The organism is Mesorhizobium sp. M6A.T.Ce.TU.002.03.1.1, assembly GCF_003997275.1.
Taxonomy (GTDB): Bacteria; Pseudomonadota; Alphaproteobacteria; order Rhizobiales; family Rhizobiaceae; genus Mesorhizobium; species Mesorhizobium mediterraneum.
Genome location: NZ_RZTI01000035.1, coordinates 1 through 48,098, shown reverse-complemented (window position 1 = coordinate 48,098; position 48,098 = coordinate 1). Strand labels below are relative to the sequence as shown.

47 protein-coding genes and 1 pseudogene are annotated in these 48,098 nt (G+C 63.9%); 22 read left to right on the top strand and 26 right to left on the bottom strand.

Annotated features, from left to right (window positions below; genetic code table 11):
* The 4 genes and pseudogenes from EOC93_RS13645 to EOC93_RS13630 all read right to left on the bottom strand — a co-directional run.
* Positions 1-257: pseudogene (locus tag EOC93_RS13645) on the bottom strand (serine protease); the annotation flags it as partial.
* Between the two features lie 474 nt (positions 258-731).
* Complete coding sequence (locus tag EOC93_RS13640) at positions 732-1,457, bottom strand: MBL fold metallo-hydrolase (RefSeq protein ID WP_127204875.1); 726 nt, start codon at positions 1,455-1,457, stop codon at positions 732-734.
* 16 nt (positions 1,458-1,473) lie between these two features.
* Positions 1,474-2,640, bottom strand: coding sequence for a diphosphate--fructose-6-phosphate 1-phosphotransferase (locus EOC93_RS13635; protein ID WP_127204874.1), 1,167 nt, complete (start codon positions 2,638-2,640; stop codon positions 1,474-1,476).
* A 118-nt stretch (positions 2,641-2,758) separates the two neighbouring features.
* The gene (locus tag EOC93_RS13630) at positions 2,759-3,532 is read right to left on the bottom strand and encodes a L,D-transpeptidase (RefSeq protein ID WP_127204873.1); all 774 of its coding nucleotides are present in this window, start codon (positions 3,530-3,532) and stop codon (positions 2,759-2,761) included.
* A 204-nt stretch (positions 3,533-3,736) separates the two neighbouring features.
* Here EOC93_RS13630 and EOC93_RS13625 point away from each other — a divergent pair, with 204 nt between their 5' ends.
* The 3 genes from EOC93_RS13625 to xylB all read left to right on the top strand — a co-directional run bounded on the left by EOC93_RS13625 (position 3,737) and on the right by xylB (position 7,228).
* On the top strand, positions 3,737-4,360 hold the full coding sequence (locus EOC93_RS13625) for a LysE family translocator (protein ID WP_095484427.1): 624 nt from the start codon (positions 3,737-3,739) through the stop codon (positions 4,358-4,360).
* A gap of 9 nt (positions 4,361-4,369) precedes the next feature.
* On the top strand, positions 4,370-5,692 hold the full coding sequence (locus tag EOC93_RS13620) for a tetratricopeptide repeat protein (RefSeq protein WP_127204872.1): 1,323 nt from the start codon (positions 4,370-4,372) through the stop codon (positions 5,690-5,692).
* An 81-nt stretch (positions 5,693-5,773) separates the two neighbouring features.
* Positions 5,774-7,228 carry a xylulokinase gene (xylB, locus tag EOC93_RS13615; protein WP_127204871.1) on the top strand — a complete coding sequence of 485 codons (1,455 nt, stop codon included), beginning with the start codon at positions 5,774-5,776 and terminating at the stop codon, positions 7,226-7,228.
* A gap of 194 nt (positions 7,229-7,422) precedes the next feature.
* Here the strand turns inward: xylB and EOC93_RS13605 are convergent, their stop codons facing one another.
* On the bottom strand, positions 7,423-7,785 hold the full coding sequence (locus tag EOC93_RS13605; protein ID WP_095484430.1) for a nuclear transport factor 2 family protein: 363 nt from the start codon (positions 7,783-7,785) through the stop codon (positions 7,423-7,425).
* Positions 7,786-7,898: 113 nt separating this feature from the next.
* On the opposite strand from EOC93_RS13605, the gene xylA reads away from it, so the two are divergent.
* Both xylA and EOC93_RS13595 read left to right on the top strand, forming a co-directional pair.
* Positions 7,899-9,224 carry a xylose isomerase gene (gene xylA / locus EOC93_RS13600; RefSeq protein WP_127204870.1) on the top strand — a complete coding sequence of 442 codons (1,326 nt, stop codon included), beginning with the start codon at positions 7,899-7,901 and terminating at the stop codon, positions 9,222-9,224.
* A gap of 185 nt (positions 9,225-9,409) precedes the next feature.
* Complete coding sequence (locus tag EOC93_RS13595) at positions 9,410-9,619, top strand: hypothetical protein (RefSeq protein WP_095484432.1); 210 nt, start codon at positions 9,410-9,412, stop codon at positions 9,617-9,619.
* 7 nt (positions 9,620-9,626) lie between these two features.
* On the opposite strand, the gene EOC93_RS13590 is transcribed toward EOC93_RS13595, so the two are convergent.
* Positions 9,627-10,607: a GlxA family transcriptional regulator gene (locus EOC93_RS13590; protein WP_127204869.1), complete on the bottom strand. Its 981-nt coding sequence runs from the start codon at positions 10,605-10,607 to the stop codon at positions 9,627-9,629.
* Between the two features lie 126 nt (positions 10,608-10,733).
* Between EOC93_RS13590 and EOC93_RS13585 the strand changes: the two genes are divergently transcribed.
* From EOC93_RS13585 to EOC93_RS13555, 7 genes are all read left to right on the top strand, one after another.
* Positions 10,734-11,645 carry a 3-keto-5-aminohexanoate cleavage protein gene (locus EOC93_RS13585; protein ID WP_127204868.1) on the top strand — a complete coding sequence of 304 codons (912 nt, stop codon included), beginning with the start codon at positions 10,734-10,736 and terminating at the stop codon, positions 11,643-11,645.
* A 26-nt stretch (positions 11,646-11,671) separates the two neighbouring features.
* Positions 11,672-12,301: an HD domain-containing protein gene (locus EOC93_RS13580; RefSeq protein WP_127204867.1), complete on the top strand. Its 630-nt coding sequence runs from the start codon at positions 11,672-11,674 to the stop codon at positions 12,299-12,301.
* The gene (locus EOC93_RS13575) at positions 12,298-13,395 is read left to right on the top strand and encodes a carnitine 3-dehydrogenase (RefSeq protein WP_127204866.1); all 1,098 of its coding nucleotides are present in this window, start codon (positions 12,298-12,300) and stop codon (positions 13,393-13,395) included. Before EOC93_RS13580 ends, EOC93_RS13575 begins: the two co-directional genes overlap by 4 nt.
* A gap of 4 nt (positions 13,396-13,399) precedes the next feature.
* Positions 13,400-14,563: an acyl-CoA dehydrogenase gene (locus EOC93_RS13570; protein ID WP_127204865.1), complete on the top strand. Its 1,164-nt coding sequence runs from the start codon at positions 13,400-13,402 to the stop codon at positions 14,561-14,563.
* 3 nt (positions 14,564-14,566) lie between these two features.
* A complete protein-coding gene (locus EOC93_RS13565) occupies positions 14,567-16,645 on the top strand; it encodes an acetate--CoA ligase family protein (RefSeq protein ID WP_127204864.1) in 2,079 nt (692 codons plus the stop codon).
* Positions 16,638-17,420, top strand: coding sequence for a carnitinyl-CoA dehydratase (locus EOC93_RS13560; protein ID WP_095484439.1), 783 nt, complete (start codon positions 16,638-16,640; stop codon positions 17,418-17,420). The genes EOC93_RS13565 and EOC93_RS13560 overlap by 8 nt, the downstream gene beginning before the upstream one ends.
* Before the next feature lie 214 nt (positions 17,421-17,634).
* Positions 17,635-18,576 (top strand): alpha/beta hydrolase, encoded by a 942-nt coding sequence (locus EOC93_RS13555; protein WP_127204863.1) that lies wholly within the window; start codon positions 17,635-17,637, stop codon positions 18,574-18,576.
* Positions 18,577-18,581: 5 nt separating this feature from the next.
* Here EOC93_RS13555 and EOC93_RS13550 read toward each other — a convergent pair whose 3' ends face one another.
* The 5 genes from EOC93_RS13550 to EOC93_RS13530 all read right to left on the bottom strand — a co-directional run bounded on the left by EOC93_RS13550 (position 18,582) and on the right by EOC93_RS13530 (position 23,679).
* Positions 18,582-20,240, bottom strand: coding sequence for an FAD-binding dehydrogenase (locus EOC93_RS13550; protein ID WP_127204862.1), 1,659 nt, complete (start codon positions 20,238-20,240; stop codon positions 18,582-18,584).
* Between the two features lie 27 nt (positions 20,241-20,267).
* Positions 20,268-21,254: a Gfo/Idh/MocA family oxidoreductase gene (locus EOC93_RS13545; protein ID WP_095484442.1), complete on the bottom strand. Its 987-nt coding sequence runs from the start codon at positions 21,252-21,254 to the stop codon at positions 20,268-20,270.
* Positions 21,255-21,535: 281 nt separating this feature from the next.
* Positions 21,536-22,111, bottom strand: coding sequence for a YceI family protein (locus EOC93_RS13540; RefSeq protein WP_095484443.1), 576 nt, complete (start codon positions 22,109-22,111; stop codon positions 21,536-21,538).
* Positions 22,112-22,181: 70 nt separating this feature from the next.
* Positions 22,182-22,760, bottom strand: coding sequence for a cytochrome b (locus tag EOC93_RS13535; RefSeq protein WP_127204861.1), 579 nt, complete (start codon positions 22,758-22,760; stop codon positions 22,182-22,184).
* Between the two features lie 28 nt (positions 22,761-22,788).
* A complete protein-coding gene (locus tag EOC93_RS13530; protein ID WP_127204860.1) occupies positions 22,789-23,679 on the bottom strand; it encodes a LysR family transcriptional regulator in 891 nt (296 codons plus the stop codon).
* 96 nt (positions 23,680-23,775) lie between these two features.
* On the opposite strand from EOC93_RS13530, the gene EOC93_RS13525 reads away from it, so the two are divergent.
* On the top strand, positions 23,776-24,771 hold the full coding sequence (locus EOC93_RS13525) for an aldo/keto reductase (RefSeq protein ID WP_127204859.1): 996 nt from the start codon (positions 23,776-23,778) through the stop codon (positions 24,769-24,771).
* A gap of 304 nt (positions 24,772-25,075) precedes the next feature.
* Here the strand turns inward: EOC93_RS13525 and pheT are convergent, their stop codons facing one another.
* The 8 genes from pheT to infC all read right to left on the bottom strand — a co-directional run bounded on the left by pheT (position 25,076) and on the right by infC (position 32,050).
* The gene (gene pheT, locus EOC93_RS13520; protein WP_127204858.1) at positions 25,076-27,484 is read right to left on the bottom strand and encodes a phenylalanine--tRNA ligase subunit beta; all 2,409 of its coding nucleotides are present in this window, start codon (positions 27,482-27,484) and stop codon (positions 25,076-25,078) included.
* Positions 27,481-27,918, bottom strand: a complete 438-nt coding sequence (locus tag EOC93_RS13515; RefSeq protein WP_127204857.1) for a GFA family protein — start codon at positions 27,916-27,918, stop codon at positions 27,481-27,483. The genes pheT and EOC93_RS13515 overlap by 4 nt, the downstream gene beginning before the upstream one ends.
* Positions 27,915-29,000, bottom strand: coding sequence for a phenylalanine--tRNA ligase subunit alpha (gene pheS / locus EOC93_RS13510; protein ID WP_127204856.1), 1,086 nt, complete (start codon positions 28,998-29,000; stop codon positions 27,915-27,917). Before pheS ends, EOC93_RS13515 begins: the two co-directional genes overlap by 4 nt.
* A 95-nt stretch (positions 29,001-29,095) precedes the next feature.
* Positions 29,096-29,497 carry a 50S ribosomal protein L20 gene (gene rplT, locus EOC93_RS13505; protein WP_006201247.1) on the bottom strand — a complete coding sequence of 134 codons (402 nt, stop codon included), beginning with the start codon at positions 29,495-29,497 and terminating at the stop codon, positions 29,096-29,098.
* A 38-nt stretch (positions 29,498-29,535) separates the two neighbouring features.
* On the bottom strand, positions 29,536-29,739 hold the full coding sequence (rpmI, locus tag EOC93_RS13500) for a 50S ribosomal protein L35 (RefSeq protein WP_006201248.1): 204 nt from the start codon (positions 29,737-29,739) through the stop codon (positions 29,536-29,538).
* 176 nt (positions 29,740-29,915) lie between these two features.
* The gene (locus EOC93_RS13495; RefSeq protein ID WP_095484451.1) at positions 29,916-30,572 is read right to left on the bottom strand and encodes an isoprenylcysteine carboxylmethyltransferase family protein; all 657 of its coding nucleotides are present in this window, start codon (positions 30,570-30,572) and stop codon (positions 29,916-29,918) included.
* Positions 30,573-30,717: 145 nt separating this feature from the next.
* Entirely contained in the window at positions 30,718-31,362 is a 645-nt protein-coding gene (locus EOC93_RS13490) for an isoprenylcysteine carboxylmethyltransferase family protein (protein ID WP_127204855.1), read from the bottom strand.
* Positions 31,363-31,513: 151 nt separating this feature from the next.
* Positions 31,514-32,050 carry a translation initiation factor IF-3 gene (gene infC, locus EOC93_RS13485; protein WP_095484453.1) on the bottom strand — a complete coding sequence of 179 codons (537 nt, stop codon included), beginning with the start codon at positions 32,048-32,050 and terminating at the stop codon, positions 31,514-31,516.
* A 211-nt stretch (positions 32,051-32,261) separates the two neighbouring features.
* Between infC and EOC93_RS13480 the strand changes: the two genes are divergently transcribed.
* The 4 genes from EOC93_RS13480 (at position 32,262) to EOC93_RS13465 (ending at position 35,637) form a co-directional block, all read left to right on the top strand.
* Positions 32,262-33,026, top strand: a complete 765-nt coding sequence (locus EOC93_RS13480) for an alpha/beta hydrolase (protein WP_127204854.1) — start codon at positions 32,262-32,264, stop codon at positions 33,024-33,026.
* Between the two features lie 4 nt (positions 33,027-33,030).
* Positions 33,031-34,215: a benzoate/H(+) symporter BenE family transporter gene (locus EOC93_RS13475; RefSeq protein ID WP_127204853.1), complete on the top strand. Its 1,185-nt coding sequence runs from the start codon at positions 33,031-33,033 to the stop codon at positions 34,213-34,215.
* A 75-nt stretch (positions 34,216-34,290) separates the two neighbouring features.
* Complete coding sequence (locus EOC93_RS13470; protein ID WP_095484456.1) at positions 34,291-34,779, top strand: DUF2852 domain-containing protein; 489 nt, start codon at positions 34,291-34,293, stop codon at positions 34,777-34,779.
* 99 nt (positions 34,780-34,878) lie between these two features.
* A complete protein-coding gene (locus EOC93_RS13465) occupies positions 34,879-35,637 on the top strand; it encodes a M48 family metallopeptidase (protein WP_127204852.1) in 759 nt (252 codons plus the stop codon).
* Positions 35,638-35,646: 9 nt separating this feature from the next.
* Here the strand turns inward: EOC93_RS13465 and EOC93_RS13460 are convergent, their stop codons facing one another.
* Positions 35,647-35,865: a hypothetical protein gene (locus EOC93_RS13460; RefSeq protein ID WP_127204851.1), complete on the bottom strand. Its 219-nt coding sequence runs from the start codon at positions 35,863-35,865 to the stop codon at positions 35,647-35,649.
* A 111-nt stretch (positions 35,866-35,976) separates the two neighbouring features.
* On the opposite strand from EOC93_RS13460, the gene EOC93_RS13455 reads away from it, so the two are divergent.
* The 5 genes from EOC93_RS13455 (at position 35,977) to EOC93_RS13435 (ending at position 41,113) form a co-directional block, all read left to right on the top strand.
* A complete protein-coding gene (locus EOC93_RS13455) occupies positions 35,977-36,636 on the top strand; it encodes a phosphoribosylanthranilate isomerase (protein WP_127204850.1) in 660 nt (219 codons plus the stop codon).
* A 33-nt stretch (positions 36,637-36,669) separates the two neighbouring features.
* Positions 36,670-37,920 carry a tryptophan synthase subunit beta gene (gene trpB, locus EOC93_RS13450; RefSeq protein ID WP_127204849.1) on the top strand — a complete coding sequence of 417 codons (1,251 nt, stop codon included), beginning with the start codon at positions 36,670-36,672 and terminating at the stop codon, positions 37,918-37,920.
* A gap of 2 nt (positions 37,921-37,922) precedes the next feature.
* Entirely contained in the window at positions 37,923-38,762 is an 840-nt protein-coding gene (gene trpA / locus EOC93_RS13445) for a tryptophan synthase subunit alpha (RefSeq protein ID WP_127204848.1), read from the top strand.
* Positions 38,763-38,798: 36 nt separating this feature from the next.
* A complete protein-coding gene (gene accD, locus EOC93_RS13440) occupies positions 38,799-39,725 on the top strand; it encodes an acetyl-CoA carboxylase, carboxyltransferase subunit beta (protein WP_127204847.1) in 927 nt (308 codons plus the stop codon).
* Positions 39,726-39,787: 62 nt separating this feature from the next.
* On the top strand, positions 39,788-41,113 hold the full coding sequence (locus tag EOC93_RS13435; protein ID WP_127204846.1) for a folylpolyglutamate synthase/dihydrofolate synthase family protein: 1,326 nt from the start codon (positions 39,788-39,790) through the stop codon (positions 41,111-41,113).
* Positions 41,114-41,282: 169 nt separating this feature from the next.
* Here EOC93_RS13435 and EOC93_RS13430 read toward each other — a convergent pair whose 3' ends face one another.
* The 6 genes from EOC93_RS13430 to addB all read right to left on the bottom strand — a co-directional run.
* Complete coding sequence (locus EOC93_RS13430; protein WP_127204845.1) at positions 41,283-41,777, bottom strand: RES family NAD+ phosphorylase; 495 nt, start codon at positions 41,775-41,777, stop codon at positions 41,283-41,285.
* A gap of 8 nt (positions 41,778-41,785) precedes the next feature.
* Entirely contained in the window at positions 41,786-42,136 is a 351-nt protein-coding gene (locus EOC93_RS13425) for an MbcA/ParS/Xre antitoxin family protein (protein WP_127204844.1), read from the bottom strand.
* A 123-nt stretch (positions 42,137-42,259) separates the two neighbouring features.
* Positions 42,260-42,541 (bottom strand): cupin domain-containing protein, encoded by a 282-nt coding sequence (locus tag EOC93_RS13420; RefSeq protein ID WP_127204843.1) that lies wholly within the window; start codon positions 42,539-42,541, stop codon positions 42,260-42,262.
* A 129-nt stretch (positions 42,542-42,670) separates the two neighbouring features.
* Complete coding sequence (gene trxA / locus EOC93_RS13415; RefSeq protein WP_027152031.1) at positions 42,671-42,994, bottom strand: thioredoxin; 324 nt, start codon at positions 42,992-42,994, stop codon at positions 42,671-42,673.
* A 74-nt stretch (positions 42,995-43,068) separates the two neighbouring features.
* Positions 43,069-46,581, bottom strand: coding sequence for a double-strand break repair helicase AddA (gene addA, locus EOC93_RS13410; RefSeq protein ID WP_127204842.1), 3,513 nt, complete (start codon positions 46,579-46,581; stop codon positions 43,069-43,071).
* Positions 46,578-48,098: double-strand break repair protein AddB (addB, locus tag EOC93_RS13405; protein WP_127204841.1), on the bottom strand; the 1,521-nt coding region annotated here is incomplete at its 5' end. The genes addB and addA, both read right to left, overlap by 4 nt.

Sequence of the window (48,098 nt, the reverse complement as noted above, 5' to 3'; positions counted from 1 at the left end):
AAGGGAGCAGCGTCGCTCATGGTCTCCGACTGTGCCTTCATGACGGTGGTGATCGTCACCACTGCCGGCTTGTCGGCCGCCACGATCGGGGCGAACGATCCATTGGGCACCGTCATGCCGGTGACGGGAGGGGTCACTGTTTCTGCTAGGGCGCCATTCAGCTTGGGGGCGAGCGGCAGGATGAAAGGGCTGACGATCAATGCGGCGCCCAGCAAGGCGGCGACGCGATGTCTGCGAAGAATGTGGATGGGTGACATGGCCGTTGTCCGGGCGAGAAATTGGTCGGGCACCGTGGCGTTCCGGCTGGGAAACCGCCCATTCGGCGTGTCGAGGGTCGCCTTGCCTGTCTCGCCTGGCAGGCAGCCGACCGATCGACAGCCCCCGCATCTAGGGCGGCGATCGTGGTTTCCAGATGATATTACGAAGATTTAATATAACGGCCTGGCACCGGCCTGCCGCGATGGCGCCGAAACCCGAAAACAAAAAACCCGCATCAACGGCGGGTCGCTGGCGCAATCAGCACCATGCCAAAGTTACTAGCATAACTGCCGGCACAAAGCAAGAACAAAATCACTGAGACCCGGCACAAGAGCATGAACACCTCTGGCCCTGCTTCCGGCGTTGACGACTGGCGAAAGCCGTGGCGGCATCCAATCTCCCCCCTTGCGGAGGAGATCAGCAGCTTCGTCGACGGCGCCTGCCCGCATCTCTTCCCGTCCTGCCGGAGCCTCCTATGCGCCGATCCCGTCAGTCCGCCTGAGATAGCCGTTAGCGATCTCGCGCATCCGTTTGGCGTCGAAGCTCGGTCCGTGGCCGCCATGGCCGACGCGGATCGGCAGGTCGAGCAGCCGCTGCATAGTCCGGCGATAGGCGACGCGATCGGAGTCCGGCAGGTCGTCGATCAGCATGGCGTCGTAGATGGCGTCGCCGGCGAAGAACAGGCCGTCGGCCTCATCGAACAGCGCGATCGAATCAGGCGAATGGCCAGGCAGATGCAGCACGCGGAACCGCCTGTCGCCGAGGTCGACCAGATCGCCCTCGTCAAGCGTCCGCGTCAGCGGCGCCGGTGGGATTTTGTAATCGGCTGCTTTCCAGCCGGGCGCCGGCAGCTTGGAGACGGCGCCGTCGAGATCGTGGAACATGTGGGCGTAGGTGACCGCTTCGTCCATGCTGTCGAAATGCGCGGCACTCATCCTCGGCCCCGCCCGCGAGGGGAATTCGTGCAGCGAGCCGACATGGTCGAGATGGATGTGGGTGGCGACGACGAGCAGCGGCTTGCCGTCAGGCGTGTCGATCTCAGGCGCCAGCGGCCGGATGCCCATGCCGGTGTCGACGAGCAGGTCGACGTCGCGGCCGCGCAGATGCCAGATATTGGCGCGCACGAAATCATGCACGAACGGCTCGGTCAGCATCGTCGTATGGGCGTCGACTTCCGTCTTGCTGAACCAGTCAAGCATCAGGAGATATCCGGCATCAGACGAACGGCTTCCCGACCTTGTATTTTTCGGGGACCAGGCGCTTCAGATAGGCCATGCCCGCATCGGAGAGCTGGTTGACATCCGGCAGCATGAAATCGTCGGGCATGTGGCGCGTCTTGCCGGCGACGTTTTTCAGCGGCACTTTCCTCAGCACGGTTTTCTTGCCGTCATATTGCAGCGCTACCGATCCGCCGCCCTCCTCCGCCACCTTGACGGCGAAAGCGCCGGCGTCGAAGGCTTCCTGCGCATCGACGGCGCTGATGGCGCCGACATAGCCGCGCGGCATGTAGCCGAGCGCATCGACGCGCGCCCGCTTGCCCGGCAATCCTTCGGCCAGCGCACGCTCGAGAGCGGCCGGCAGGTCGCTGCCCGACAGCTTGACGTTGCCATGCGCATCGCGCTCCAGTTTGTCCGGCGGCACCAGACTTTCGACTAGCGCCTTGCCGTCGGCGGTGCTGACGCCTTCGGAGACGGCGACGATACAGCGCTTATGGCGATCGAGCGTGGCGCGAACATCGTCGATGAAGGCCGCAGCCGAGAACGGGCGCTCCGGCACATAGACGAGATGCGGGCCGCTGTCGGGGTCAAGCTGCCATGCGGCAGCGGCGGCGGTGAGGAAACCGGCGTGCCGGCCCATGACGATGCCGACATAGATGCCGGGCAGGGCACGGAAATCGAGGTCGACCGAGAGAAAGGCGCCGGCGACGAATTCGGCCGCCGAAATGAAGCCGGGCGTGTGGTCGTTCTCCTCGAGATCATTGTCGATGGTTTTCGGCGCATGGACGAAAGCCATCTTGCCGCCGGCGGCGTCGGTCAGGATCTGCTGCGTGCCCGACGTGTCGTTGCCGCCGATGTAGATGAAGGCGTCGGCGCCGGCCTTCTTCAGGCCGCTGAGGATGATTTCGCAGTAGGCGGCATCCGGCTTGTCGCGCGTCGAGCCGAGGGCGGCGCTCGGCGTGGCCGCAATCAGCCGCAACCGGTCCTCGGCAATGGCGGAAAGATCGACATAGTTGCCGTCACGAATGCCGCGCACGCCATGGATGGAGCCTAAAACCTTGGCGCCGGGATGCCGCTTGCGGATCTCGAGCGCGGCGCCCACCATCGTCTGGTTGATGACGGCGGTCGGGCCGCCGCCTTGCGCGATCACAAAAGTTCCGGACATGCTTCACGTCTCCCGAGCAGTGGCTTTGCAGGCACATTCGCCTGTCTTGCGAGATCACGCAACGGGAGAGTCGAGCGGCCGCGCCAGCCGCTATGAAGTCAGACGACAACCGGGAGGGTCAGACGACGACGACCGGGTTCTTCCTGGAGACGCGGCTGTAGAGGTCGATGATGTCCTGGTTGATCAGGCGAACGCAGCCGGACGACATCGCCTGGCCGATGCTCCACCATTCGGGCGAGCCGTGGATGCGGTAGCCGGTGTCCTGGCCATTCTGATAGATGTAGAGGGCGCGCGCGCCGAGCGGATTTTCGAGGCCGCCGGGTTGTCCGCCTTGCCATTTCACCAGCTCCGGCTTGCGGGCAATCATCTCGGCCGGCGGCGTCCAGACCGGCCATTCCTTGCCGTACTGGATGTTGGCGCGGCCGGACCAGCGGAAGCCTTCCTTGCCGATGCCGACGCCGTAACGGATCGCGTCACCGCCGGGCTGCACCAGATAGAGCAGCCGCTCCTGCGAATGGACGACGATGGTGCCGGGCTGCTCGCCGGTCGGGTCGACGACGATCTGGCGGCGGAATTCCGGCTTGACCTTGAGGTAGGGCACTTCCGGCAGCGTGAAGCCGCCATCGGTGACGGAGGCATACATCACACCAGGGCTGGTGATGTTCTTGTCGACGCTGATGCTCGGGCGGATAGGGGTGATCGCGCCAGTGGTGACGCCGTCGAGCTGCAGCGATGGCAAATCGAGCGTCTGGCTGCAGCCGGCAACCCCGAGCAGCGCCAGCGCACCGGCGCCAGACAACACCGCGCGGCGGGAAAGCTGGTTTTCGGAAATTTCGATTTCGACGGCGTCGCCATTGTACGGCGGCGTCAGACCTTGCGGCAACTCACGCATGTACCCAAACCCTACGCTATCGGCGGGAAACACGGTCCGGCCGGATCGATGGTATTTTCACCAATCATGGTTGAAAAAGCGTGAAGACGTCTTGCCCTACCTTAACCTCTGGCCGAGCCGTCGTGCCGTCTATTTCAATGCTGCCCCTTTACATCTTCGTGAGGTCGAGGATTTATCCTCTTCTTTGAGCTCAAGGAGACGAGCATGTCCTTCGAAAACTGGGCCGCCTTTGCCGCGGCCTCGACGATCCTTCTTGTCATTCCCGGCCCGACCATCCTTCTGGTCGTGTCCTATGCGCTCGGCCAGGGCTGGCGCACGGCGCTGCCGATGGCGGTCGGCGTCGCGTTTGGCGACTTCACGGCGATGACGCTGTCGATGCTGGGCATCGGCGCGCTGCTGGCGGCGTCGGCCACCGTGTTCACGGTGCTGAAGGTGATCGGCGCCGGCTATCTGATCTATCTCGGCGTAAAGCTGTTTCGCGCCGGTGGCACGCTCAGGGCCGAGCCGCGCCTGGATGCGGTGTCGTCGGCCAAGATGATGGCGCATGCCTGGCTGGTCACCGCGCTCAACCCGAAAAGCATCACCTTCTTCGTCGCCTTCCTGCCGCAGTTCCTCGACCGGCATGGCGATTTCTGGACGCAGATGCTGATCTTCGAAACCACCTTCCTGGCGCTCGCCTTCGCCAATGCCTTCGGCTATGCCCTGATCGCCGCAAGGGCGCGCAACGTGGTGCGCAATCCCCGGGCGATCCGTATCTTCAACCGCACCGGCGGCACGCTGCTGGTCGGCGCCGGCATCGCCACGGTGGCGATGCGCTCGGGCAATTGAGGACATGACATGGCAGTCAGGGACGCATTCGGCCTGACTTTTTCGGGCGCGACCGAAGCCGGGTTCACGCCCTACAGCCAAGCTGTCCGCGAACTGCAATGCTTCATCGGCGATCCGGTCGGCTCGGTCGACCGAGCCATCGCCGAGGATCCCGGCTTCGTCATGGCGCATGTGTTCAAGGGCTATCTCTTCGGCCTCGCCACCGAGCGCGAGGCGACTGCTGTGGCCAGGACATGCCACGAGGCGGCGCTGCCGCTTGCCGCGACGACGCGTGAGCAGGCGCACGTCGCAGCACTTGGCCATCTTGCCGCAGGACATTGGCATGAAGCCGCCCGTCTGCTCGAGGATATCGCCATCGAGTTTCCGCTCGACGCGCTGGCGCTGCAGACCGGGCACCAGATCGATTTCTTCACCGGCAACGCCCGCATGCTGCGCGACCGCATCGGCCGCGCGCTGCCGTCGTGGCAGAACGGCATGCCCGGCTATCACGCCATACTCGGCATGCAGGCGTTCGGGCTGGAGGAAATGGGCGACTTTGCGCGCGCCGAAAAGCTGGGCCGCGCGGCAGTCGACATCGAGCCGCGCGACGGCTGGGCGCAGCACGCCGTCGCGCATGTCATGGAGATGCAGAGCCGGCAAAAGGACGGCATCGCTTGGATGCGCGCCAACCCCGAAGCGTGGACGCAAGAGAGCTTCCTGCAAGTGCACAATTGGTGGCATCTGGCGCTGTTCCACTACGATCTCGGCGAGACCGACCAGGTGCTGGCGCTTTATGATGGGCCGATCTACGGCGAGCGCTCGACGCTGGCGCTCAACATGGTCGACGCCTCGGCGATCCTGTGGCGATTGCATCTCGGCGGCGGCGATGTCGGCGACCGCTGGGCGGCAATCGCCGCCAACTGGGCCAAGGCAAGCGCCGGCAACTATGCCTTCAACGATGTCCACGCGATGATGGCCTTCGTCGGCGCCGGCCTCGAAGCGCCGGCTCGCACCTTGCTCGAGGCGCAGCGCGAGGCTATGCGCGGCAACGACGACAACGCCGCCTTCACCCGGGACGTCGGCCATCCCCTGACGCTCGCCATCAAGGCATTCGGCGACGGCAATTATGCCGAGACGGTGCGCCTGATCCGGCCAATCCGGGCGATCGCCCACCGCTTCGGCGGCAGCCACGCGCAACGCGACGTCATCGACCTGACGCTGGTCGAGGCGGCGTTGCGTTCCGGCGACCATGCGCTGGCAAGGGCGCTTGCTGCGGAACGAGCGCTGGCGCGGCCGGACAGTCCGCTGTCGGCACTGTTCTCGCGGCGGGCGGACGATTCGCCGGAGAATTGACCGGAGGCGGTTCTTGTCTTAAAAACTGCCAAGTCAGATTTTTTCGAGATCCGAAAAAATTAATGACATTGGGAGGACACCATGTATCTCGGCCTCGATCTGGGCACGTCGGGCGTCAAGGCGCTTTTGATCGATGCCGGGCAGACCGTCATCGGCTCCGGCCATGCTTCACTCGACGTGTCGCGGCCGCATCCCGGTTGGTCGGAGCAGAATCCCGCCGACTGGATCCGCGCCTGCGAGGAAGCGGTCGCCGAGCTCAAGGCATCGCATCCAGGGCAGCTCGCCGCCGTGAAGGGCATAGGCCTGTCCGGCCAAATGCATGGCGCCACCTTGCTCGACGCCGGCGACCAAGTGCTGCGCCCCTGCATCCTGTGGAACGATACGCGCAGCCATGCGGAGGCGGCCAAGCTCGACGCCGATCCGCGCTTTCGCAAGCTCACCGGCAACATCGTCTTCCCCGGTTTCACCGCGCCAAAGCTGGTCTGGGTGAAAAACAACGAGCCTGATATTTTCGCCAAGGTGGCAAAGGTCCTGCTGCCGAAGGATTTCCTGCGGCTCTGGCTTTCCGGCGAACACATTTCGGAAATGTCTGACTCGGCCGGCACATCCTGGCTCGATGTCGGCAAGCGAGGCTGGTCATCCGACCTGCTCACTGCCACGTCGCTTGATGAGAAGCAGATGCCATCGCTGGTCGAAGGCACTGAGAAGGCTGGCGCCTTGCGCAGCGAATTGGCCTCGAAATGGGGGATGCAGGCCGGCACCGCGATCGCCGGCGGCGCGGGCGACAATGCGGCCTCGGCCTGCGGCATGGGCACGGTCGCAGCCGGCCAGGCCTTCGTCTCGCTCGGCACGTCAGGCGTGCTGTTCGCCGCCAACGCGTCCTATCTGCCAAACCCGGAAAGCGCGGTGCACACGTTCTGCCACGCGCTGCCCGATACCTGGCACCAGATGGGTGTCATCCTGTCGGCAACCGATTCGCTCAACTGGCTGTCGGAGATATCAGGAAAAGGCGCCGGCGAGCTGACCGCCGAACTCGGCGATGCGCTGAAGGCGCCGACCGGCGTGTCCTTCCTGCCCTATCTCTCCGGCGAGCGCACGCCGCACAATGACTCGGCCATTCGCGGCTCTTTTACCGGGCTTGCACATGAAACCAGCCGCGCCGTGTTGACCCAGGCCGTGCTGGAGGGCGTGGCTTTCGCCTTCCGCGACAGTCTCGAAGCCTTGGCCAAGGCCGGCACGACGCTGACGCGGGTGACGGCGATCGGCGGCGGCTCGCGCTCGCGCTACTGGCTGACGGCCATCGCCACCGCGCTCGGCCTGCCCGTCGACGTTCCCGCCGACGGCGATTTCGGCGCTGCCTTCGGTGCAGCCCGGCTCGGCATGATCGCGGCGACAGGCGCCGATCCGCTCAGAGTGTGCACGGCGCCAGCCACCGATGCCACCATCGAACCGGTCGCCACACTGAGCAACGCCTATGCGGATGCTTATCAGCGCTACCGGGCGCTCTACCCGGCGATCAGTGCTGTAACCGCGTGAGCCGGCGCTTACCCCCCTCTGGCCTGCCGGCCATCTCCCCCTCAAGGGGGGAGATCGGCAGCGTCGACGGCTATGCCAGTCTTGCGAGATCGGTGATTGGCGAAGGCGGAAAAGCCAGCCAATCTCCCCCCTTGAGGGGGAGATGCCCGGCAGGGCAGAGGGGGGTGCTTGGCTCCCACTTTGCCGAGATTTCCTCACTGCGCCGGAACCTTGTCGAGAAAGCCGGTGACGCTTTTCAGGCGGCCATTCTCGATGACGCCGATGTCGGTGCCTTCGATGACGGAATCAGTGCCTTCCGGCCCGAGATTCCACGAAAAGCGGATCGTGTCGCCAAACCCGTCCGGCTTACCCTTAAGCGAGAACCGGAAGCCGGCAAAGCGCTGCTGCACGCCGTCGATCAGTGCGGCGACGCCATCATGGCCGTCGCCCTGCATGATCGGGTCGCGGTAGCTGACGTCCTCGGTGAAGGTCGCCTTGAGCAAGGCTTGCCGGCGAGCCGCATCACTCTCGTTCCAGGCGGTGATGTAGTTTTCGGCGATCGTGTTGAGGTCGGTCATGGTCTGTCTCCGTTGTTGAGTGGCTTTGACACGACCCTTTTCACCCAGCGCCAGCGCGAAACCAATTACGCCTGAGGTAATCAGGACAGAACCATGCGAGAGGACAGACAAACATGACCAGCGGCTTTTTCGGCGACATCAAGACGATCAAATACGAAGGACCGGATTCTACCAATCCGCTGGCCTACCGCTTCTACAACCCAGACGAGGTGGTCGCCGGCAAGCGGCTGGAGGACCATCTGCGCTTTGCCGTCGCCTACTGGCATTCGTTCGCCTGGCCGGGCGGCGATCCGTTCGGCGGCCAGACTTTTGACCGGCCATGGTTCGCCAAGGCCGGCGGCACCGACACGATGGAGTTGGCCAAGCTCAAGGCCGATGTCGCCTTCGAGATGTTTTCGCTGCTCGGCGCACCCTATTTCTGCTTCCACGATGCCGATGTGCGGCCGGAAGGCAGGGACTTTTCCGAGAGTGCCGCGCGCCTCGACGAGATCGCCGATTACTTCGCCGGCAAGATGAAGCAGACCGGCGTCAAGCTGCTTTGGGGCACGGCCAACCTGTTCTCCAACCGCCGCTTCATGTCGGGGGCCGCCACCAATCCCGACCCGGATGTCTTTGCCTATGCGGCAGCGACGGTAAAGCACTGCATCGACGTCACCAAGCGGCTGAAGGGCGAGAACTATGTGCTGTGGGGCGGCCGCGAAGGCTATGAGACGCTGCTCAACACTGACCTTGCCCGCGAGCAGGAACAGGCAGGCCGCTTCCTCAACCTGGTCGTCGACTACAAGCACCGCATCGGCTTCAAGGGCACCATTCTGATCGAGCCGAAGCCGCAAGAGCCGACAAAACACCAGTACGATTATGATGTCGCCACGGTCTATGGCTTCTTGAAACGCTTCGGACTGGAGAAGGAAGTCAAGGTCAACATCGAGCAGGGACATGCGATCCTGGCCGGCCATTCCTTCGAGCATGAGCTGGCGCTGGCCAATGCGCTCGGCATCTTCGGCTCGATCGACATGAACCGCAACGACTACCAGTCGGGCTGGGACACCGACCAGTTCCCCAATAATGTGCCGGAGATGGCGCTGGCCTATTACCAGGTCCTGTTGGCGGGTGGCTTCAAGAGCGGCGGCACCAATTTCGACGCCAAGCTGCGGCGCCAGTCGCTCGATCCGCAGGATCTGCTGATCGCCCATATCGGCGGCATGGACGCTTGCGCACGCGGCCTCAAGGCTGCCGCCAAGATGGTCGAGGACAAGGCGCTGTCGGGTCCTCTGGCCGAGCGCTATGCCGGCTGGAACTCTGCCGAGGCCAAGGCGATGCTTGCCGGCAAGCGGACGCTGGAGGAGATCGCCGAGCGCGTCGTCAAGAAGAAGATCGAGCCGCAGCCCAAATCCGGCCGCCAGGAACTGCTCGAGAATATCGTCAACCGCTACGTCTGAGGTGTCGCGCCGGCGGGTCTCCTAACCGACCCGCCGGCCCGGAACAGCTTTGCGCGAGGGCGGAACCGGCGACAAGGTTTTGCCTCGCACGCCCCTCAATCGCCTCGCTCTTGCCTTCAAACAGCCGTCACGAATCTCGTATAGTGTGGTTCGTGGCGGGAACAGAAAGAAGGAGGCGAAACGATATGCAGCACGAACGCGAAATCGACGCCCTGCTCTCATCTGGCGAGGCCGGATCGATCATCGACCGGCTGATGGCGCTGCCGCATCCGAAGCATGGTGCGCGCAGTGCAAACGAATGGGATCGCGCGGTCGCCAGCCGCTTCGAGACCCACCTTGCGAGACAGATGCGCTCGCAGATCGACGGCAACAGCGACCGCCAGGACGCTGCCTAATCCCCCATTATCTCTGACGCAGCCTGACCGGCGCTTCGCCGAAAGCTCTTGAAAACGCCCTGGAAAATGCCGCGGCGGACGAGAATCCTGTCCGCCCGGCAATATCGGCCATGGCCACGCGCGTGTCGACCACCAGCCGGCGCGCGGCACCCAGCCGCAGCCTGAGATAATAGGCGCCCGGCGTTTCGCCGATCGATTTGCGAAAAATGCTTTCCAAGGTTCCCGCAGTCACCCCGGCGCGCTTTGCCACCGCGGCAATGGTCAAAGGCTGGTCGACATGGGTTTCCATCAGCCGGATGGCTTGCGCCAGCCGCGGATCGTAGCCGTCGAGGCGGCCGAGCGAGACCAGCGGCTGCGCATCGGTCGCCGCCCGCGCCTGGTCGTAGATGAAGACACTTGCCACATCGAGCGCGACGGCCATGCCGAGCCGCGTGCGAATCAGATGCAGCATCAGATCGAAGGTCGGCGAGGCGCCGCCGGAGGTGAAGACCGGCCCGTCGATGACGTAGCGGTCCGGGCGTACATCGATGCCGGGAAAAGCCGACGAGAAATCCTCCATGTCCTCCCAGTGGGTGGTGGCGCTGCGCCCTTCCAGCAAGCCCGCGCGGGCAACCAGCCACGTACCGGCCTCGACACCGCCGCAGGCGCGCGCGGCGCGCGCCGCACGGCGCAGGCCGGAAAGCAGAGCTGATGTGGCATAGTTCTGCGTGCCGAAGCCGGCGACCACAACAAGCATATCGGTTGTGTCCGCTGCATCGAAGCGGCCGCTGACCGCAACCGGCAGGCCGCATGTTGTGAGCGGCGCTTCGCCGGTCACCGAAACCAGCCTGAAATCGAACAGCGTCTCGCCGGCAATACGGTTGGCGGCGCGCAGCGGATCGACGGCCGATGCAACGCACATGATCGACGAGCCGGAAAACACCAGCAACGTCACCTTGAGCGGCGCGCGCTCAGCGCGAAAGATCGACGGCTTTTCGCTTTTTATCATATGGCCTTCGTAAAACGCAAAACAGTTTCCGGCAAGTCAGGCATTGTTGCCATCTGCTCGATTGGGCCCATGTTTGATTGGGCCATGTTTGATCGGAACCGTCTGTGCTGATTGGGAGAAAAGTCCATGCCGCTTGCGATGAACCGTGAGGTTTTCATTACCTGTGCCGTGACCGGGTCCGGCAGCTCGCAGGACCGCAGCCCGCATGTGCCGCGTTCGCCCAAGCAGATCGCCGATTCGGCCATCGATGCGGCAAAGGCGGGTGCGGCGATCGTGCACTGCCATGTGCGTGATCCCGAAACCGGCAAGCCTAGGCGTGACGTGCATCTCTACCGCGAAGTGACCGAGCGCATCCGCGCGGCAGACGTCGACGTGGTGCTGAACCTGACCGCCGGAATGGGCGGCGACATGGTGTTCGGCTCGCCGGAAAACCCGCTGCCGCTGAACGAAAAAGCCACCGATATGGGCGGCGCCACCAACCGCGTGGAACACGTGCGCCAGTGCCTGCCGGAAATCTGCACGCTCGACTGCGGCACCATGAATTTCGCCGAGGCCGACTACGTGATGACCAACACGCCCGGCATGCTGCGCACCATGGGCGGCATGATGACGGCGCTCGGCGTCAAGCCGGAGATCGAGGCCTTCGACACCGGCCATCTGTGGTTTGCCAAGCAATTGGTCGAGGAAAAGGTGCTGGATCCGGATGCTCTCGTGCAATTGTGCATGGGCGTGCCATGGGGCGCGCCGGATGATCTCAACACCTTCATGGCCATGGTCAACAACGTGCCGTCGAGCTGGACCTGGTCGGCCTTTTCCATCGGCCGCAACCAGATGGCCTATGCCGCCGCCGCGGTGCTGGCCGGCGGCAATGTCCGCGTCGGGCTCGAGGACAATCTCTGGCTCGACAAGGGCGTGCTGGCCACCAACGCGCAGCTGGTCGAGCGGGCGGTCAGCATCGTGTCGAACATGGGCGCGAGGGTCATCGGCCCGGATGAGGTGCGCAAGAAGCTCAACCTGACGAAGCGCGCGCCGCTTTGAAGGGAATCGGTAGGGAGGAGCCGCCGATGAAGACCGTGAAATTCACCGCCATGAAGGACGGCGACCGCGAGGATTACGCCTTCCTCACCGAGCACGAGATCGACTATGCGGCGAAGACCGGCGAGCGGCTGCTTGACGCGCTTGTCCAGCTCGACGAGGGGCTGTCCGGCTACAAGATCACCCGGCTTGGCCATTCGCTGCAAGCGGCGACGCGCGCATGGCGCGACGGCGCCGATACCGACTGGATCGCCTGCGCGCTGCTGCACGACATCGGCGACATCTACGCACCCTACAATCACGACGAATATGCGGCTTCGATCCTAAAACCTTTCGTGCGCGAGCAGTGCACCTGGGTGGTGGAAAAGCACGGCGACTTCCAGCGCCTCTATTACGCCCACCATCTCGGCGGCAATCCGCATGCGCGCGACCGGTTCGCCGGCCATCATTATTTCGACGACTGCGATGAGTTTTGCGAGGGCTGGGACCAGTCGAGCTTCGATCCGGACTACGAGACGCTACCGATCGACTTCTTCCGGCCCTTCGTGCTCGAAGTGTTTGCGCGCAAGGCCTATGACCCCACCGTGATCCGCGCCGGCGAGCGCGTGCCTCTCATCGATTCCAAAGTAGCCAGGACAAGAACCGGAGCCTCCGCATGAGCATCATCAACAAGGCGGCCGCCATCGGTGGCGGCGTCATCGGCGCCGGTTGGGTGGCACGGCTGCTCTTGAACGGCATCGACGTGTCGATTTTCGATCCGGACCCCGAAGCCACACGCAAGGTCGGCGAAGTGATGAAAGGCGCACGCCGCGCCTACAAGCAGATGCTGCCCGGCGGCCTGCCAAAAGAGGGCAAACTGACCTTTGCCAAGACGATCGCCGATGCCGTCGCCGATGCCGATTTCATCCAGGAAAGCGTGCCGGAACGGCTCGACCTGAAGCACCGCGTGCTGGCCGAGATCGACCTTTATGCGCCGGCTAACGCCATTGTCGGTTCGTCGACCTCCGGCATCAAGCCGACCGACATGCAGGTGGCGATGAAGAAGCATCCGGAGCGGCTGGTCGTCGGCCATCCGTTCAACCCGGTCTATCTCTTGCCGCTGGTCGAGATCGTCGGCGGCCAACAGACCTTTCCCGAGGCGATCGAGGTCGCCAAGGAGATGTACGCCTCGATCGGCATGAAGCCGGTGGTGATCCGCAAAGAGATCGAGGCTTTCGTCGGCGACCGCCTGCTGGAGGCGGCATGGCGCGAGGCGCTGTGGCTGATCAAGGACGGCATCTGCACGGTCGAGGAGCTCGATGACATCATGCGCTATGGCTTCGGCCTGCGCTGGGCGCAGATGGGCATGTTCCAGGTCTATCGCGTCGCCGGCGGCGAGGCCGGCATGCGCCATTTCATGGCGCAGTTCGGGCCGTGCCTGAAATGGCCTTGGACCAAGCTGATGGATGTGCCGGAATTCAACGACGAGCTGGTCGACCTGATCGCCACGCAGTCGGACGATCAGGCGCATGGCCTGTCGATCCGCGAGCTTGAAAAGATCCGCGACGACAATCTGGTCGCGATCATGGAGGCGTTGTCGAAGCAGAACAAAGGCAAGGGCTGGGGCGCCGGCGCTTTGCACAAGGACTATACCAAGCAGCTCGCCAAGCTTGCGGCGAAGAAGCCCGCCTCTTCCAAGGCAGCCGATAAGGCCAAGGCAACCAAGCCGGTGAAGGCCAAAGCTGAAAAGCCGAAGAAAAAGAAGAAGGGCTGAGACCATGGATTTTGGTCTTTCGGAAGAACAGAAACTCATCGTCGAGACGACGCGCGCCTTCGTCGAGAACGAGCTCTACCCGCATGAGCGCGAGGTCGAGCGCACCGGCGTGCTGCGCCGCGAGCTGATCGAGGAGATCAAGGCCAAGGCGATCGAAGCCGGGCTCTATGCCGCCAACATGCCGGCGGATGTCGGCGGCGCCGGCCTCGATACGGTGACCTGGCTGCTCTACGAAAAGGAGCTCGGCCGCGCCAATTACGCGCTGCATTGGACCTGCGTGGCGCGGCCCTCCAACATCCTCTTGGCCGGCACGCCAGAGCAGCGCGAGAAATACCTTTATCCCTGCATTCGCGGCGAGAAATGGGACTGCCTGGCGATGACCGAGCCGGGTGCCGGCTCCGACCTGCGCGGCATGAAGGCGACCGCCGTCCAGGACGGCGACGACTGGGTGCTGAACGGCACCAAGCATTTCATCAGCCATGCCGACCTCGCCGACTTCGCTATCGTCTTCATGGCCTCGGGAGAGGAAGAAACTTCGCGTGGAAAACGCAAGAAGATCACCGCCTTCTTCGTCGACAAGGGCACCAAGGGTTTTACGGTGCGCGACGGCTACCGCAACGTCTCGCACCGCGGCTACACCAACGCCATACTCGAATTCGACGATTGCCGGCTGCCCGGAGCCCAGGTGCTCGGCGAAGTCCACAAGGGCTTCGACGTTGCCAATTCGTGGCTTGGCGCAACCCGCCTGCAGGTCGGCGCGACTTGTCTCGGCCGGGCCGAGCGGGCGCTTGGCCATGCCATCGAATACGCCGCGCAGCGCCAGCAGTTCGGCCAGCCGATCGGCAAGTTCCAGGGCGTGTCGTTCAAACTCGCCGACATGGCGACCGAGTTGAAAGCCGCCGACCTGATGGTGTTCGAAGCCGGCTGGAAATACGATCAGGGCACCGTCACTGATCAGGACATGGCCATGGCCAAGCTGAAGGCCACCGAAATGCTCGCCTTCGTCGCCGACGAGGCGATCCAGATCCACGGCGGCATGGGCCTGATGGACGATTTGCCGCTGGAACGCATCTGGCGTGACGCGCGCGTCGAGCGCATCTGGGAAGGCACGTCGGAAATCCAGCGCCACATTATTTCGCGGGCGCTGCTGCGCCCGTTCGGGGGCTGATCGATGCACAGACTTGAACGTCTCCTGCGTCCACGCTCCATTGCCGTCTTCGGCGGCGCGCAGGCGGCTGCCGTCGTCGCGCAATCGATCAAGATGGGTTTTGCCGGCGATATCTGGCCGGTTCACCCGACCAAGCACGAGGTCGCCGGGCGCAAAGCCTATCGTTCCGTGGCCGATCTGCCCGGCGCCCCCGACGCTGCCTTTGTCGGCGTCAACCGGCATTTGACCATCGAGGTGGTCAAGGCGCTGGCCGAGCGCGGTGCCGGCGGCGCCGTCTGCTTTGCCGCCGGCTTTCTCGAAACCGAGGCCTATGATGAGGACGGCGAACGGCTGCAGGCCGAACTGGTCGCAGCGGCGGGCCGGATGCCGATCATCGGGCCGAACTGCTATGGCCTGATCAACTATGCCGATGGCGCGCTTCTATGGCCCGACCAGCACGGCGGCATCAGGCTGGCCGAGGGCGGCCGCGGCGTCGCCATCATCACCCAATCGTCGAACATCGCCATCAACATGACGATGCAGAAGCGCGGCCTGCCGATCGCCTTTCTTATGACCGCCGGCAACCAGGCGCAGACCGGCCTCTCCGAAATGGCGCTTGGCCTAATCGAGGACGACCGCGTCACTTCGCTCGGCCTGCACATCGAGGCCTTCGATTCGGTAGCCGGCTTCGAAAGGCTAGCCGCGCGGGCGCGTGAGTTGAGAAAACCGATCATCGCCATGAAGGTCGGCCGCTCCGAGCAGGCGCGGCAAGCGACGGTCACGCATACCGCATCGTTGGCCGGCTCCGATGCAGCTTCCGGCGCCTTCCTGAGGCGACTCGGCATCGCCCGCGTTGATTCCATCCCTGCCTTCATCGAGGCACTCAAGCTCTTGCACGTCACCGGCCCCCTGCCCGGCTACCGGCTGTCGTCGATGAGCTGTTCGGGCGGCGAGGCATCGGTCATGGCCGACAGCGCCGAAGGCCGCTGGGTGAACTTCCCGGCGCTGACCGCCGAGCACCGTGCGCACGTCAAATCGACGCTCGGGCCGCTGGTTGCAGTGGCCAACCCGCTCGACTACCACACCTTCATCTGGAACAACGAGCCGGCGATGACCGCCACCTTCACCGCCATGGTGTCGGGCGGCTTCGACCTCAACATGCTGGTGCTCGACTTCCCGCGTCCCGACCGTTGCTCGGACACCGACTGGTGGGCGACGCTACGTGCCTTCGAATCGGCGCTGAAGACCAACAAGGCGCGGGGCGCGATCGTCTCGTCGCTGCCGGAGAACCTGCCCGAGGAATACACCGCCGGACTGATGGCGCGCGGCATGGTGCCGTTGTTCGGCATTTCCGAGGCCATGGACGCCGCCCAGGCGGCAGCCTTTATCGGCTGGGCCTGGCGCGAGCCGCAGGCGCAGCCGATCGACACCTCCGCTTCCGGTGCACCGAGTGGCGACCATGTCACACCTGATGAGGCCGAGGCGAAAGCACGGCTGATCGAGGCCGGGCTTCCCGTGCCCAGGGGCGAACGCGCCGGCAACGCCGTCGAGGCGGTGATCTCGTCGATGGCGCTCGGCTTTCCGGTAGCGCTGAAGGCATTGGGCGTCACCCACAAATCCGAGCTTGGCGCGGTGCGGCTCAACCTCAGGGATGCCGAATCCGTCAGCACCGCCGCCCATGATCTCGATCCGCTCGGCACCGGCCTCTATGTCGAGCGCATGGTGCGCGACGGCGTCGCCGAGCTGCTCGTCGGCTTCACCCGCGACCCGATGTTCGGCGCGGTGATGACGCTCGGCACCGGTGGCGTGCTGGTCGAGCTGTTGCGCGACAGCGTCACGCTGATGCTGCCGGCGACACGCGACGACATCGAGGCGGCCCTGCGCGGGCTCAAATTGTTCCCGCTGCTCGAAGGCTATCGCGGTCGGCCGAAGGCCGATGTCGCGGCGGCCATCGATGCAATATCAGGCATCGCCGCCTTCGTGCAGGAAAATGCCGGCGAGATCGAGGAACTCGACATCAATCCGCTGATTGTCTGCGCGCACGGCAAAGGCGCCTGGATCGCCGACGCGCTGCTGGTGCTTGGAGAGAAAAAGAATGTCTGACGTCATTTCAACGCGCCGCGAGGGCACGATCCTCGAAGTCACGCTCGACCGGCCCAAGGCCAATGCCATCGATCTGAAGACCTCGCGGCTGATGGGCGAGACGTTCAAGGCGTTCCGCGACGATCCGGATCTGCGGGTCGCCATCGTCAGGACTGCCGGCGACAAGTTCTTCTGCGCCGGCTGGGACCTGAAGGCTGCGGCCGGCGGCGATGCGGTCGACGGCGACTATGGCGTCGGCGGGTTTGGCGGGCTGCAGGAGTTGCGCGACCTCAACAAGCCGGTCATCGCCTGCGTCAACGGCATGGCGGTCGGCGGCGGCTTCGAGCTGGCGCTGTCCTGCGACCTCATCTACGCGTCCGATCATTCCTCCTTCGCGCTGCCCGAGATCCGCGCCGGCACGCTTGCGGATGCGGCGACGATCAAGCTGCCGAAGCGCATCCCCTATCATGTCGCCATGGATCTTTTGCTCACCGGCCGCTGGATGGATGTCGCAGAGGCGCATCGCTGGGGCCTGGTCAATGAGGTGCTGCCCAGGGACAGGCTCGAGGACCGCGTCTGGGAGATCGCACGACTGCTGGCCGGCGGTCCGCCGCTGGTCTTCGCCGCGATCAAGGAGACGGCCCGGGTCGCCGAATCGCTCACCTTCCAGGACGCGATGAACCGGGTGACGCGCAGGCAGCTGCCGACCGTCGATGTCCTCTACGGTTCGGAGGACAACATGGAAGGTTTTCGTGCCTTTGCGGAGAAGCGCCAGCCTGTGTGGAAGGGACGATAACGTCGGAGATGATGGCGCGAGGCACCCCCCTCTGCCCTTCCGGGCATCTCCCCCTCAAGGGGGGAGATCGGATGTCGCGAAGGCTTTCGTCAATCTTCTATGTCGCAGGGAAAGCGCCGAGCCCGAAGCTGCCAATCTCCCCCCTTGAGGGGGAGATGCCCGGCAGGGCAGAGGGGGGTGCCTGGGCGCCGTCGTCGCAGGTTGGTCTCCTCTCATGACCGACTACAATAAGCTGATCGACGCCGAGACCTGGGCCTTCATCGAGCGGACCAATTCCTACTATCCGCCTGACACGATCGACTACACGATCGATCAGCAACGTGAAATCTACGACCGCATGTGCCGCGAGTTCTTTGCCGGCTACCCAGACAATGTCACGGCGGAGACCACCGCCATTGCCACGCCCTCGCATCCCATCCCGATCCGCATCTACCTGACGCCGGCGCCGGAAGCGGCGACGATGGTGCTCTATTTCCATGGCGGCGGTTTTATCCTCGGCGGGCTCGACAGCCATGACGACGTCTGTGCCGAGCTTTGCAGCCGCACCGGCTTTGAAGTGGTTTCGGTCGACTATCGGCTAGCGCCGGAACATCTTCATCCGGCTGCCTTCGACGATGCCATCAGCGCCTTCGAATGGGCGGCGACAACTTATAAGCGCGCGATCCTGCTTTGCGGCGACAGCGCCGGCGGCAATCTCTGCGCCTCCGTCAGCCACGCGACACGCGGCCATGCGCGAAGGCCGATCGGCCAGGTGCTGATCTATCCCGGTCTTGGCGGCGACCGCTCGCAAGGGTCCTACGTGGCCCATGCCGAAGCGCCGTTGCTGACGGTGCGCGACCTCGATTTCTACACGAATATCAGGACTGGCGGCGAGGGCCGCACCGGCGATCTCACTCTGTCGCCGCTGGCCGACGCCGATTTTGCCAATCTGCCGCCGACCGTGCTGATCACCGCGCAATGCGACCCGTTGTCGTCAGACGGCGAGGCCTATCGCGACCGCATCGTCGCGGCAGAGGGACACGCCTACTGGTTGGAGGAGCCGGGTCTGGTGCATGGCTATCTCAGAGCCAGGCATACGGTCGGCCGCGCCCGTTCGAGCTTCACCCGCATCGTCGACGCTGTGTCGGTTCTGGGACGCGGCGAATGGATCTGGTGAGGGTTCTACCCCACCGCCCGCGCGGCAGCCCGGCCGGCGCTGCGCCCGGAAAAAACGCAGCCCCCGAGAAACGTGCCTTCCAGCGCTGCATAGCCATGCATGCCGCCGCCGCCGAAACCGGCGGCTTCTCCGACGGCATAGAGCCCCTCGATCGGCTGGCCCTCGGCATCCAGCACGCGGCTGCCGAGATCGGTCTGCAAGCCGCCCAGCGTCTTGCGGGTCAATATGTTGAGCCTGACCGCGATCAGCGGGCCATTGGCAGGATCTAGCATCTTGTGCGGCCTGGCCGTGCGGATCAGCCGGTCGCCGAGATAGGCGCGAGCGCCGCGCAGGGCGGTGATCTGCATGTCCTTGGAGAACGGATTGTCGAGCTGCCGGTCACGGGCGCGGATTTCGCGCTCGACCTGGCGAAGCTCAAGCAGCGGCTCGCCACCGACAAGCGCGTTCATGCGGGCGACCAGCGCCGGCAAATCAGGCTCGACGATGAAATCCTCGCCCTTCTCCATGAATGCTTTCACCGGACCGGGAACGCCTGATGTGGCGCGGCCGAGCACCTGGCGCCAGCTCTTTCCGGTGAGATCGGGGTTCTGTTCGGAGCCCGAGAGCGCGAACTCCTTCTGAATGATTTTTTGGGTCAGGATGAACCAGGAATAGTCGAAGCCGGTGCCCATGATGTGGCTGAGCGTGCCCAGCGTGTCGAAGCCGGGATAGAGCGGCACCGGCAGGCGCTTGCCGCGGGCGTCGAGCCACAGCGATGACGGACCGGGCAGGATGCGGATGGCATGGTCGGTCCAGAGCGGCGCCCAGTTCTTGATGCCTTCGACATAGTGCCACATGCGGTCGCGGTTGATGATGCTGCCGCCGGCCGCCTCCGTGATGGCCAGCATGCGGCCGTCGACATGGTCAGGAACACCGCTGATCATGCGGCTGGGCGGCGTGCCCAGCCGCTGCGGCCAGTTTTTCCGGACAAGCTCGGGATTGCCGCCGATGCCGCCGGAAGCGACGATGACCGCTTGCGCCTTCAGCTCGAAATCGCCGGCGATGTCGCGCGAACTCTTGCGGCCGCGCTCGACGTCGCTCGGCGCCAACATGTCGCCGCGTACGCCGTCGACGACGCCGCCCGTCCTTGTCAGTTCATTGACGCGGTGGCGGAATCTGAAGCGTATCAGCCCGTGCTTCTCGGCCTCGCGCACGCGCTGAACGAACGGCTCGAGCACGCCGGGCCCGGTACCCCAGGTGACGTGGAAGCGGGGCACTGAATTGCCGTGGCCGACGGCGTTGCCGCCGCCGCGCTCCGCCCAGCCGACCACGGGAAAGAACTTTATGCCGCGCTGCATGAGCCAGGAGCGCTTTTCGCCGGCGGCGAAGCCGACATAGGCTTCGGCCCATCGGCGCGGCCAGAGATCTTCCGCACGGTCGAAGGCGGCGGTGCCCAGCCAATCCTCGAGCGCCAGATCATGCGAATCGCGGATGCGCATGCGCCGCTGTTCGGGCGAACCGACGAGGAAGATGCCGCCAAGTGACCAGAACGCCTGGCCGCCGAGCGACTGTTCCGGTTCCTGGTCGACGACGATGATCTTCTTGCCAGCCTCGACCAGTTCCGCCGCGGCGACGAGGCCGGCAAGGCCGGCGCCGACAATGATCACATCGGCATCGTCAGCCATTTTCTCCTCCCCGGCTTGACGAAATTGTCAGACCGTCTCCCAGCCTTCCTTCTCGCCGGCGCGGAAGATGGCGTCGATGACCTTCTGGTTGAGCACGGACTCTTCCAGCGTGAAGACGCGCTCCGTGCCGCCCTGTGCTGCCCGCGCGAAGGCCTCGACCTCCAGCCGGTACTGCTGCATGCCGGGGAAGCGGAACACTTGCGCCTCGCTGTGTTTCTGGTTGTGCAGCTCGATGCGATGATGATCGTAGATACCGGCGTTGAACGGCGAAAGCACCTCGATGAAGCCCTTCTCGCCGTGGAACACCATCACCTGCCGCGCCGCCATCTGCGTCGACAGATAGAACGACAGTTCGAAGTCGCCGAAATCGGCGCGGATCGAGGAGTAGATGTCGGTGCCGAACGTCTTGTCGCGCTCGATCGTCGCCTGGACGCGCAGCGGCTCCTTGCCCGTCGAAAAGCGCGTCGACACCGTCGGGTAGACGCCGATGTCGGGCAGCGCGCCGCCGCCGAGGTCGAGCTGGTTGCGCATGTTCTTGGGATCGACATTGTAGTAGGAGAACGCGCCCTGGACATGGCGCAGCCGGCCGATGGCGCCATTGGCGATCAGTTCGCGCACCTTGATCCATTGCGGGTGGTAGACGACCATGAAGGCTTCGCAGACCAGCACGTTTTTGGCATCGCGCAGCTTGATCAGCGGCGGAATGTCCCTGGCATCGAGCGCCAGCGGCTTTTCGACCAGAACATGCTTGCCGGCTTGAATGGCCTTCGCAGTCCATTCGACATGCTGCGCGGTAGGCAGCGGGATGTAGACGCCGTCGATGTCCTTGGATGCGAGCAGCTCGTCATAGGAGCCGAAGGCATGGGGCGCGCCGAAACGGTCGGCCAGGGCACGGGCTTTCGACAGGTCGCGGCTGGCGATCGCCGACAGCACGCCGTTCTCCGCCTCGACCATTGCGGGCAAAAGATGCTCACGGCCGATCTTGGCCGTCGACAAAACACCCCATCGGAACATCAGGCTTCTCCCTCTCGATTGCAGGACTGGAGGTTTGCCCTAATTCAGGAGAAAAGCCAATCAGACACTGGCTCGTCGATCCGCACTTTCGTCATCCTCGGGCTTGACCCGAGGATCCATGCCGCGACATCGCCGAGGAATGCGACGAAACAGAATTCTGAACCGTTGCAACGCTTTGATGTCCCGGCATGGATCCTGGGGTCTGCGCCGCGTCGCTTCGCTCCTTGCTCCGCCCCAGGATGACGAAGTGAGAGGTGTCTCTGCCAATCGCGAAAGTGAAGCTAGCTCCGCTTGCCGGTCAGTGTCATGTCGAAGTGGACGACGTTCGAATAGATCGGCGTGCCGACGTCCATGCCGTAGCGCGACCGCAGCACCTTGCCGGTGACATGGAATTTTATCGTGCCCGCCTTGAGGCCGCTAAGCTCGGCAGTGAACTTTTCCGGAAAAGTCTTGCCGCGCGCCGTCAGCCGGCCGGTGACAAGGGCTGACGTCTCGCCGGTGCGTTTCACGCTGGTCGAGCGGAACTGGATTTCCGGGTTGTTGGCGGCGTCGAACACCGCGTCGGAGCGAAGGAAGGCGTCGATGCGGCTCTGGCCGGTGCCGACGCTTTCGGGAAAGATGGTGATATTGACACGCGAGCGCCCGACATCGCTGTTGTCGATGCGGATGCTGCCCTTGAAACGGGCAAAGGCGCCGTCGAATCCGCCGCCACCGAGCTTGCCGATCGAGAAGCGAATGCTCGAACCGGCCGGGCTGATCGTGTAGCTGCCGGCGGCATCACCAAGGGTGACCGCCGCGAAAACAGGCATGGCAAGACAAGTGGCGACCGCCGCAAATCCGAGGATGCGCGCATACATGGATTTGATCCTTTTCTTGCAGGCAACGCGTTCTCCGCGCCTCACCCCGTGAACGAATGAACCGCTAGCTCTATTCCGCCTCGTGATTTGACGAAGGCCGGACCATGCGCGTCAGCACCGCGTCCTTCAGCCAGAAATGATGGCGCAGCGCCGCGGCGATATGCAGGGCGACAAGTCCGATGCCAGCATAAGCAAGATACCAATGCGTTGAGATCCAGAAGCTTTCCGCCGTGTCCGATTCCACGAGTGGCAGGTCCGGCATGACGAACAGGTTGAACGGCACGCTCGGTATCTCCAGCATCGACACTGATACCAGCGCCCAGCCGGACAGAGGCAGCGCAAGCTGAAACGCGTAGAGCGCGAAATGAACGAGCGCCGCCGCCCGGCGCTCGAAGCGTCCGACTGAGCGTGGCAGCGCCGGCACCGCATTGCCGAGCCGCCAGGCAATGCGCAGGATCACCAAGCCGAGCAGCAAGAAACCGAAAGATTTGTGCAGCTGGATCAGCTCGAAGGCGGTGCGCTGGCTGAACACCCGCATCATGACGAAGCCGAGCACGAACTGGCCGATGAAGATCGCGGCGATCAGCCAATGGAGGACGATCGCCGCCCAGCCATAGCGGGTGGTGTCGTTTGTGATCAATGCGGGCATGGGAAGTGAACGCCGGCGAGCCCGGCTTTCATCCGGCTATCTTGAAGAAATCGACAAAGGCCCTGAGCGCCGGCCGCATCTGGCGGCGGCTCGGATAGTAGACGAAAAAACCGTCGAAGGACGGGCACCAGTCCTCCAGCACGCGAATGAGTCGGCCGGTGGCCAACGCCTCGCGGACATAGTCCTCGAACAGGAAGGCAAGGCCGGCACCGTCGACTGCCGCATTGGCGACCAAATGATCCTCATCGAGGATCAGTGGCCCCTGCACCGCCATCTCGATCGCCTCGCCGTCCTTCTCGAACTCCCAGCGGTAGAGGATGCCGCTGGAGAAACGGAAACGGAGGCAACGATGACCTACGAGATCGTGCGGATGGCGCGGTCTGGGCATGGTCGCGAAATAGGATGGCGCGCCGACGACGGCGCCGCGAAGGTTTGGCCCGATGCGCACCGCGATCATGTCGCGCTGCAGGCTCTCACCGAGCCGTACGCCGGCGTCGAAGCCGCCTTCGACCACATCGGTGAAGCGATCCTCGATGACGATCTCCAGCACGACGTCCGGGTAGGCCGATGCAAAGGCGCCGAGCCGTGGCGTCAGCGCCAGATGGGCCGCGGTGCGCGGCACGGTGAGCCTGAGATTGCCGGCCGGCCGGTCGCGCGCCTCGACCGCCGATTCCAGTGCAAGGTCGATCTCCGACAGCGCAGGGCGCAGACGCTCCAGCAATTGCGCGCCCTCCTCCGTCGGGGCGACGCTGCGCGTGCTGCGCGCCAGCAGGCGAACGCCGAGCCGCGCTTCCAAGCTGGAAACTGCGTGGCTGACCGCCGATGGAGCGATGGCCAGCTCCCTGGCCGCACCGCGAAAGCTGCCGCATTGGGCGACGGTTGCCAACACGGCGAGTTGGGAAAGATAGGTTCGGTTCATTGATCTATTCTTTAGAACAACCCGTGCGAATGAGAGCCGATTATCGAACGCGATGCAAGACGCTATTTCCGTCGCATCACAACAAGGAGACGCGTGATGCAAACCCGCAAGCTTGGAAATGAACTTGACGTCTATCCGGTCGGCCTCGGCTGCATGGGGATGAGCTTCGTCTATGGCGGTCAGCCTGAGGCCGACGCGATCGCCACGCTGCGCCGCGCCGTGGAGATCGGCGTCAATTTCTTCGACACAGCCGAAGTCTATGGCCCCTACGAGAACGAGACCCTGCTCGGCAAAGCGTTGAAGCCGGTGCGCGATCAGGTGACGATCGCGACAAAATTCGGCTTCAAGATTCTTGAGGAAGGCAACGGCGTCGAGCGCATGGCTGGCGTCGACAGCCGTCCCGAACACGTCAAGGCGGTCGCCGAAGCCTCATTGAAGCGGCTGGGCGTCGAGGTGATCGATCTCTACTACCAGCATCGTGTCGATCCCAACGTGCCGATCGAGGATACGGTCGGCGCCATGGCCGAGCTGGTGCGCGAGGGCAAGGTGCGCGCGCTCGGCCTGTCGGAGGCTAGCGCGGCGACCATTCGCCGGGCGCATGCCGTGCATCCGATATCAGCCGTGCAGAGCGAATACTCGCTGTGGAGCCGCGATCCGGAAGAAGAGGTGTTTGCCGTCTGCCGCGAGCTCGGCATCGGCTTTGTCCCATACAGCCCGCTCGGCCGCGGCCTGCTGACCGGCACGATCGCCAAGCCCGAAGCCCTCGGCGCCGACGACTGGCGCCTCACCCTGCCGCGCTTCCAGGCCGACGCCATGGCCGCCAATGCGGCTGTAATCGCCACGCTGGAGACAATGGCGGCGGAGAAGGGCGTGACGCCGGCGCAACTGGCGCTCGCCTGGGTGCTGCATCAGGGCGATTTCATCGTGCCGATCCCTGGAGCGCGAAAAATCCGCCATCTGGAGCAGAACGCGGCAGCGGCACAGATCGCGCTGAGCCAAGCCGAGGTGGCGGCCATCGGCGACGCCCTTTCGCCGGAAAAGGTGGTCGGCAAGCGCTACACCGAAGCGGCGCTGGCGCTGGTCAACGGATAAACGGCGGGCTGGATGAAAATTCGAAGGGGGCCTTCGGCTTGGGCTATCGCTCCAGGCTTGAGTTCGCCCCCCCCTCATCCGGGGCGAGCCGCTTGTCTCGCCGCCGTCCAGCCTCGCGCGGCTCTTCCCTTCTCCCCTTGTGGGAGAAGGTGTCGCCGAAGGCGACGGATGAGGGGTGCTCCAGCTTGGCACCGCCGCACTCCGTCCAACACCCCTCATCCGTCTTGGCGCTGCGCGCCAATCCACCTTCTCCCACAAGGGGAGAAGGCAAAAGCCGGCGCGGCGCCCCTTCTTGTTTCCAAATTTATGCTCGCAGCACGCCGCCGGTCTGCTTGTGCACATTCTCGACGATGCGCTTTGCCAATGTCTCGAAATCCTCATCGGTCAGCGTTTTTTCGACCGGCTGGATCGACACCTCGATGGCGATCGATTTCTTGGCAGCACCGAGCGACGCCCCTTCGAACACGTCGAAGACCGAGACATTGGTGATCAGCTTCTTGTCGGCGGCAAGGGCGGCGCGGGTCAGCGTGGCGGCTTCGACCGATTTGTCGACGACAAAGGCGAAATCGCGCTTGACCGCCTGGAAGGCGGACAGCTCCAGCTTCGGCTTTGTCCGCGTCGGCTTAGCCTTCGGCTCGGGCACGGCGTCGACGAAAACCTCGAAGCCGCAAAGCGGGCCGGAGACATCCAGCCCCTCCAGCGTCTTCGGATGGAATTCGCCGAATGTCCCCAAAATGACTTTAGGCCCGAGCTTGATCGTGCCGGAACGGCCGGGATGATACCAGGCCGGCCCGCCGGCCTCGATCTGCAGCCGCTCGACCGGCGCGCCGCAGGCTTCGAGCGCGGCGATCGCGTCGGCCTTGGCGTCGAACACACCGACCGGACCCGAATTGCCGGCCCAATTGCGGCCGGAGCCGTCGAGCTTGGCGGTGCCGCGCCGCACGCCGGCGGCGACGCGCCGCTGCTGGTCGGCCGCATCGCCCTCATAGGTGCCCGACACCTCGAACAGCGCGACATCGCCGATGCCCTTGTCGGCATTGCGCTGGGCGGCGGCGATCAGGCCCGGCAGCAGCGACGGCCGCATGTCCGACATGTCGGCGGCGATCGGATTTGCGAGCTTGAGCGCCGTCTGGCCGCCGCCGAACAGTTCGGCATGTTTTGTCGGAATGAACGACCAGGTGACGGCCTCCATCATGCCGCGCACCGCCAGCGCCCGCTTGGCGGCGCGGGTGCGGATCTGCAGCACGGTCAGGATCTTGGCGTTGACGGCATCATGGGCGCCGAGCGGCTGCGGCGCGATATTGTCGACGCCATGGATGCGCATGACCTCTTCGACCAGGTCGGCCTTGCCGTCGACATCCGGCCGCCAGGACGGGACCGCCACATTGACGACATCGCCCGCGCCTTCCGGCTTGAAGCCGAGGCTGGTCAGGATGCCGAGGCTCTCGTCCCTCGGCACCTCGATGCCGGTCAGCCGCTTCACTTCCGACAGCGGGAAGGAAACGATCTTCTCGACATGGCCGGCATAGCCGACGACTTCGGTTTCGGTCGGCGTGCCGCCCAAGAAATCCAGCAGCAGTCTGGTCGCCAGCTCCACGCCGGGCACCATGAATTCAGGGTCGACGCCGCGCTCGAAGCGGTAGCGCGCGTCGCTGATGATGCCGAGCGTCCTGCCGGTGCGGGCGGTGGTGATCGGGTCCCAAAGTGCCGATTCGATCAGCACGTCAGTGGTGTTCTCGTCGCAGCCGGAATGCTCGCCGCCCATTATGCCGGCGATCGACTCGACGCCGTCCTGGTCTGCTATCACGCACATATCAGGCGTCAGCGTGTATTCGCGGCCGTCGAGCGCCAGCACCTTTTCGCCGTCGCGCGCACGGCGCACGACCAGGTTGCCGGCGACCTTGTTCGCGTCGAACACATGCAAGGGCCGGCCGCGGTCGAAGGTGACGTAATTGGTGATGTCGACCAGCGCGCTGATTGGCCTCAGACCAATGGCGATCAGCCTTTGCTGCAGCCATTTCGGCGACGGGCCGTTTTTCACACCGCGCACCAGGCGCAGCGCAAAACCGGGGCAGAGCTCCGGCGCCTCGATCGTCACCTTGACCGGCATCTCGCCCTTGCCGGGGATCGCCTCGACCGGCGCTGCCTTCAGCGTGCCGAGCCCGCTTGCCGCGAGATCCCTGGCAATGCCGTACACGCTGGTCGCATCCGGCCGGTTCGGCGTCAGGTTGATCTCAATCAGCGGATCGTCGAGATGCGCATAGGCGGCGTAGCTGGTGCCGACCGGCGCATCTTCGGGCAGATCGATGATGCCGTCATGCTCGTCAGAAAGCTCGAGCTCGCGCTCGGAGCACATCATGCCATGACTTTCGACGCCGCGGATCTTGCCGACCGTCAGCGTCACGTCGATGCCGGGAACATAGGTGCCGGGCGCTGCAAAGGCGCCGATCAGGCCCGCGCGGGCGTTCGGCGCTCCACAGACAACCTGCACCGGCGGCTTGCCGTCGCCGGTGTCGACGGTCAGCACGCGCAGCCGGTCGGCGTCGGGATGCTGCACCGCCGTCAGCACCTTGGCGATGACGAAGGGTTTCAGGCTCGCCTTGTCGTCGACATGCTCGACTTCGAGGCCGATCGAGGTCAGCCGCTCGACGATCTCGGCCAGCGAGGCGTCGGTCTCGAGATGATCCTTGAGCCAGGAGAGAGTGAATTTCATGACTGTGTTCCGTCTGGTCTTTGCCCGTCAGGCCTGGGCACGCTGGTCTTCAGATGGCGCGGCAAGTCGTCCGGCATGTGCACGAAGGGAAGCTGCTCGCGCACATGGGCGTGATGCGTCGGCTTGAAATAGGCCGGCACGTCCATGGCGCCGAGCATGAAATAGATGTGGTCAGCCAGCCGCTCGTCGACATAGGCGATCGGCGAGCCGCAGACACCGCAAAAGGAGCGCGTAACCGACCCGTTCTCGAACATCTTCAGCGCCTTGCCCGTAAAGGCGACCTGCTCGGTCGGGAACCCGACAAAGGCCGACACCGGCGCGCCGCTGGCCCGCCGGCAATCGCCGCAATGGCAATAGCTGACATGGTGCGGTTCGGCCGAAGCCTCGAACCGCACGGCGCCGCAGCGGCAGCCGCCGGTGTGGGCCGCTGTCATGCGCTCAAGCCTGCGAATAGCGTCGGCATGTCGAGCGGCCGGAAGCCGTAATGCGACAGCCAGCGCACATCGGCGTCGAAGAAGGCGCGCAGGTCCGGCATGCCGTATTTCAGCATGGCGATGCGATCGATGCCCATGCCCCAGGCAAAGCCCTGGTACTCGTCGGGATCGAGCCCGCCATATCTCAGCACATTGGGGTGAACCATGCCGCAGCCGAGGATCTCCATCCAGTCGGAGCCTTCGCCGAAGCGCACCTCGCCCGGCCGCGAACGGTCGCACTGGATGTCGACCTCCATGCTGGGTTCGGTGAACGGGAAGAAGGACGGCCGGAAGCGCATCTTGACCTGTGGCACCTCGAAGAAGGCCTTGCAGAACTCCTCCAGCACCCATTTCATGTTGGCGACATTGGCCGTCTTGTCGATCACCAGCCCCTCGACCTGATGGAACATCGGCGAATGGGTGGCATCGGAATCCTGCCGGTAGGTTTTTCCGGGAATGACGATGCGGATCGGCGGCTTCTGCACCTCCATGGTGCGGATCTGCACCGGCGAGGTGTGGGTGCGCAAAAGCTTGCGCTCGCCCCTCTCGTCCGGCTGGAAGAAGAAGGTGTCGTGCATCTCGCGCGCCGGATGCCCTTCCGGGAAGTTCAGCGCGGTGAAATTGTAGTAATCGGTCTCGATATCGGGACCTTCGGCTATGGCGAAACCGAGGTCACCGAAGATGGCGGCGATCTCGTCGCTGACCTGGCTGATCGGATGGATACGACCGCGCTCGGCCGGCGATTGCCGCACCGGCAGCGTCACATCGACCTTTTCCGCCGCGAGCCTGGCAGAGATCGCCACATCCTTCAGCTCGGCACGGCGCGCGGTAAGCGCCTCGGTGATGCGGTTCTTGAGGCCGTTGATAGCCGGGCCGTTTATCTGGCGCTCTTCTGCGCTCATCGAGCCGAGCGTCTTCAGCATTTCTGAGACCGAGCCCTTCTTGCCGAGCGCTGAAACACGCACGGCTTCGATCGCCTGCTCGTCGGTGGCCGACGCAATGTCGGTCATCAGGGAATTTTCGAGAGTTTCCATATCACTCATGTTTCAGACTCGATTGGAAGCAAAGAAAACCCGCGCCAGCCGTGCCAGCGCGGGTTCCCCAAAATCAGAATTGCGAATGCTTGGGAAGCGCTGGCTTAGGCGACAGCGCTTTCAAAAGCGTTCGGCGTGGTGTTCTTGAGGTATTCGAGCGCGACCTTCGCCTTAGCCACAAGTGCGGCAAATGCCTGCGGCTCGTGGATGGCCATATCCGACAGGATCTTGCGGTCGATCTCGATGCCGGCCTTGTTGAGGCCGTCGATGAAGCGGCCATAGGTCAGGCCATGCTCGTGGGTCGCGGCATTGATGCGCTGGATCCACAGAGCGCGGAACGAACGCTTGCGGTTCTTGCGGTCGCGGTAGGCATACTGCAGCGACTTTTCCACCGCCTGCTTGGCGATGCGGATGGTGTTCTTGCGACGGCCGTAGAAACCCTTGGCGGCTTTCAGGACCTTCTTGTGCTTGGCGTGCGAGGTGACGCCTCTTTTTACGCGTGCCATGTCATGATCTCCTTAAAACGCTGTCCAGACCGAATGCCTTAGAGGCCGTTCGGCAGAAAATTCTTGATGACCTTCTTGCCATCCGGTTCAGCCAGAACCATCGTGCCGCGGGCATTTCGAATGAACTTGTTGGAACGCTTGATCATGCCGTGACGCTTGCCGGCCGCAGCCGACAGGACTTTACCCGTACCTGTGATCTTGAACCGCTTCTTGGCGGCTGACTTGGTCTTCATCTTGGGCATTTTGCTACTCCGTTTATATGCGCATCATCGCGCTTTTTGTTCGCTTCAGGCCGACCAAAGCCCGAAAAGCAAATGAAACCGCCACGGCATGCCCTGCCGGGCGGTTTTTGGGAACGGCGGTCCTATACGTCAAAGCGGGCCGGCGCGCAACACCCAGTGCTCAGCAACACCAGCGCTCATGGGAAACGGAACAGCACCGGCAGTATGCCCGACTGTTGGGCGCCGTCGATCAATTCGAAAAACGGCAAGGCAACGAGGAACACCAATCCGTCCAGCAGCGTCGTGCGCAGCAGGCGCGGCTTGAAGCTGCCGGTGTCGCCTTCCTGATACAGCGAAAGCTTCGGGAAGAAGCGCGGCACCCGCGCCACATAGGCCTGGAATGGAGTGCCGAGGGCTTCCTTCAGGAACTTCTCCTCGCGCAGGATGACGACATGAAAGGCGGCGGCGCAAATCACCGCGAAGCCTACCGTCGCGGTGATCGAGCCCATCTGCGCGCCGACGCCGGCGGCAGCCATCGAGGAGAAGACATAGAGCGGATTGCGGGTAATCGAATAGGGTCCGCCGGTGACCACCTCGGAGGATTTGCGTCCGCCGATATAGAGCGTCGACCACAAGCGCCCGACAATGCCGAGAAAGATCAGCAGGATGCCGACCATTTCGATCGTTTCGTGCGGCACGCTTTCGGGAGGAAAGGCAGATTGGCCGAACAGCAGCGCCACGAACATGACGAGCACGAGCACGGCAAGCACCATCCTGCGCGCGTGCTGGTAGCTGCCCAGCGCACGCCTGGCCTGCACTTGTTCGGCCTGCGCCGATTTAACTTCATTGAGCATGTCGGGAATCCGATCGTCGAGGAACTTTGCCGGCGATCGCAGCGTCTGGCTAAGAAAACAGGCGCCCCGCCGATCGCCGGGACGCCTTTGCAGGATAATTCAGGCGTATTTAATGCATGTCGCCTCTTTTGCCGGCATCCGCAGCTCAATACAGCCAGAAGAGGACGGGAATTACACCGCTTTCCTGTCCGGACTCGATGAGTTCGAAAAACGGTATGGCAGCCAGGAAAATCAAGCCGTCGCGCAGCGTGTGATTGAAGACGCGCGGTGTGAAGGTGACCTTAGCCTGATCGCGAAAAAGCCGGGGATTGGGAAAAAACCGCGGCACCCGGGCGAGGTAGTCCTTGTACGGCGCCCCGAGCACGGTCGTCAAATGCCGTTCCTCGCGCAGCGTGACGATGTAGAACGCGGCCGCGCACAAAACCGCCGACGCCACCGAGACGATCACGCTGCCGGTCTGGGCGCCGATGCCGGCGGCCGCTACGGTAGAGAAAAAATACAAGGGGTTGCGCATCACCGAATATGGGCCGGTAGCAACCACTTCGGCCGACTTGCGATCGCCGATATAGAGGATCGACCAGAGCCGGCCGCCGATCCCGATCAGTATCAGGGCGACGCCGTACTGCCCCTCTATGCGTTCGTGGCCAAGCTCATCGTGCGCGGAGCCGCCGAAGATCAGCAAAGCGCAAAAAACGCCAACCAGCAGCGCCAGCAGGATGCGCCGGCGCCGCTGATAGCGGCCCATTTCGTCGAACGACTTTTCGATCGGAGAACGTGCCGCAGCGGCCATGGAACAATCCTTTGCCGCGAGGACCGGCAACCAGGTTCCTTGTCGATGCAACTTGCGGAGAAATCATGGGCAACTTGCGGAGAAATCATGGCGAAGACAAAAACAAAAACAAAAGGCCGCCGAAGCGGCCTTTGCTTTGACGGAATCGCTTTTAGCGGGGTGCCAGCACCATCATCATCTGGCGGCCTTCGAGCTTCGGTTCGGCTTCGACCTTGGCGATCGGCGCCACTTCCTCGCGAACCTTGTTCAGAAGCTGCATGCCGAGTTCCATATGCGCCATCTCGCGGCCGCGAAAGCGCAATGTCAGCTTGACCTTGTCACCTTCTTCGAAAAACCGCCGGACGGCTTTCATCTTGGTCTCGTAGTCATGACTGTCGATGTTGGGGCGCATCTTGATCTCCTTGATCTCGATGACCTTCTGGTTCTTGCGCGCCTCGGCCGCCTTCTTCTGGTTGGCGTATTTCAGCTTGCCGAGATCGAGGATTTTTACGACGGGCGGCACCGCGTTGGGCGATATCTCGACCAGATCGAGCCCAGCCTCTTCGGCGAGCAACAATGCGTCGTTGATGGAGACATCGCCGTGGTTCTGGCCTTCGGCGTCGATAAGCTGGACCCGGGGGACCCGGATGTCACGGTTGGAGCGCGGGCCCTCCTTGGTGGGCGCCGTTGCTTTGAAAGGTCTGCGAATGGTCGTGGTCTCCTTGAGCCGTTTCGTTCAGGATTTTCAGTTCAGATTTGTGAACGCGCCAATGTGGTGAGCGCGCGGCCGGAGTCAATAGCACAGCGTTCACAGGAAATCACCTGTTCCCTGACCGCAGCCTGCACCAAACGAAGAAACTTGCCGAGCGCTTTTCGTTGAACCGCCAGCCGTGCCAAAAGACCTGCCTGAGGAGTTAGCCATGACCGCACCGATTTTTCTCGACGTCGACGGAACCAGCATCGCTGTCAGGCGCGCTGCGGGTGCTGCACCAGGCATTGTCTGGCTCGGCGGCTACAAGTCGGACATGCTGGGCACCAAGGCCGAAAAGCTGTCGGAATGGGCGAGCGGGCAAGGTCGTGCTTTCCTGCGCCATGATTATTCCGGCCATGGCGAATCGGATGGCGCCTTTGCCGACGGCACCATCTCGAAATGGCTTTCGCAGAGCCTCGCTGTCTTCCGCCATTTCACGCAAGGCAGACAAATCCTGGTCGGCTCGTCGATGGGCGCATGGATCGCGCTGCGCATGGTTCAGGAATCGCACAAGGCAGGCGAGAACCGCATCGCCGGCCTGGTGCTTCTGGCTCCGGCGCCGGATTTCACCGCCGAGCTGGTCGAGCCGGCGCTGACCAAAGCGCAGAAGCGAGACCTTGCCAAAAAGGGTTTTTTCGAGGAGCCGTCGAACTATTCGGCCGAGCCTTACGTCTACACCCGAGCGCTGATCGAGGACGGCCGCAACAACCTGACAATGACCGGGCCAATCGACACCCATTGCCCCGTCCACATATTGCAAGGGCTGGCCGATGCCGACGTGCCGTCGAGCCATGCGCTGAAACTGGTCGGCCTTCTGCCGGCCGACGACGTCACGCTGTCGCTGATCCCCGACGGCGATCACCGCCTGTCGCGGCCGCAGGACCTCGACATGCTGGTACGTGCGGTCGACGCCATGGTGCGGCAGGCGGGGTAGAGACATGCGCATTTCCATTCCGGTATCCGCCTTCGTCGCGGCGATCGTCGGCTTCGGCGGCACGCTGGCCATCGTCATCGCCGCCGCCAAGGCGGTCGGCGCGACGCAGGTCGAAACCGCGAGCTGGGTGACGGCGATCTGCCTCGCCATGGCGATCGAGAGCCTGTGGTTGTCATGGCGCACCAGGATGCCGGTCATCGCGGCATGGTCGACGCCGGGGGTGGCGCTGATCGCGGCATCGAGCGGCTTTTCAATCGGCGAGGCTGTCGGCGCCTTCATCGTCACCGGGATTTTGCTGATCGCCACGGGCCTGTTCAGGCCTTTGACCAAGCTGATCGCCAGGATACCGGCCTCGGTCGCGTCGGGAATGCTTGCCGGCATCGTCGTCACCTTCGCCATCAACGCGGTGAAGGCCATTCCCGCCGACCCGTGGCTGATCCTGCCGCTGATCGCCGCCTTCTTCGTCATCCGCCTGTTCAATCCCGCGCTCTCGGTGCTGGCGGTGCTGATCGGCGGCGGCGCTGCCGCCTTCCTCACCGGCCGGGTCGGTGGCCTGCCGACGCCGGAGCTTTCGACTTTGACGCTGATTGCGCCGCAGTTCACCGTCACGGCGATCATCGGCCTGGCGCTGCCGCTTTATCTGGTCACCATGGCCTCGCAGAACCTGTCCGGCCTCGCCGTGCTGAGGGCCGCGGGCTACCACCCAGACCCCGGCCCGCTGATCGGCGTCACCGGCCTGCTTTCGCTGCTGTCGGCGCCATTCGGGGCCTCGACCACCAATCTGGCGGCGATCTCAGCGGCGATCTGCACCGGCCCCGACGTGCATCCTGATCCGGGCGAGCGCTGGAAGACTGGTCCCTTCTACGCGCTTGCCTATCTCGTCTTCGCGATTTTCGGCGCCTCGCTGGTGGCGATCTTCGCCGTGCTGCCGCAGAGCCTGATCGTGCTGGTTGCCGGGCTGGCGCTGATGGCACCGCTCGCCAACGCGCTGTCGATCGCCTTGAAGGAAGACGGCGAGCGCATGGCCGCCACCGTCACTTTTGTCGTCACCGCCTCGGGGCTGACGCTGTTCGGCGTCGGCGCGGCGTTCTGGGGCCTGATTGCGGGCCTGGTCATCCTTTTCCTTGAAACTCTCAAAAAGCGACAATCATTTCAGCTGCTTGTCCGGTTTTGGCTGACACTGTCTTGAATCGCCGTTTTTCCCTTCCCATTTCGATTCCACGCAGCCGGGTTTGGCTGTCTCCAACTGAAGGATTGGGAGAAAATGAACACATCTGCATTGATCCGTCCGGCCTGGACGCCGGCAACCATCGCACTGATGGTGATCGGCTTCATGGTGTTCTGGCCGCTCGGCCTCGCCATGCTCGCCTACATCATCTGGGGCGACCGGCTTGAAGGCTTCAAGCGCGACGTCAACCGCGCCACCGACGGCATCTTCGCCGGCTGCCGCCGCAGTTCCGACAAAGCGGCGCGCTGGGGCCACGGCTCCGCCCGCACCGGCAACGTCGCTTTCGACGACTGGCGCGAAAAGGAACTCGAGCGGCTCAATGAAGAGCGCCGCAAGCTCGACGAGATGCTGAGCGAGTTCGACGAATATGCCAGGGAACTGCGTCGCGCCAAGGACCAGGAAGAGTTCGACCGCTTCATGGCGAACCGCAACAAGTCGACGTCGCCTACAACCGGTGGATCAACCGGTTCGACGGGGACCGGCAAACGCGGTGGCAAATCCACGCCAGGCCTACTAGACGAGTAAGGCACTTGCCCCGATAAATAATCAAAAAACGGCGTCGCGTCAGCGGCGCCGTTTCTTTTATGTTCTATTCGTTTTCCTCGAATCACGTATCGTCCCGCCATGTCATTCGGCTTCTTCCGCAACCTGACCAAACCCAGGCCCGCCCCCGTCGTGGAGCGAGAGCATTGTGTTGCCGGCCGCACGCTGCCGCTCAAGATCGTCGAGAGCGACCGGGCGCGGCGCCTGACGCTGCGCATCGATTCCGGCGGCCGTAGCCTGCGCATCACCGTGCCGCCGGGCTTGCGCCGTGGCGAGGTCGAAAAATTCCTGGACCGCCATCAGGACTGGCTGGAGCAGCGGCTGGCCAAGGTGCCCAACCGGCCGCAGGTGCGGCCCGGCATCAAGGTACCGGTGCGCGGCGTGCCGCATCGCATCGTTCATGAGCCCTCGAAACGCGGTACCGTCACGCTGTCGTGCGACGAACGCGGTCCGCTGATGATCGTGCATGGCGATCGCGTGCACCTGCCGCGCCGCATCGCCGATTTCCTCAAGCGCGAGGCCAAGCGCGAGATCGAGCGGTTGGTGGTCAAGCACACCGGGACGATCGGCAAGCGCGCCAAGGCGATCCGCTTCAAGGACACGTCGAGCCGCTGGGGATCGTGCACCTCAGATGGCAATTTGTCCTTCTCCTGGCGCATCATGATGGCGCCGTCACCGATTATAAACTACCTCGTCGCGCATGAGGTGGCGCATCTCAAGGAGATGAACCACGGTCCGAAATTCTGGAAATTATGCGAGCAGCTTTGCCCCGACACCGAGCGCTGCAAGGATTGGCTCAAGCGCAATGGCGGCGCGCTGCAAGCGATCATGTTCGAGTAGATCGCCCGATTAATCGTCGTTGGCAGCGTTGAGCTCTTCAGGACGCAAGCCTTCGTCGGTATGGCGCGGCCATGGCAAGAAATTCTTCTCGAAGGCGTCGTTGCTGAAATAGTCGAGCGCGCGGTGTGCCTCGGCGCCGTTGAAGGCGGCCTTGTCCATCAGATGCGCGATGACCTCGCGAGCCTGCGCGATCTTTTGCTTGAGTTGGGCGACGGTTTCGTCTGCCATGCTTGTTTGCTCCCGCCTGTACTATCTGAAGTAAGGTAGCGCGTTCCGCGCTGGTGGCAAACAGGATGCTTTTTCTCGACTCTTTTGCCGTTTCGTGCCAATCCCCGCGCCATGGCGCTCGACATCAAGATATGCGGACTGAACACCGACAAGGCATTGGCCGCGGCATTGGCCGGCGGCGCCAGCCATGTCGGCTTTATTTTCTTTGCCAAAAGCCCGCGCTATGTCGAGCCGGCGGAAGCCGGCCGCTTGCGTGAAGCAGCGACCGGCAAGGCCAAGGCGGTTGCCGTGACGGTCGATGCCGGCGATGCGTTTCTGGATGAAATCGGCGGGAAAATGCGCCCGGACATGCTGCAGCTGCATGGTTCGGAAACGCCTGAGCGGGTGGCTGAGCTCAAGGCCCGCTATGGCCTGCCGGTGATGAAGGCGCTGTCGGTCAGCGAGGCTGCCGATCTGGAGCGGATAAAACCCTTCATCGGCATTGCCGACCGTTTCCTGTTCGATGCCAAGCCGCCGAAGGGTTCGGAACTGCCGGGCGGCAACGGCGTTGCCTTCGACTGGCACATTCTGGCCGGCCTTGACGCCGGCGTCGATTACATGCTTTCCGGTGGGCTGAACGCCGCCAATATCGGCGATGCCCTTCGGCTTGCCAACCCGCCCGGATTAGACATTTCCTCGGGCGTGGAAAGCGCGCCGGGCGTCAAGGATCCGGCGCTGATCGAACAGTTTTTCCGGGCCGTCAGGGCAGCACGCGACAACCGCGCCGCCTGACCGTGCTTCAAACCACAAGCTAGGAGATCGGCGATGGACAAGCCGGCGCTACCCAATTCCTTCCGCACCGGACCCGACGAACAGGGCATGTTCGGCATCTTCGGCGGTCGTTTCGTTGCCGAAACATTGATGCCGCTGATCCTCGACCTCGAGCGGCACTGGAACGAGGTCAAGGACGACCCGGATTTCAAGGCCGAGCTGACTGACCTTTCCACCCACTATGCCGGCCGGCCGTCGAAGCTTTATTTCGCCGAAGGCCTGACCAGGCATCTTCGTGAGGTTTCCGCGGCGAAGGGCCTCGGGGGCGGCGCGAAAGTCTATTTCAAGCGCGAGGATTTGAACCACACCGGCTCGCACAAGATCAACAATTGTCTCGGCCAGATCCTGCTGGCCAAGCGCATGGGCAAGAAGCGCATCATCGCCGAGACCGGCGCCGGCCAGCACGGCGTGGCGTCGGCCACGGTGGCGGCGCGTTTCGGCTTTCCGTGCGTCGTCTATATGGGCGCCACCGACGTCGCCCGGCAAAGCCCCAACGTCTTCCGTATGAAGCTTTTGGGCGCCGAAGTGCGGCCGGTGACCGCTGGACACGGCACGCTGAAGGACGCCATGAACGAGGCCCTGCGCGACTGGGTGACCAATGTCGAGGACACCTACTACCTGATCGGCACTGCCGCCGGCCCGCACCCCTATCCGGAGCTGGTGCGCGACTTCCAGTCGGTGATCGGCACCGAGGCGCGCGCGCAGATCCTCGAGCAGGAAGGCCGGCTGCCGGACACGATTATCGCTTGTGTCGGCGGCGGCTCGAACGCCATCGGCCTGTTCCATCCCTTCCTCGACGACAAAGAGGTCCGCATCATCGGCATCGAGGCCGGCGGCCGCGGCCTCGACGGCATCGAGCATTGCGCCTCGATGAGCGCCGGTGCGCCCGGCGTGCTACACGGCAACCGCACCTATCTCCTGCAGAACGCCGACGGGCAGATCATGGACGGGCACTCGATCTCGGCCGGCCTCGATTATCCGGGCGTCGGGCCGGAGCATTCCTGGCTGCGCGACTCGGGCCGCGTCGACTATGTGCCGATCCTGGATGACGAGGCGCTGGAGGCGTTCCAGCTGACGACGCGCGTCGAAGGCATCATTCCGGCGCTCGAATCCGCCCACGCCATTGCGCATGCGGTGAAGATCGTACCCGCCATGGGCAAGGACCAGATCGTCATCGTCAACCTGTCCGGCCGCGGCGACAAGGACGTTCATACGGTAGCCAATATGCTGGGCATGGAGATCTGATCATGACCACTCGCATCGACCGCCGCATGGCCAAGCTGAAAGCCGAAGGCCGCCCGGCGCTTGTCACCTATTTCATGAGCGGCGACCCGGACTACGACACCGCTTTGTCGATCATGAGGGCGCTGCCCAAGGCAGGCGCCGATATCATCGAAATGGGCATGCCGTTTTCCGATCCGATGGCCGACGGCCCGGCAATCCAGGCGGCCGGCCTGCGCGCGCTGAAAAGCGGCCAGACGTTGGTCAAGACGCTGAAGATGGCGTCGGAGTTCCGCGCCGGAGACAATGAAACGCCGATTGTGCTGATGGGCTACTACAATCCGATCTACATCCACGGCGTCGACCGCTTCCTCAGGGATGCGCTGGCCAGCGGCATAGACGGGCTGATCGTCGTCGACCTACCGCCGGAAATGGATGAGGAATTGTGCATTCCGGCGCTGAAGGCCGGCATCAATTTCATCCGGCTGGCGACGCCGACCACCGACGACAAGCGCCTGCCCAAGGTGCTGCAGAACACCTCCGGCTTCGTCTACTACGTGTCGATGACCGGCATCACCGGCTCAGCACTTGCCGACACCGGCAAGGTCGCGGCGGCAGTCACGCGCATCAAGGGCCATACCGACCTGCCGGTCTGCGTCGGCTTCGGCGTCAAGACCGCCGAGCAGGCGCGCGTAATCGGCGCCAATGCCGATGGCGTCGTCGTCGGCACCGCGATCGTCAATGCGGTCGCCAATGTTCTGGGGCCGAAGGGCGAAAAAACCGCCGACCCGGCCGAGGCGGTCGCCACGCTGGTCAGCGGGCTTTCGCAAGGCGTGCGTGCGGCTCGCCTTGCTGCCGCCGAATAGTCTTCCTACCTCTTCGTCAGGACAGGAGCCGAAGCGATGAACTGGATCACCAACTACGTTCGCCCGAAGATCAATTCGATGCTCGGCCGGCGCACCGACATGCCTGAGAATCTCTGGATCAAGGATCCGGAGACCGGCGAGATGGTCTTCCACAAGGACCTGGAGCAGAACCAGTTCGTCATCCCGTCCTCCGGCCACCACATGAAGATCTCGGCCAAGGAGCGGCTGAAATTCTTCTTCGACGACGGCAAATACGAGACGCTCGAGAACCCCAAGGTCGTGCAGGACCCGCTGAAATTCCGCGACGAGAAACGCTACACCGACCGGTTGAAGGACGCCAAGGCCAAGACCGGGCTGGAGGACGCGATCATCAATGCGCTGGGGACCGTCGAGGGCCTGCCGGTTGTGGTGACCGTGCAGGACTTCGCCTTCATGGGTGGCTCGCTCGGCATGGCCGCCGGCGACGCCATCGTTCGTGGCTTCGAGGTCGCCTTGCAACGCAAGCGCCCGCTGATCCTGTTCGCAGCGTCCGGCGGCGCCCGCATGCAGGAAGGCATCCTGTCGCTGATGCAATTGCCGAGGACCACGATCGGCGTCGATCGGCTGAAGGAGGCCGGTCTTCCCTATATCGTCGTTCTGACCAACCCGACCACCGGCGGCGTCACCGCCTCCTACGCCATGCTGGGCGACGTGCACATCGCCGAGCCCGGCGCGCTGATCGGCTTTGCCGGACCACGCGTCATCGAGCAAACCATCAGGGAAAAGCTGCCCGACGGCTTCCAGCGCTCCGAATACCTGATGGAGCACGGCATGGTCGACATGGTGGTGTCGCGGCTGGAGATGCGCCAGACGATTGCACGGCTCCTGAAAATGCTGCTCAAGCTGCCGGAAGAGCAAAAGCCGCTGGAACCGGAAATCCTGCCGCCGGCGACGATCCCGACGGAAGCACGCCCGCAAGCCTGACGCGACATCCTTCGTCGCGAACCGCGATTGCGCGCCACCTGTGGCGCGCCTAGGATTCTCCCATGACCACGCTTGCCGCTGACCGCGAAATCGAAAGCCTGATGTCGCTTCATCCGAAGGGCTTCGATCTTTCGCTCGACCGCATTTCGCGGCTGCTGGAGCGGCTGGGCAATCCGCAGGACCATCTGCCGCCGGTCATCCACATCGCCGGCACCAACGGCAAGGGCTCCTGCGCCGCGTTCTCGCGGGCGCTGCTCGAAGCGTCCGGCCACCGCGTCCATGTCCACACATCGCCTCATCTGGTGAACTGGCATGAGCGCTACCGGCTGGCCGCGGACGGCGGCGGCAGGCTGGTCGAGGACAAGGTCTTCGCCGACGCCATCGCCCGCGTCGCCAAGGCCAATGAAGGCCAGAAGATCACCGTCTTCGAAATCCTCACTGCCGTCACCTTCCTGTTGTTTTCCGAACATCCGGCGGATGCCGTCATCATCGAGGTCGGCCTCGGCGGCCGCTTCGACGCCACCAATGTCATCACCGAGCCAGCGGTGTCGGTGATCATGCCGGTCTCGCTCGACCACGAATCCTATCTCGGCGACCGTGTCGAACTGATCGCCGCCGAAAAGGCCGGCATCATCAAGCGCGGTTGCCCGGTGGTCATCGGCGCGCAGGAAAGCGAGACGGCGCTTCAGGTGCTTATCGAAACCGCCGAGCGGCTCGACTGTCCCGCCTTCGTCTATGGCCAGGATTTCCTCGCCTTCGAGGAAAACGGCCGCATGGTCTATCAGGATGAAGACGGATTGATGGACCTGTCGCCACCGCGGCTGCCGGGTCGCCACCAGTTCGCCAATGCGGCGGCGGCGATTGCGGCGGTCAAGGCTGCGGGCTTCGAGATCAGCCATCGCGTCGCCGACAGGGCGATGGCCAATGTCGCCTGGCCGGGGCGGATGCAGAAGTTGCCGCAAGGCAGGCTGACAGAACTGGCACCGAAGGGCGCCGACATCTGGCTCGACGGCGGCCATAATCCGGGTGCCGGCGTGGTCGTCGCCGAGGCGCTGGCCGAGCAGGAGGAAAAGAACCCGCGGCCGCTGTTCCTGATTTCCGGCATGATCAACACCAAGGATCAGAGCGGTTATTTCAGCGCCTTCAAGGGTCTGGTGCGGCATGTCTACACGGTACCGGTGAGCCTCAGCGAGGCCAGCGTGCCAAATGACGAACTGGCGGTCCGCGCCGTCGAGGCCGGCCTTTCGGCCGAACCGGTGAGCTCCGTCGCCAATGCATTGATGCTGTTGCGCGACACATGGGACGGACCGCCGCCGCGCATCCTGATCAGCGGTTCATTGTACTTGGCCGGCGCGGTGCTAGCCGAAAACGGCACGCCGCCGACCTGATCCATTCTGCCGGAACTCCGATGCCAAGAGGCCAGAGCAATTCCCGGGAAAAGCGCGTAGCGCTTTCCCTAGGGAATTGCATAAAAACAAATACTTAGAGCGGTTCGACGGTTCTATCAAAAGCTGAACGCCCTAGAACGCGGGAGCGATTGCCAAGTCATTGCGCTTCTCACGACAGTCTGCCTTCGTCGTCGATCAACGCGAGCCGCCACGGAGGATCATCGCCCCATTTCCATAGAACGAGGTTGAGATCCGTCTCGACAGCGCCGGCCGCAAAGCTGCGAACAAGCATGGCCGGATAGCCCTTCGCGATCAATCGGCGCGCCAAAGCCTGCGTCCTTGCTTCTCCGCTTGCCTGCATCTGATCCCGCCATGCGCTATCGGCAAGAGCTGTTGCATCCAACCCTTCTTCCTTGAGCGCTGCCTCGTCCCGGCTGTCGAAAACACTTGCGATTTCGGCGTCATAGGAAACGAGCGTCGTCGGCTGGAGATTGCCGACCTGGTTGGCCTCGCGCAGAGCGGTTATGACGGTTAGCGACGTATAGAGCGCCGGCGTGCCCTTCGGGTTGAATCGCCCGCCAAACATTGCGGCGCCGCGCCCCGAGAGCGGTTCACGTGCGTAGATTGGGTTGATCGCCCGAAACAGTTTGCCGCGGTAATGCATCAGCTGTGTCAGGTGTGAACGCCGGCATCGATCGCATCGACATATTCAAGCACCTCAGTGGCCCGCCCGCCGCGCACAAGCTGCATGGCCGTCTGTCCCGAAAAGCCGGGCAGAGGCTCGGAACGGTACCAGGCATACGCCATCAGCGCGGAGCCAAAGCGCGGTTCGACCTTGTTGATGATTTCAACCATCTCGCGCAGGCGGCGCTGCGTCCTGTCGGAACGGATGCGTTCCTTGCGCTGGACGGCGTCGCGACCGAGCCCGGCAGTCCGGGCCACTTCCTCGCTGGTGGTGCGCAGCGCCTCGGCAATTTTTCGTGGGACAAAGAACCCACCGTCCGCGTACTGGACCAGAGCCATTTCAGCCTTCCTTAACGCACATTCTGACGCAATATAGCGTCAATATGAGTGGCATTCAAGGCGAGCCCTTCCCAAGATACGGTCCTGCCTCAACCGGCGAAGTTGCGAGGGTCTGCTCCCGCGTTACTTCAGCTCGATCTCGATGAAGGCATACTCGCCCTCATTGGCGCTGATGACGTCGTGCTCGACGCCTTCCTTGCGGAAATAGGGCGCGCCCTTTTTCATCTCGGCAAAGGATTCGCCGTCCTTGGTCAAGAGCTTCAGCCTGCCGTCCATCAGCGGCACGATGACATAGTCGTGGCCATGACGGTGCCAGCCGGTGTTGTCGCCCGGCGCGAAGCGGTATTCGGTGACGATGACGCGCTCATTGTCGATGAAGACGGTTGCCTTGGCGGATCCGGTCATATCGTTCTCCTGCTTTAAGCCAGACAAGAACATGAGGCGGCAAGTGGCGAGTGCCAGATCGGCGGATCGGTGACGCCACGCAAAAGCCCGGCGCGAGGCCGGGCTTGATTGCAGAGATTCAGGGTCGGATCAGGCGAGATTGCCGTTGATCCAGTGCGACAGCGCCGTCTTCGGTGCGGCACCAACCTTCATGTCGGCCATTTCGCCGCCCTTGAAGATCATCAGCGTCGGGATCGAGCGTACGCCGAACTGCGCGGCCAGCTCCGGATTCTCGTCGATGTTGAGCTTGGCGATCTTGACCTTGCTGCCGAGTTCGATGGCGATGTCTTCCAACGCCGGCGCGATCATCTTGCACGGACCGCACCATTCCGCCCAGAAATCGACCACGACCGGCTCCTTGGCGTCAAGCACATCGGTCTGGAAATTGCTCTTGTCGACCTTGACGGTGGCCATGCGAAAATCCTTTCGAGAGTTATTGTCGCACCAAATGTGGTGGTGATCGTGCCCTTCTTCAAGCAGCTGTTGTGTCACGCTCCCGTGAGTCGGGCAAGGGCATCGTCCATCGCCGCCGGCGGCAGTTCGATCAGCCGTGGCGCTTCCGTGAACAGCACCGCCGCCGAGACCTCATGCCGGGGGTAAAGCGGCTGGAGCAGCGCGCGATAGAGCGCGAGCTGCAGGACATAGGCCGGCGGAACGTCCGCCAGCGCCATTGGCGCCGGCCGGTTGGTCTTGTAGTCGACGATCGACACCTTGCCTGATGTGACCGCCAGCCGGTCGATCTTGCCGGAGATGGAGCGTAATTTGCCCTTGATCTCCAGGCTGCCCATGACCGCGACTTCGGCGCGCGACGATGATGCGAACAGCTGTTCGAAGCGGCTGTCGGCAAGGATCGCCGCCACCGAGGCCAAGGCCTTGTCGCGCTCGGCATCAGACCATTGCGACCCGGCGCGCTTGAGGTAGCGTTCCGCGGCCTCCCGCCGTTCGGCCTCGGCAATGCCGGGCAGCATCTGCAGCAATTTGTGCAGCGCCAGCCCTCGCATCACGGCAAAGCCAGGCTCCGCCTCGGTGTCCAGCACCGGCGAGCCGGTGTCGATCACGGATTCCTTGGCCTCGTCGATCAGCGCCGAGGCGCCGGACGGCGACAGCGGCCGCGGCAGATCTTCGAAGGGCGGCAGGGGCTGGAACAGGCTCTTCGGCAATGGGTCGAACTGTGTCGTCTGCCGCGCCTCTTCGGCGGCCGCCTGTGCGACCGGCGGCAGTTTTGTCACGTGAAACCGATGCACGGTCTCGCCGGTGGCAGGGTGCTGCCGCTCAGCGCTTTCGGGGGCGCCGACCAGCGCGCGGCTGACGATCGAATGCCAGGTGCCGACGTTCGGTGCCCGCTTGCCATGATAGCCGCAGACGATCAGCCGGTCCTCGGCGCGGGTCATGCCGACATAGAGCAGCCGACGATATTCGTCGTCGGCCAGCTCGCGAGCGCGAACCGAAGCGGCCCGCGAAAATCCATTGGCAACATCGCTTGCCGAGCGCCAGAGATAGCCCTTGCCGTCCCAATGGTCGCCTGAGCCATCGAACGGCATCAGTCGCGGCAGATGCTGGTCGCTGAACGGGGCGGAACCGCCATCGACCAGGAACACGACAGGCGCCTCCAGGCCCTTTGCGGCATGCACGGTCATGACGCGAACCTCGTCGCGGGTCTGGTCCATTTCGCGCTTGATCTCGGGGCCGGCATTTTCCAGCGTCGACAGGAAGGATTCCAGTCCCGGCAGGCCGGTCCGTTCCTCGGCCAGGCAGAAGCTCAGGAACTCGTCGAGGATGTCGCCGGCTTCCGGCCCGAGCCGTGCGATCATTTTCTTGCGCAGGCCGTCACGGGCGAGAGCCCCGGCATAGAATTCGAACACCGGCTTGAATGCGGCTTCATCAGACCATGTGTCGAGTTGGGCAACGATTGCGGCCAAGGCAGCGCTTTCGCCGGCTTGCTTACGCAGCGAAGCGACCAACGAGAGACCGGACGGCCGCTCGCCCGCTAGCGCGAAAAGCATCTCTTCCGAAACATCGAAAATCGGGCTGCGCAGCACGGCGGCAAGCGACAGATCATCCTGCGGCTGGATGAGAAAGTGACCGAGCGCGATCAGATCCTTCACCGCGATATGGCCGGGCAGGCTGAGCCGGTCGGCGCCGGCGACCGGGATGTCGCGGCGCTTCAGCGCGCGCGTCAGCGCATGGACGAAACGATCGCGCTTGCGCACCAGCACCAGCACATCGCCGGGTCTAAGCTTCTTGCCGCGGCCTTCGATGATCTCGCCGGCGCCGATCCAGCCGGCAATGGTCGCCGCCACGTTTTCGGCAACGCGCACCGCCGGCGCATGGGCGTGGTCGACGGCTTGCGTCCAGTCGTCGGGTTCGTCGACGACATCGGCGCCGATCGACGGCCAGACCTCGACATAGCCCGGCGCATCGGTACGGATCGCCTTGTGGTTCAGCGGGTCGGGATCGTGACTGATGCCGCGCCGCACGACCGGGTCGGCAAAGACACGATCCACCGCCGCAAGCACGTCGTCGGTCGAGCGGAAGGACCAGGTCAGCTTGAGATCGGCGAAGGCGGCGTTGGCGTCGCGCACCCTTCCGGCAAACAGAAGCCTTGAGTCGGCGAAGGAATCAGGCGCCGCTCCTTGAAAGGAATAGATCGACTGCTTTTCGTCGCCGACGGCAAAGACCGTGCGGTGGACCATGTCGCGCGCACCGAGCCCGGCAAAGAACTCTTCCGCCAGCCGCTTCACCACTTCCCATTGGTCGGGACTTGTGTCCTGCGCCTCATCGAGCAGGATATGGTCGATGCCCTGGTCGAGCTTGTATTGCACCCATGGGCCGGCATCAGGCCGTGCCAGGAGATTGACCGTTCGGGTGATGAGGTCGTTGAAATCCAGGAAGCCACGGGCGCGCTTCAAGTGCTCGTAACGGGCGATCAGCCAGTCGGCGATGGTCAGCGCGGCACGTGTGCCCTCCAGCATCCTGAACAAGGCCAATCGGTCGGAAATTTCGAGAATCGCATCGGCCGCTGAGAGATAGCGCTCGGCAAGATCGGGCAGCCGGTCGAGCAACGCCTTCTTGAACGTCTTTGCCGGCTCATAAGGCTCGCCATCCGCCCGCAGGAAAGCTTTTGCCAGCAGATGCAGCCGGCGAACCGGATCATTCTCGGCGAAGGCAAGACGCGCATAGGGCAGAAGATTGTTCAGCACGATGCGGGCATCGGCGGCTTCGGCGGCGCGGGCAAAGGTGATGAAATAGTCCGGCAGGAAGCCCGGCAGCGGCCATACGGACGCCGCCAAGCCTTCGGCGGTGATGCCGGCACGAAACTTGAACTCGTCGAACAGCGCCCGGAAGCCATCGCCACCGGCCGCGCTGATGAAGGCACGCAAGCCGTCGCGCTTGCGCACGATCTCGGCCAGCAACGCGTCGAGCCCATGTTCGCCGCCGCGTTCCAGAATGGTGGCGAAAGCCTCGGCCAGCCCTGCATCGCCGGCAGCCGTGCCCGAGATCATGTCACGACGCGCGGCGGCGAAGAGCGACGCCTCCATCTGCGGATCGAGCATTTCGAAATGGGCCGGTATGTTGGCTTCCAGCGGAAACTGGTGCAGCACCGATTCGCAGAAGGCGTGGATGGTCTGGATCTTCAGCCCGCCCGGCGTCTCCAGCGCCTCGGCGAACAGCCGGCGCGCGCGGCGCATGGTTTCGTGATCGGGTTGGCGACCATCCAGCGCCTCTATCTTCGCCGCCAGCTCGACGTCGCCAAGCGCCGTCCATTCCGACAGCGTCGAAAACACCCGGTTCGACATGTTGGCGGCGGCGGCGCGGGTGTAGGTCAGGCACAGGATCTTCGATGGATCGGTGCCGCGCAGCAAGAGCCTGATGACGCGCTGGGCCAGCACATGGGTCTTGCCCGATCCGGCATTGGCCGACACCCAGGCGGAGTTTTGCGGGTCGGAGGCGCTTGCCTGGCTGATCGCGGTGTCGGTCGGGATAGGATAGGCCTTCTTCATGCCTCCGCTCCCTCATCGTCGGCGTCGCCGCCGGCAGACCATTCGAGCACGCGGGCGAGATGGTCGTAATCGCCATCGGTCTCGCCCTCGCGAAACGGCAGCGCCCGCGACAAATATCCGGTCGTCGGGTCGGCGTAGTGGATCAGCAGTTTTTCGAGCCGCGCCCAGGCCTCCTCGGCGAGGTCGGCGGCGGTTCGCGGCTTGCGGTTGTATTCGAGGATGGATTCCTCGAATACCTCGCCGTTCGGCTTCAGCCTGATGAAGGCCAGCTGCGACGGCTCGCGCGCGCCGAGCCCCTTGAAAGCGCCGCGCCTGAGCAGCGCGCCCTCGAGCGCCAGCTGCGGCGAAAGCAGGGTGTGTGCCTGCGCCTTGGACGGCGAGGAGCCGGTCTTGTAGTCCAAGATGTCGGCCATGCCGCCGGCCAGGAGATCGACACGATCGGCGTAGCCGGACAGCGTCACGCCGGACTGACCGACGCCGGTTTTCTCCGCGCGTTCTTCGGCATGCCGCATTGTCACGGCAAGGGCGCGGCCGCGTTCCCATTCGATGATCCCTGCCGCGAGCTTTTCGAAGCGCGGCCACCACACCGCCTCGACATCGGGAGGAAGGGCCGCCTCGGCAAAGCATTGGCGGCCGGCGGCGATGAGGCCGTCCAGCGCCTCCGCCACAAGCGGATCGGCCACTGTCCGCGAAAAAAGATGCAGGATGGCGTGAAACAGCGTGCCACGTTCGGCGGCGCCGGGGTCGCGAATGACAGGGTCGAGCGGCATCAGGCGGAGGATCCTCCTGGCGTAGATCGCGTAAGGGTCGCGGCGCAGCGTCTCGATCTCGGTGACCGAGAAATGCTGCGGCCGCACAGCCAGCGGCGGCTTCGGCTGCGGTCGCGGCGCGAAGTCTCTTCTCTCGCCGGCATCGAGCGCACGGGCCCAGGACAGGAATTCATCACCACGCCGGCGAAGCACTGCCGCATGGTCCTTGCCGATGAAGGTCAGGAGGCGCTGCAGCCAGCGCGACGGCACCGCCGGTGCGTCGCCCGAGCGGGCGGAGCGCGCCAGCACCACTTTCTTCGCCCCCATCGCCATCTGGAAATCATGGGCGGCCAAGCCGATGCGCCGTTCGGGCGGTTCGAGATCGATACCGGTCTTCATCAGCCGCGACATGAAGCGGTCGCTTTCCGGCTTGCGCGGCCACACACCTTCGTTGAGCCCGCCGACGACCAGCGTGTCGACGCTCTGCAACCGGGCTTCCAGCGCGCCCCAGATGGCGATGTTCCTGTCGGTGCCTCGTGCCGGCTTGACGGTTTCGGGCGCGATCAGCGCCTCCATCACGTCAGGCCATTCGTCCGCCGCGAAGGAGAACGACGCCGAGGCAGCGACCTGCCCGCGCAAGAGCTCGGCGAGCTTTTCACCAGCGTCGCCCGCATAGAGTTCGCTCACGCTGCCATCCGCGGTGCGGCCGAGACCTTCGAGCGCGACGACGCTGGCCCGGGCCAATTCGGCAAGATCGCCTTCGGCTTG

Bases quoted from the DNA above. Each gene is read 5' to 3' on its own strand.
- EOC93_RS13435 (WP_127204846.1), top strand. From the start codon at position 39,788: ATGACCACGCTTGCCGCTGACCGCGAAATCGAAAGCCTGATGTCGCTT.
- rplT (WP_006201247.1), bottom strand. From the start codon at position 29,497: ATGGCACGCGTAAAAAGAGGCGTCACCTCGCACGCCAAGCACAAGAAG.
- EOC93_RS13425 (WP_127204844.1), bottom strand. From the start codon at position 42,136: ATGGCTCTGGTCCAGTACGCGGACGGTGGGTTCTTTGTCCCACGAAAA.
- trxA (WP_027152031.1), bottom strand. From the start codon at position 42,994: ATGGCCACCGTCAAGGTCGACAAGAGCAATTTCCAGACCGATGTGCTT.
- EOC93_RS13605 (WP_095484430.1), bottom strand. From the start codon at position 7,785: ATGACCGACCTCAACACGATCGCCGAAAACTACATCACCGCCTGGAAC.
- EOC93_RS13490 (WP_127204855.1), bottom strand. From the start codon at position 31,362: ATGGCCGCTGCGGCACGTTCTCCGATCGAAAAGTCGTTCGACGAAATG.
- accD (WP_127204847.1), top strand. From the start codon at position 38,799: ATGAACTGGATCACCAACTACGTTCGCCCGAAGATCAATTCGATGCTC.
- EOC93_RS13475 (WP_127204853.1), top strand. From the start codon at position 33,031: ATGCGCATTTCCATTCCGGTATCCGCCTTCGTCGCGGCGATCGTCGGC.
- EOC93_RS13550 (WP_127204862.1), bottom strand. From the start codon at position 20,240: ATGGCTGACGATGCCGATGTGATCATTGTCGGCGCCGGCCTTGCCGGC.
- EOC93_RS13420 (WP_127204843.1), bottom strand. From the start codon at position 42,541: ATGACCGGATCCGCCAAGGCAACCGTCTTCATCGACAATGAGCGCGTC.
- EOC93_RS13495 (WP_095484451.1), bottom strand. From the start codon at position 30,572: ATGCTCAATGAAGTTAAATCGGCGCAGGCCGAACAAGTGCAGGCCAGG.
- EOC93_RS13595 (WP_095484432.1), top strand. From the start codon at position 9,410: ATGCAGCACGAACGCGAAATCGACGCCCTGCTCTCATCTGGCGAGGCC.
- EOC93_RS13525 (WP_127204859.1), top strand. From the start codon at position 23,776: ATGCAAACCCGCAAGCTTGGAAATGAACTTGACGTCTATCCGGTCGGC.
- addA (WP_127204842.1), bottom strand. From the start codon at position 46,581: ATGAAGAAGGCCTATCCTATCCCGACCGACACCGCGATCAGCCAGGCA.
- EOC93_RS13555 (WP_127204863.1), top strand. From the start codon at position 17,635: ATGACCGACTACAATAAGCTGATCGACGCCGAGACCTGGGCCTTCATC.
- EOC93_RS13430 (WP_127204845.1), bottom strand. From the start codon at position 41,777: ATGCATTACCGCGGCAAACTGTTTCGGGCGATCAACCCAATCTACGCA.
- EOC93_RS13530 (WP_127204860.1), bottom strand. From the start codon at position 23,679: ATGAACCGAACCTATCTTTCCCAACTCGCCGTGTTGGCAACCGTCGCC.
- trpA (WP_127204848.1), top strand. From the start codon at position 37,923: ATGACCACTCGCATCGACCGCCGCATGGCCAAGCTGAAAGCCGAAGGC.
- EOC93_RS13570 (WP_127204865.1), top strand. From the start codon at position 13,400: ATGGATTTTGGTCTTTCGGAAGAACAGAAACTCATCGTCGAGACGACG.
- EOC93_RS13620 (WP_127204872.1), top strand. From the start codon at position 4,370: ATGGCAGTCAGGGACGCATTCGGCCTGACTTTTTCGGGCGCGACCGAA.
- EOC93_RS13580 (WP_127204867.1), top strand. From the start codon at position 11,672: ATGAAGACCGTGAAATTCACCGCCATGAAGGACGGCGACCGCGAGGAT.
- EOC93_RS13480 (WP_127204854.1), top strand. From the start codon at position 32,262: ATGACCGCACCGATTTTTCTCGACGTCGACGGAACCAGCATCGCTGTC.
- EOC93_RS13635 (WP_127204874.1), bottom strand. From the start codon at position 2,640: ATGTCCGGAACTTTTGTGATCGCGCAAGGCGGCGGCCCGACCGCCGTC.
- EOC93_RS13460 (WP_127204851.1), bottom strand. From the start codon at position 35,865: ATGGCAGACGAAACCGTCGCCCAACTCAAGCAAAAGATCGCGCAGGCT.
- EOC93_RS13540 (WP_095484443.1), bottom strand. From the start codon at position 22,111: ATGTATGCGCGCATCCTCGGATTTGCGGCGGTCGCCACTTGTCTTGCC.
- EOC93_RS13575 (WP_127204866.1), top strand. From the start codon at position 12,298: ATGAGCATCATCAACAAGGCGGCCGCCATCGGTGGCGGCGTCATCGGC.
- pheT (WP_127204858.1), bottom strand. From the start codon at position 27,484: ATGAAATTCACTCTCTCCTGGCTCAAGGATCATCTCGAGACCGACGCC.
- EOC93_RS13465 (WP_127204852.1), top strand. From the start codon at position 34,879: ATGTCATTCGGCTTCTTCCGCAACCTGACCAAACCCAGGCCCGCCCCC.
- EOC93_RS13470 (WP_095484456.1), top strand. From the start codon at position 34,291: ATGAACACATCTGCATTGATCCGTCCGGCCTGGACGCCGGCAACCATC.
- trpB (WP_127204849.1), top strand. From the start codon at position 36,670: ATGGACAAGCCGGCGCTACCCAATTCCTTCCGCACCGGACCCGACGAA.
- EOC93_RS13590 (WP_127204869.1), bottom strand. From the start codon at position 10,607: ATGATAAAAAGCGAAAAGCCGTCGATCTTTCGCGCTGAGCGCGCGCCG.
- EOC93_RS13565 (WP_127204864.1), top strand. From the start codon at position 14,567: ATGCACAGACTTGAACGTCTCCTGCGTCCACGCTCCATTGCCGTCTTC.
- EOC93_RS13630 (WP_127204873.1), bottom strand. From the start codon at position 3,532: ATGCGTGAGTTGCCGCAAGGTCTGACGCCGCCGTACAATGGCGACGCC.
- EOC93_RS13560 (WP_095484439.1), top strand. From the start codon at position 16,638: ATGTCTGACGTCATTTCAACGCGCCGCGAGGGCACGATCCTCGAAGTC.
- pheS (WP_127204856.1), bottom strand. From the start codon at position 29,000: ATGAGTGATATGGAAACTCTCGAAAATTCCCTGATGACCGACATTGCG.
- EOC93_RS13625 (WP_095484427.1), top strand. From the start codon at position 3,737: ATGTCCTTCGAAAACTGGGCCGCCTTTGCCGCGGCCTCGACGATCCTT.
- xylA (WP_127204870.1), top strand. From the start codon at position 7,899: ATGACCAGCGGCTTTTTCGGCGACATCAAGACGATCAAATACGAAGGA.
- xylB (WP_127204871.1), top strand. From the start codon at position 5,774: ATGTATCTCGGCCTCGATCTGGGCACGTCGGGCGTCAAGGCGCTTTTG.
- EOC93_RS13535 (WP_127204861.1), bottom strand. From the start codon at position 22,760: ATGCCCGCATTGATCACAAACGACACCACCCGCTATGGCTGGGCGGCG.
- EOC93_RS13455 (WP_127204850.1), top strand. From the start codon at position 35,977: ATGGCGCTCGACATCAAGATATGCGGACTGAACACCGACAAGGCATTG.
- EOC93_RS13585 (WP_127204868.1), top strand. From the start codon at position 10,734: ATGCCGCTTGCGATGAACCGTGAGGTTTTCATTACCTGTGCCGTGACC.
- EOC93_RS13515 (WP_127204857.1), bottom strand. From the start codon at position 27,918: ATGACAGCGGCCCACACCGGCGGCTGCCGCTGCGGCGCCGTGCGGTTC.
- rpmI (WP_006201248.1), bottom strand. From the start codon at position 29,739: ATGCCCAAGATGAAGACCAAGTCAGCCGCCAAGAAGCGGTTCAAGATC.
- EOC93_RS13545 (WP_095484442.1), bottom strand. From the start codon at position 21,254: ATGTTCCGATGGGGTGTTTTGTCGACGGCCAAGATCGGCCGTGAGCAT.
- EOC93_RS13640 (WP_127204875.1), bottom strand. From the start codon at position 1,457: ATGCTTGACTGGTTCAGCAAGACGGAAGTCGACGCCCATACGACGATG.